The 56,419-nt window shown below is 69.6% G+C and carries 52 protein-coding genes (2 of these 52 cut by a window edge); 25 read left to right on the forward strand and 27 right to left on the reverse strand.

Annotation, left to right across the window (positions count from 1 at the left end; genetic code table 11):
• Positions 1-559, reverse strand: partial view of an alpha/beta hydrolase family protein gene (locus ACFOY2_RS21720; protein WP_379529881.1) — the start only. Its footprint begins 935 nt before the window's first position; the window shows 559 of its 1,494 coding nt (coding positions 1-559); it begins with the start codon at positions 557-559; its stop codon lies off the left edge, out of view.
• Between the two features lie 107 nt (positions 560-666).
• On the opposite strand from ACFOY2_RS21720, the gene ACFOY2_RS21725 reads away from it, so the two are divergent.
• The 3 genes from ACFOY2_RS21725 (at position 667) to ACFOY2_RS21735 (ending at position 6,452) form a co-directional block, all read left to right on the forward strand.
• Positions 667-1,788, forward strand: coding sequence for an exonuclease SbcCD subunit D (locus tag ACFOY2_RS21725; protein ID WP_379529882.1), 1,122 nt, complete (start codon positions 667-669; stop codon positions 1,786-1,788).
• Complete coding sequence (locus ACFOY2_RS21730) at positions 1,789-5,469, forward strand: AAA family ATPase (protein ID WP_379529883.1); 3,681 nt, start codon at positions 1,789-1,791, stop codon at positions 5,467-5,469. It abuts the gene before it with no gap.
• A gap of 98 nt (positions 5,470-5,567) precedes the next feature.
• On the forward strand, positions 5,568-6,452 hold the full coding sequence (locus ACFOY2_RS21735) for an NAD-dependent epimerase/dehydratase family protein (protein WP_379529884.1): 885 nt from the start codon (positions 5,568-5,570) through the stop codon (positions 6,450-6,452).
• On the opposite strand, the gene ACFOY2_RS21740 is transcribed toward ACFOY2_RS21735, so the two are convergent.
• Positions 6,436-7,068, reverse strand: coding sequence for an HAD family hydrolase (locus ACFOY2_RS21740; RefSeq protein ID WP_379529885.1), 633 nt, complete (start codon positions 7,066-7,068; stop codon positions 6,436-6,438). The two genes, ACFOY2_RS21735 and ACFOY2_RS21740, sit on opposite strands and share 17 nt — an antisense overlap.
• A gap of 88 nt (positions 7,069-7,156) precedes the next feature.
• Here ACFOY2_RS21740 and ACFOY2_RS21745 point away from each other — a divergent pair, with 88 nt between their 5' ends.
• Complete coding sequence (locus tag ACFOY2_RS21745; protein WP_379529886.1) at positions 7,157-8,443, forward strand: MFS transporter; 1,287 nt, start codon at positions 7,157-7,159, stop codon at positions 8,441-8,443.
• A gap of 97 nt (positions 8,444-8,540) precedes the next feature.
• Here the strand turns inward: ACFOY2_RS21745 and ACFOY2_RS21750 are convergent, their stop codons facing one another.
• Positions 8,541-9,923, reverse strand: coding sequence for an MFS transporter (locus ACFOY2_RS21750; RefSeq protein ID WP_379529887.1), 1,383 nt, complete (start codon positions 9,921-9,923; stop codon positions 8,541-8,543).
• A 101-nt stretch (positions 9,924-10,024) separates the two neighbouring features.
• Here ACFOY2_RS21750 and ACFOY2_RS21755 point away from each other — a divergent pair, with 101 nt between their 5' ends.
• The gene (locus ACFOY2_RS21755; RefSeq protein WP_379529888.1) at positions 10,025-10,591 is read left to right on the forward strand and encodes a TetR/AcrR family transcriptional regulator; all 567 of its coding nucleotides are present in this window, start codon (positions 10,025-10,027) and stop codon (positions 10,589-10,591) included.
• 208 nt (positions 10,592-10,799) lie between these two features.
• On the opposite strand, the gene ACFOY2_RS21760 is transcribed toward ACFOY2_RS21755, so the two are convergent.
• Both ACFOY2_RS21760 and ACFOY2_RS21765 read right to left on the reverse strand, forming a co-directional pair.
• The gene (locus ACFOY2_RS21760; RefSeq protein WP_379529889.1) at positions 10,800-11,693 is read right to left on the reverse strand and encodes an alpha/beta fold hydrolase; all 894 of its coding nucleotides are present in this window, start codon (positions 11,691-11,693) and stop codon (positions 10,800-10,802) included.
• A 202-nt stretch (positions 11,694-11,895) separates the two neighbouring features.
• Entirely contained in the window at positions 11,896-13,119 is a 1,224-nt protein-coding gene (locus ACFOY2_RS21765; protein WP_379529890.1) for a homocitrate synthase/isopropylmalate synthase family protein, read from the reverse strand.
• Between the two features lie 61 nt (positions 13,120-13,180).
• Here ACFOY2_RS21765 and ACFOY2_RS21770 point away from each other — a divergent pair, with 61 nt between their 5' ends.
• Entirely contained in the window at positions 13,181-14,437 is a 1,257-nt protein-coding gene (locus ACFOY2_RS21770) for a citrate/2-methylcitrate synthase (protein ID WP_379529891.1), read from the forward strand.
• On the opposite strand, the gene ACFOY2_RS21775 is transcribed toward ACFOY2_RS21770, so the two are convergent.
• The 3 genes from ACFOY2_RS21775 to ACFOY2_RS21785 all read right to left on the reverse strand — a co-directional run bounded on the left by ACFOY2_RS21775 (position 14,390) and on the right by ACFOY2_RS21785 (position 20,256).
• Positions 14,390-17,653 carry a chromosome partitioning protein ParA gene (locus ACFOY2_RS21775; protein WP_379529892.1) on the reverse strand — a complete coding sequence of 1,088 codons (3,264 nt, stop codon included), beginning with the start codon at positions 17,651-17,653 and terminating at the stop codon, positions 14,390-14,392. The genes ACFOY2_RS21770 and ACFOY2_RS21775 overlap by 48 nt on opposite strands.
• 72 nt (positions 17,654-17,725) lie before the next feature.
• Entirely contained in the window at positions 17,726-19,051 is a 1,326-nt protein-coding gene (locus ACFOY2_RS21780) for a hypothetical protein (protein WP_379529893.1), read from the reverse strand.
• 8 nt (positions 19,052-19,059) lie between these two features.
• A complete protein-coding gene (locus ACFOY2_RS21785) occupies positions 19,060-20,256 on the reverse strand; it encodes a hypothetical protein (RefSeq protein WP_379529894.1) in 1,197 nt (398 codons plus the stop codon).
• A 261-nt stretch (positions 20,257-20,517) separates the two neighbouring features.
• Here ACFOY2_RS21785 and ACFOY2_RS21790 point away from each other — a divergent pair, with 261 nt between their 5' ends.
• From ACFOY2_RS21790 to ACFOY2_RS21805, 4 genes are all read left to right on the forward strand, one after another.
• The gene (locus tag ACFOY2_RS21790; RefSeq protein ID WP_379529895.1) at positions 20,518-21,543 is read left to right on the forward strand and encodes an AAA family ATPase; all 1,026 of its coding nucleotides are present in this window, start codon (positions 20,518-20,520) and stop codon (positions 21,541-21,543) included.
• A gap of 1,011 nt (positions 21,544-22,554) precedes the next feature.
• The gene (locus tag ACFOY2_RS21795) at positions 22,555-23,133 is read left to right on the forward strand and encodes an RNA polymerase sigma factor (protein WP_379529896.1); all 579 of its coding nucleotides are present in this window, start codon (positions 22,555-22,557) and stop codon (positions 23,131-23,133) included.
• The gene (locus ACFOY2_RS21800) at positions 23,126-23,881 is read left to right on the forward strand and encodes a hypothetical protein (protein WP_379529897.1); all 756 of its coding nucleotides are present in this window, start codon (positions 23,126-23,128) and stop codon (positions 23,879-23,881) included. The genes ACFOY2_RS21795 and ACFOY2_RS21800 overlap by 8 nt, the downstream gene beginning before the upstream one ends.
• 55 nt (positions 23,882-23,936) lie before the next feature.
• Positions 23,937-25,481 carry a heparinase II/III domain-containing protein gene (locus ACFOY2_RS21805; protein WP_379529898.1) on the forward strand — a complete coding sequence of 515 codons (1,545 nt, stop codon included), beginning with the start codon at positions 23,937-23,939 and terminating at the stop codon, positions 25,479-25,481.
• A gap of 7 nt (positions 25,482-25,488) precedes the next feature.
• On the opposite strand, the gene ACFOY2_RS21810 is transcribed toward ACFOY2_RS21805, so the two are convergent.
• The 3 genes from ACFOY2_RS21810 to ACFOY2_RS21820 form a co-directional block, all read right to left on the reverse strand.
• Entirely contained in the window at positions 25,489-26,649 is a 1,161-nt protein-coding gene (locus ACFOY2_RS21810; RefSeq protein ID WP_379529899.1) for a hypothetical protein, read from the reverse strand.
• Between the two features lie 135 nt (positions 26,650-26,784).
• Entirely contained in the window at positions 26,785-28,044 is a 1,260-nt protein-coding gene (locus ACFOY2_RS21815) for an RNA repair domain-containing protein (RefSeq protein WP_379529943.1), read from the reverse strand.
• Positions 28,044-29,759: an RNA ligase family protein gene (locus ACFOY2_RS21820; protein WP_379529900.1), complete on the reverse strand. Its 1,716-nt coding sequence runs from the start codon at positions 29,757-29,759 to the stop codon at positions 28,044-28,046. The genes ACFOY2_RS21815 and ACFOY2_RS21820 overlap by 1 nt, the downstream gene beginning before the upstream one ends.
• 164 nt (positions 29,760-29,923) lie before the next feature.
• Here ACFOY2_RS21820 and ACFOY2_RS21825 point away from each other — a divergent pair, with 164 nt between their 5' ends.
• The 3 genes from ACFOY2_RS21825 (at position 29,924) to ACFOY2_RS21835 (ending at position 32,551) form a co-directional block, all read left to right on the forward strand.
• A complete protein-coding gene (locus ACFOY2_RS21825) occupies positions 29,924-31,315 on the forward strand; it encodes a serine hydrolase domain-containing protein (protein ID WP_379529901.1) in 1,392 nt (463 codons plus the stop codon).
• Positions 31,316-31,372: 57 nt separating this feature from the next.
• Positions 31,373-31,666, forward strand: a complete 294-nt coding sequence (locus ACFOY2_RS21830) for a hypothetical protein (protein ID WP_379529902.1) — start codon at positions 31,373-31,375, stop codon at positions 31,664-31,666.
• 309 nt (positions 31,667-31,975) lie between these two features.
• Positions 31,976-32,551, forward strand: a complete 576-nt coding sequence (locus ACFOY2_RS21835; RefSeq protein ID WP_379529944.1) for a ricin-type beta-trefoil lectin domain protein — start codon at positions 31,976-31,978, stop codon at positions 32,549-32,551.
• 183 nt (positions 32,552-32,734) lie between these two features.
• On the opposite strand, the gene ACFOY2_RS21840 is transcribed toward ACFOY2_RS21835, so the two are convergent.
• Positions 32,735-33,652, reverse strand: a complete 918-nt coding sequence (locus ACFOY2_RS21840) for a phosphotransferase family protein (RefSeq protein ID WP_379529903.1) — start codon at positions 33,650-33,652, stop codon at positions 32,735-32,737.
• 394 nt (positions 33,653-34,046) lie between these two features.
• Between ACFOY2_RS21840 and ACFOY2_RS21845 the strand changes: the two genes are divergently transcribed.
• Genes ACFOY2_RS21845 through ACFOY2_RS21860 form a run of 4 tightly spaced genes read left to right on the forward strand, consistent with a single transcriptional unit; the run spans position 34,047 to position 37,553 of the window.
• Positions 34,047-34,289 (forward strand): hypothetical protein, encoded by a 243-nt coding sequence (locus ACFOY2_RS21845; protein WP_379529904.1) that lies wholly within the window; start codon positions 34,047-34,049, stop codon positions 34,287-34,289.
• Between the two features lie 27 nt (positions 34,290-34,316).
• Positions 34,317-34,622: a hypothetical protein gene (locus ACFOY2_RS21850; RefSeq protein WP_379529905.1), complete on the forward strand. Its 306-nt coding sequence runs from the start codon at positions 34,317-34,319 to the stop codon at positions 34,620-34,622.
• Positions 34,623-34,625: 3 nt separating this feature from the next.
• Positions 34,626-35,639 carry an MvdC/MvdD family ATP grasp protein gene (locus ACFOY2_RS21855; RefSeq protein WP_379529906.1) on the forward strand — a complete coding sequence of 338 codons (1,014 nt, stop codon included), beginning with the start codon at positions 34,626-34,628 and terminating at the stop codon, positions 35,637-35,639.
• Positions 35,640-37,553: an ABC transporter ATP-binding protein gene (locus ACFOY2_RS21860; RefSeq protein ID WP_379529907.1), complete on the forward strand. Its 1,914-nt coding sequence runs from the start codon at positions 35,640-35,642 to the stop codon at positions 37,551-37,553.
• Between the two features lie 131 nt (positions 37,554-37,684).
• Here the strand turns inward: ACFOY2_RS21860 and ACFOY2_RS21865 are convergent, their stop codons facing one another.
• Positions 37,685-37,975, reverse strand: coding sequence for a hypothetical protein (locus ACFOY2_RS21865; RefSeq protein ID WP_379529908.1), 291 nt, complete (start codon positions 37,973-37,975; stop codon positions 37,685-37,687).
• 98 nt (positions 37,976-38,073) lie between these two features.
• Positions 38,074-39,183 carry a hypothetical protein gene (locus tag ACFOY2_RS21870; protein WP_379529909.1) on the reverse strand — a complete coding sequence of 370 codons (1,110 nt, stop codon included), beginning with the start codon at positions 39,181-39,183 and terminating at the stop codon, positions 38,074-38,076.
• Positions 39,184-39,355: 172 nt separating this feature from the next.
• Between ACFOY2_RS21870 and ACFOY2_RS21875 the strand changes: the two genes are divergently transcribed.
• The 5 genes from ACFOY2_RS21875 (at position 39,356) to ACFOY2_RS21895 (ending at position 44,522) form a co-directional block, all read left to right on the forward strand.
• Positions 39,356-40,678, forward strand: coding sequence for an MFS transporter (locus tag ACFOY2_RS21875; RefSeq protein ID WP_379529910.1), 1,323 nt, complete (start codon positions 39,356-39,358; stop codon positions 40,676-40,678).
• Between the two features lie 35 nt (positions 40,679-40,713).
• Complete coding sequence (locus ACFOY2_RS21880) at positions 40,714-40,872, forward strand: hypothetical protein (protein WP_379529911.1); 159 nt, start codon at positions 40,714-40,716, stop codon at positions 40,870-40,872.
• Between the two features lie 180 nt (positions 40,873-41,052).
• Positions 41,053-42,321, forward strand: coding sequence for an AAA family ATPase (locus tag ACFOY2_RS21885; protein ID WP_379529912.1), 1,269 nt, complete (start codon positions 41,053-41,055; stop codon positions 42,319-42,321).
• A complete protein-coding gene (locus ACFOY2_RS21890; protein WP_379529913.1) occupies positions 42,318-42,917 on the forward strand; it encodes a DUF4276 family protein in 600 nt (199 codons plus the stop codon). Before ACFOY2_RS21885 ends, ACFOY2_RS21890 begins: the two co-directional genes overlap by 4 nt.
• A gap of 201 nt (positions 42,918-43,118) precedes the next feature.
• Positions 43,119-44,522, forward strand: a complete 1,404-nt coding sequence (locus ACFOY2_RS21895) for a multicopper oxidase family protein (protein ID WP_379529914.1) — start codon at positions 43,119-43,121, stop codon at positions 44,520-44,522.
• 13 nt (positions 44,523-44,535) lie between these two features.
• On the opposite strand, the gene ACFOY2_RS21900 is transcribed toward ACFOY2_RS21895, so the two are convergent.
• From ACFOY2_RS21900 to ACFOY2_RS21920, 5 genes are all read right to left on the reverse strand, one after another.
• Positions 44,536-45,411 (reverse strand): LLM class flavin-dependent oxidoreductase, encoded by an 876-nt coding sequence (locus ACFOY2_RS21900; protein ID WP_379529915.1) that lies wholly within the window; start codon positions 45,409-45,411, stop codon positions 44,536-44,538.
• Positions 45,412-45,785: 374 nt separating this feature from the next.
• Positions 45,786-46,268 carry a GNAT family N-acetyltransferase gene (locus tag ACFOY2_RS21905; protein ID WP_379529916.1) on the reverse strand — a complete coding sequence of 161 codons (483 nt, stop codon included), beginning with the start codon at positions 46,266-46,268 and terminating at the stop codon, positions 45,786-45,788.
• Positions 46,269-46,487: 219 nt separating this feature from the next.
• Positions 46,488-46,706: a hypothetical protein gene (locus ACFOY2_RS21910; protein ID WP_379529917.1), complete on the reverse strand. Its 219-nt coding sequence runs from the start codon at positions 46,704-46,706 to the stop codon at positions 46,488-46,490.
• Positions 46,703-47,386, reverse strand: a complete 684-nt coding sequence (locus ACFOY2_RS21915) for a hypothetical protein (protein ID WP_379529918.1) — start codon at positions 47,384-47,386, stop codon at positions 46,703-46,705. The genes ACFOY2_RS21910 and ACFOY2_RS21915 overlap by 4 nt, the downstream gene beginning before the upstream one ends.
• A gap of 391 nt (positions 47,387-47,777) precedes the next feature.
• On the reverse strand, positions 47,778-48,284 hold the full coding sequence (locus ACFOY2_RS21920; protein ID WP_379529919.1) for a helix-turn-helix transcriptional regulator: 507 nt from the start codon (positions 48,282-48,284) through the stop codon (positions 47,778-47,780).
• Between the two features lie 176 nt (positions 48,285-48,460).
• Here ACFOY2_RS21920 and ACFOY2_RS21925 point away from each other — a divergent pair, with 176 nt between their 5' ends.
• Positions 48,461-48,679 (forward strand): hypothetical protein, encoded by a 219-nt coding sequence (locus ACFOY2_RS21925; protein ID WP_379529920.1) that lies wholly within the window; start codon positions 48,461-48,463, stop codon positions 48,677-48,679.
• A gap of 101 nt (positions 48,680-48,780) precedes the next feature.
• Here ACFOY2_RS21925 and ACFOY2_RS21930 read toward each other — a convergent pair whose 3' ends face one another.
• The 3 genes from ACFOY2_RS21930 to ACFOY2_RS21940 all read right to left on the reverse strand — a co-directional run bounded on the left by ACFOY2_RS21930 (position 48,781) and on the right by ACFOY2_RS21940 (position 51,441).
• Complete coding sequence (locus ACFOY2_RS21930; protein ID WP_379529945.1) at positions 48,781-49,170, reverse strand: ATP-binding protein; 390 nt, start codon at positions 49,168-49,170, stop codon at positions 48,781-48,783.
• Between the two features lie 289 nt (positions 49,171-49,459).
• Positions 49,460-50,029 (reverse strand): GNAT family N-acetyltransferase, encoded by a 570-nt coding sequence (locus tag ACFOY2_RS21935; RefSeq protein ID WP_379529921.1) that lies wholly within the window; start codon positions 50,027-50,029, stop codon positions 49,460-49,462.
• A 215-nt stretch (positions 50,030-50,244) separates the two neighbouring features.
• Positions 50,245-51,441, reverse strand: coding sequence for an MFS transporter (locus tag ACFOY2_RS21940; protein ID WP_379529922.1), 1,197 nt, complete (start codon positions 51,439-51,441; stop codon positions 50,245-50,247).
• Between the two features lie 85 nt (positions 51,442-51,526).
• Between ACFOY2_RS21940 and ACFOY2_RS21945 the strand changes: the two genes are divergently transcribed.
• Positions 51,527-52,003: an RrF2 family transcriptional regulator gene (locus tag ACFOY2_RS21945; protein ID WP_379529923.1), complete on the forward strand. Its 477-nt coding sequence runs from the start codon at positions 51,527-51,529 to the stop codon at positions 52,001-52,003.
• A 35-nt stretch (positions 52,004-52,038) separates the two neighbouring features.
• On the opposite strand, the gene ACFOY2_RS21950 is transcribed toward ACFOY2_RS21945, so the two are convergent.
• From ACFOY2_RS21950 to ACFOY2_RS21960, 3 genes are all read right to left on the reverse strand, one after another.
• Positions 52,039-52,539, reverse strand: coding sequence for an ATP-binding protein (locus ACFOY2_RS21950; RefSeq protein ID WP_379529924.1), 501 nt, complete (start codon positions 52,537-52,539; stop codon positions 52,039-52,041).
• Positions 52,540-53,062: 523 nt separating this feature from the next.
• Positions 53,063-53,383: a helix-turn-helix domain-containing protein gene (locus tag ACFOY2_RS21955; RefSeq protein WP_379529925.1), complete on the reverse strand. Its 321-nt coding sequence runs from the start codon at positions 53,381-53,383 to the stop codon at positions 53,063-53,065.
• A complete protein-coding gene (locus ACFOY2_RS21960; protein WP_379529926.1) occupies positions 53,380-53,739 on the reverse strand; it encodes a type II toxin-antitoxin system RelE/ParE family toxin in 360 nt (119 codons plus the stop codon). Before ACFOY2_RS21960 ends, ACFOY2_RS21955 begins: the two co-directional genes overlap by 4 nt.
• 481 nt (positions 53,740-54,220) lie before the next feature.
• Here ACFOY2_RS21960 and ACFOY2_RS21965 point away from each other — a divergent pair, with 481 nt between their 5' ends.
• Entirely contained in the window at positions 54,221-55,762 is a 1,542-nt protein-coding gene (locus ACFOY2_RS21965; protein ID WP_379529927.1) for a hypothetical protein, read from the forward strand.
• On the opposite strand, the gene ACFOY2_RS21970 is transcribed toward ACFOY2_RS21965, so the two are convergent.
• Together ACFOY2_RS21970 and ACFOY2_RS21975 are read right to left on the reverse strand one after the other, a co-directional pair.
• Entirely contained in the window at positions 55,731-56,180 is a 450-nt protein-coding gene (locus ACFOY2_RS21970; RefSeq protein ID WP_379529928.1) for a hypothetical protein, read from the reverse strand. The two genes, ACFOY2_RS21965 and ACFOY2_RS21970, sit on opposite strands and share 32 nt — an antisense overlap.
• Positions 56,181-56,278: 98 nt before the next feature.
• Positions 56,279-56,419: the end of a DUF6571 family protein gene (locus tag ACFOY2_RS21975; protein WP_379529929.1), read on the reverse strand. The gene runs 1,893 nt beyond the window's last position; 141 of the gene's 2,034 nt are visible here — the last part of the coding sequence; its start codon lies beyond the right edge, outside the window; it ends in the stop codon at positions 56,279-56,281.

Consider the following 56,419-nt stretch of genomic DNA (forward strand, 5'->3'; position numbering starts at 1 on the left):
CCGCGAACCCCACCGCCGCGCTCTTGGCCGCCGCGATCGGCACCACCCAGCCGCCCTCGCTGACACCCCACAGCCCGACGCGCGCCGGGTCGACCTCGGGGCGGGCACGCAGGTAGTCCACCATGCGCAGGGCGTCGTCGGCGAGCAGCGAGAAGTCGCGGTCGCGGAAGTTGTAGCCGACCGTGCGCTTGTCGAACGTGATCGTCGCCACGCCCGCCTTCGACAGGAACTCCGCCTGCGGCGTGAACTCCGTCCGCGACCCGTTCCCCGACCCCGAGATGAACACCATCGCCGGATGGGGCCCGGGCGTCAGCGGCACCCGGAGCGTTCCGAACAGGCGCTGTCCCTCCGCCGCGACCGAGATCTCCTCCCGGTGGACGGGATCGACGGCCACGACCGGCCGCAGCTCGTGCCGCGGTTGCGCCGGGATCGCCTGGAAGGCTGGATCGGACTTGAGCGGCGGCGGATCGAACGCGGGCGGCAGCACGTATCCGACCGACGCAAGAGCCACCAGCACCAGACCGGCGGCGACGCTCAAGGTGCCACGGCCAGTGCGCATTGGCCTCCCCATGTGCGATGGTTTGCCCGCTGATCTTCCAGCCTACTCCTGGCCAGTGGGACTGGAGAGGCCGCATTTGTCAGTGGGAGCTGTTAGCTTCCTGCGACATGCGGATCCTGCACACCTCCGACTGGCACCTGGGTCGCTCCTTCCACCGCGAGAGCCTGCTCGCGGGTCAGGCGGCGTTCGTCGATCACCTGGTCGAGACCGTGCGGGCCGAGCGGGTCGGCGTGGTGGCCGTGTCCGGCGACGTCTACGACCGGGCGCTGCCGCCGGTCGACGCCGTCGCCCTGCTCGACGAGGCGCTCGCCCGGCTCCGCTCGGCCGGGGCCAGGGTGGTGCTGATCAGCGGCAACCACGACTCGGCGCTGCGGCTGCGGTTCGGCTCGGCGTTGTTCGAGGCGTCGGGCGTACACGTGCGCACCTCGCCCGACCAGGCGTGGGAGCCCGTCCTGGTCGACGGGGTGGCCTTCTACGGCATCCCCTACCTGGAGCCCGAGCTGGTGCGGGCCGGGTGGGAGCTGCCCGACCGCAGCCACACGGCGGCGATCTCCCACGCGATGACCCGCATCAGGGCCGATGCCGCGCGTCACCGCGCCTCGGTGGTGTTGTCCCACTGCTTCGTCACCGGGGGGCAGGCCAGCGACAGTGAGCGCGACATCAGCGTGGGCGGGGTGGCGCACGTGCCGCTGCCGGTGTTCGACGGGGTCGACTATGTGGCGCTCGGCCATCTGCACGGGCGGCAGCGGATGGCCGAGACGGTGCGGTACTCGGGTTCGCCGCTGGCGTACTCGTTCTCGGAGGCCGACCACGTCAAGGGTTCCTGGCTGGTCACCCTCGACCCGCGCACCTCGACGGACACGGAGTTCGTGCCGGCGCCCGTCCCGCGTCCGGTGGCCCGCCTGCGCGGGGAACTGGACGACCTCCTCATGTTCCCGAAATACACCGACTTCGAGGACCACTGGCTCCACATCACCCTTACCGATGCTGTCCGCCCCAAATCCGCCATGGACCGGCTTCGTGCCCGCTTCCCCCACACCCTGGCCCTCGCCTTCGACCCGGTCGGCGCCACCCCCGCCGCCCAGCCCGTACGCGTGAGCGGACGCCCCGAGGCCGAAGTGGCTCTCGATTTCGTCCGGGAGGTACGCGGCGAGCCTGCCGCACCTGAAGAGGAAGACCTGCTAAGACAGGCGATCGAGGCGTCCAGGGTGAAGGAGACGATGGCGTAGATGCGGCCGCACCGGCTCTCGCTCACGGCGTTCGGGTCGTTCCCCGGCGCCGAGACGGTCGACTTCGACGCCCTGGCCGAGGCGGGTCTCTTCCTCGTCCACGGCCCGACGGGGGCGGGCAAGACCACGATCCTCGACGCGCTCTGCTTCGCTCTCTACGGCCAGGTCCCCGGCCAGCGCAACAGCGCCCGCAGCCTCCGCTGCGACCACGCCCCGCCCTCCACAGGGCCCTCGGTCGCGCTCGAAGTCTCCATCCGCGGCCGTTTACTCCGCATCCAACGCTCGCCGTCATGGCAGCGACCCAAACTCCGGGGCGCGGGGGTCACCGAGGAGAAGGCCAAGGTCGTGCTCTCGGAGTGGCAGGGGTCGGAGTGGCAGGGCCTGACGACCCGGTTCGACGAGGCCGGAGACCTGGTGGGCGGGCTGCTCGGCATGAACGCCGACCAGTTCTGCCAGGTCGCCATGCTGCCCCAGGGCGACTTCGCCCGCTTCCTGCGCGCCGAGGGCGAAGACCGGGCCAAGCTCCTCGAACGGCTCTTCTCGGTCAAGGTCTTCACCCAGGCGGAGACCTGGCTCGCCGAACACCGCAAGCTGGCCTGGCGCGAGGCCCAGGAGCTCCACCAGCAGGTCGACTTCACCGTCAAGCGCGTCGAGGAGGCCGCGGGAGCGGAACTCCAGGCGGAGTCGGAACGCCCGACGGCGACGGCACCTGGCCAGGAGATCACCCTCCACGGCCCCGACCGCACCATCGCCCCTACCGATGCCGTTCACGACGGGGAGCCGTTTTCGCCTGACGCGGACCCCCTGCGGTGGGCGGGGGCGTTGCTCGATGCCGCTGGTGCCGTCGTGACCAGGACGGTTGAGGAGCAGGCCACAGCCGGACAGGCGTTGCGCGCGGCGCGCTCGCGGTTCGACCGGGCCGCCGCCCTCGCCGAGCGGCAGCGCCGCTACGCCGAGGCCCTGACCCTGCGCCGCACCCTTGACGAGCGGGCCGACGAACGAGCCGACCTGCAGGCGATCCTCGACGACGCCGCCAGGGCCGACCGCGTGATCCCGCTCATCACGGCGGCCAGGCAACGTTCGGAGGCCGCCGCCAAGGCCCGTGCCATGGCCGCCGACGCCCTGGCCCGCGCCCGTCCCCTCCTGGCCGCCGACGCCCTGGCCCGTTCCGGACACCTTCCGACCGATCCCGGAACGGACAGTGCCCCGAACCGAAGAGGCGCCCGTGGGGTTCAAGAGGCGGGGGCTGAGCGCGGGGCCTCGGTGGCTGAGCTGGCGGCGTTGGAGCGGCAGCGGCAGGCGGAGATCGCGCGACTGTCCGAGCTGCTCACCGAGGAGGCCAGGCTGTCGGTGGTCCGGCGGGACCTGCTCCGGGTCGAAAGGGAGCTGGCCGACCTGGTCGACACCGACAAGAATGTGGCGGCGCGGCTGGCCCTGCTGCCGGGGCTCATCGAGCAGGCCGAGGGCAGGCTGGCCGAGGCCCGGACGGACGCGGCGCGGATCCCGGCCGCCGAGGCCGTACGCGAGGCGGCGGCCCACCTGATCGAGCTCGACCGGGAGCTGGCCAGGCTGGCGGTGGAACTGGACACGCTGGCGCAGCGAGAAGCCGAGGCGGCCGCCGCCGAGGCCGAGCTGCCAGAACGCATCGCCGACGCGAGTGCGGCCCTGGCCGAGGTACGCGCTCAGGCGGCGGCCATCCCGGCGGCCTCCGCGGACCTTGACGCCACCAGGGCGGCGCTGGACGCCGCCCAGCGCCGCGAGGCCCTGGCCGCGGAGCTGGACGCGGCCGTGGCGGCCCACCAGGTGCTCGTCGACAACGCCCAGGCGCTGCGCGAACGGTGGCTCGACGTACGCCAGGCCCGTATCGACGGCATGGCGGCCGAACTGGCCCGCGACCTGTCCGACGGGCTGCCGTGCGTGGTCTGCGGCTCCGAGCACCACCCCCACCCGGCCTCCCCGGCCCCCAGCGCGCCGTCGGCCGACGACGAGCACGAGGCGGAGACCGCGCACGAAGCCGCGCTCGCCGACCGCGAGGCCGCGGAACGCGCGCTCGCCTCCCTGGAGTCCCGGCACGCGGGCGCGGTCGAGGCCGCGGGAGGGCTGGAGGTGTCCACGGCCGAGACCCAGATGGAAGCGGCCGAGGAGGAGCTGGCACGGCTGCGGGCGGTGGCGGACCGCGAGCCCGGCCTGGTGTCGGCGCTCGAACGGGTGGAGGCCGAACGCGAAGAGGTTCGAGACCGGGCCAGGGAGATCGCCGAAACCCTCGCCGCCGACCGCGCCCACCACCGCCACCTGGAGAGCGAACGCTCCCGCCTGCGCGTCCGCCTCACCCCCACGGAGTCGGTCCCGTCTGCCTCCGCAGAGCCGAACCTGCCCCAGCCGGAACGTACGGCGCCGAGGGCGGCGGCTGTGGCTGGAGAGGATTCGGCGGCGGTGCTCGCCGCCGCTGAAGGGGAGTTGCGCAGGCTCCGGGCCTCGTCCGCCAGGGAACCCGCGTTGGGCGCCGAGGTGGCCGAGCTCACCGGCGAACGCCAGGAGCTGGAGGAACGGGCACGCCGGGTGGCGGCGCGCCTGGCTGCGTCGCGTACCAGGCATGAGGAGCTGAGCGGAGACGCCGGGAGGCTGACCGCCAGGCTGGATGCCGCGCGGGGCGCGGACGCGACGCTGGCCGCCCGCCTGTCCAGGCTGGGCGACGAGGCCGAGTTGCTGCGCGAGGCGCTGGAGGCGACGCAGGCGGCGGTGGCGGCCGGTGACGAACTGGGCAGAGCCAAGAGGGCGGCCGAGGACGCGGCGGTCGAGGCGGGGTTCGGGGACGTGGCGGGGGCGCAGGCCGCCTACCGGAGCCCGGCGGAACGCGAACGGCGGGCCGAGCTGCTGCGCCGGCTGGACGACGAGCACGCCGCCGTCACCGCCACGCTGGCCGATCCCGAGCTGGTCGCCGCGGCGGCCGAGCCCGCCCCCGACCTGGCGGCGATCGGGGCCGAGCGGGACGAGCTGGAGGCGGCGTACACGACGCTGTCGAGCCGGCACGACCGGGCGGCGGCCAGGGCGCGGCGCCTGGAGGAGCTGCACGCCGAACTGGCGGCCCACATCGAACGCTGGCGGCCCGCGGCCGACCGGCACCGGCTGGCCGAGCGGATGGCCGCGCTGGCCGGCGGCACCTCCAGCGACAACCAGTGGAACATGCGGCTGTCGTCGTACGTGCTGGGCGAGCGGCTGCGGCAGGTGGTGGACGCCGCGAACGAACGCCTCGACCACATGTCGGCCGGCCGCTACCTGCTCCGCCACGACCTGCGCAAGACGGCGGGATCGAGGGGACGTTCGGGTGGCGGGCTGGGCCTGCGGGTGGCCGACGGCTGGACGGGCGTCGACCGCGACCCGGCGACGCTGTCGGGCGGGGAGAGCTTCATCACCTCGCTCGCCCTGGCCCTGGGCCTGGCCGACGTCGTCACGGCCGAGGCCGGCGGCGCGGAGATCGGGACGCTCTTCGTGGACGAGGGCTTCGGCACCCTCGACGAGGACACCCTGGACGGCGTGCTCGACATCCTCGACGGGCTGCGCGACGGCGGCCGGGCCGTGGGCATCGTCAGCCACGTCGCCGAGCTGCGCTCCAGGATCACCGCCCAGCTCAAGGTCACCAAGACCCGCACCGGGTCGACCGTGGCGACGGTCGGCATCTAGGATCAGGCCCGCCGGCACCAAGAACGCCGCCTCGACCGGCTACGGCATCACCATCGACCGGGCCGAAATCTACCCGAGTACGCAGTAAGGAGTAGCTCATGCGCGTCGTTGTCACCGGAGCCCACGGCAAGGTCGGCCGGGCGGCGGTCAAGGCCCTGGCCGAGGCGGGACACGAGGTCACCGCCGTCGACGTCACCCGTCCGGTCTTCGAACGTCCCGAGCCCGGCGCGCCCCGCTACCAGCAGGCCGAGCTGACCGACGCCGGCCAGGCGTTCGCCGTGGCGCACGGAGCGGACGCGATCGTGCACGCCGCCGCGATCCCCGACCCGACCTCGAACCCGGCCCACGTGGTGTTCCAGAACAACCTGATGGCCACCTTCAACATGGTCGAGGCGGCGGTGCGGCTGGGCGTGCCGAGGTTCGTGAACATCTCCAGCGAGACCGTCCCCGGGTTCTTCTTCCCCGAGCGGCCGTTCCTGCCCGACTACGCGCCGGTGGACGAGGAGCACCCGATCCGGCCGCAGGACCCGTACGCGCTGGCCAAGCACTTCGGCGAGCAGCTCATGGACGCGGCCGTGCGCCGCTCCGACATCAGGTGCGTCTCGCTGCGGCCGAGCTGGGTGCAGTGGGAGGGCAACTACGAGCGCAACCTCGGCCCGCAGGTGCGCGACGCCTCGATGATCGGGGCGGGGTTGTGGAGCTACATCGACGTGTACGACCTGGCGGACGCGATCGTCCTGGCCGCCGAATCCGACCTGCCCGGGCACGAGGTGTTCTACATCGCCTCGCCCGACAACGCCGGCGGCCATGACTTCGCTGCGGTCCTGCGGCAGTACCACGGGGACCAGATCGAGCTGCGCCCGCTCGCGCGCCCCGACGCCTCGGGCATCTCGTGTGCCAAGGCCCACCGGATGCTGGGCTGGAGCCCGAAGCGTTCGTGGCGCGACTACCTCGACGAGAACGGGGTCAGTCGAGCGCGCTGATCAGGTCGGGCAGCTTGGCCGGGTCGTCGAAGAGCGTGGCGCCCAGCCCTTCGAGGCGGGAGACCGGGGTGAGGCCGCCGGCGAAGGCCAGGCAGCGCATGCCCGCGCTCATGGCCGCCTTCACCCCGAACGGGCTGTCCTCCACCACCACGCAGGTCGCCGGCGCCGCCCCCATCGTGGCGGCCGCGTGCAGGAACAGATCGGGCGCCGGCTTGCCCTCGGCCACGTCCTCGGCGCTGAACACCCGCCCGGTGAACCTGGCGGCCAACCCGGTCAGCTCCAGGCTGCGCCGGATGGTGACGTGCCGACCGTTGGAGGCCACGCAACTCGGCACCGTGAGCCGGTCCAGCGCGGCCTCGATGCCCGCGACGGCGCACAGCTCGGCCCGCATGGCCTCGGTGAAGTCGTCGATCAGTGCTTCGTGCCAGCCGGGCGGGGTCTCGCCGATCTGCTCGGCCCAGTACTCGTTGGAGCAGCCGACGAATCGTTCGGCGTACTCGGCCTCGTCGATCGTCCAGCCCAGGCGCCGCAGCGCCGCGGTGCCCACGCGCGTGGCGATGGGCTCGCTGTCCACGAGCACCCCGTCGCAGTCAAAGATCACCAGATCGACGGCCAAGTTCGTTCCTTCCGCAGAGGTGGCAATGCGCGGATGGTAGCGTCACCGTGTCGCCTTACAAGATGTCAGTTCGCATAGTGAGACAACTATGACGTTCTCCCCCCAGCTCGCGGCGCCGAGCCGGTCCAGGATCGCGGCCGCCAGCCTCATCGGCACCGCGATCGAGTTCTACGACTTCTACATCTACGGCACCGCCGCGGCCCTGGTGCTCAACACCGCCTTCTTCCCCGGCATGGACCCCGTGGCGGGCAGTCTGGCGTCGTTCTCGACGTTCGCGGTGGCCTTCATCTCGCGCCCGCTCGGCTCGGCGCTCTTCGGGCACTGGGGCGACCGCATCGGGCGCAAGTCCATGCTGGTCGTGTCGCTGCTGGTGATGGGGCTCTCGACAGTGCTGATCGGGCTGCTGCCCGGCTACGCGGCGATCGGTGTGCTGGCGCCCGTGCTGCTGGTGCTGCTGCGCTTCACGCAGGGCATCGGGCTCGGCGGCGAGTGGGGCGGCGCGGCGCTGCTGGCCACCGAGCACGCCCCGCCGGGCAAGCGCGGGCTGTATGCGATGTTCCCGCAGCTCGGCCCGGCGGTCGGGTTCATCGCGGCCAACGGTCTGTTCCTCGTCCTCGGCGAGGTCCTCAGCGACGGGCAGTTCGGCAGTTGGGGGTGGCGGCTGCCGTTCGTGGCGAGCCTGCTGCTCGTGGTCGTCGGCCTGTACGTCCGGCTGAAGATCTCCGAGACCCCCGTCTTCCAGGCCGCCATGGACGAGCGCAGGATCGCCAAGGTGCCGTTCGCCGGGCTGATGCGGCACCAGTGGCGGCGCGTGCTCCTCGGCGCGGGGGCGATGACCGTCGCCTACACGCTCTTCTACACCGCGACCGTCTACTGCCTGTCCTACGGCACCGCCACGTTGAAGATCCCGAAGACCACGATGCTCGCGCTGACCATGATCGGGGTGCTCTTCATGGCCGCGGGCACCGTGGCCTCCGCGATGGTCTCCGACCGGCTGGGCCGCCGCCGCACCCTGATAACGGGCACGGTCGCGGCGATCGTGTGGGGACTGGTGATGTTCCCGCTGATGGAGACCGGGTCGGTCGTCCTCGTCGGGCTCGCGCTGGCCGGGGCGCTCGGGCTGATGGGCCTGATCTTCGGGCCGATGGGGGCCTACCTGCCGGAGCTGTTCAGAACGGAGTACCGCTACAGCGGCGCCTCGGTCGCCTACAGCCTCGGCGGCGTGCTGGGCGGCGCGGTGCCGCCGCTGGTCGCCACCGGCATGCAGGCGGGCGGGCTGGGTGTGATGGGCGTCGGCGTGTACGTCTCGGCGATGGCCCTGCTGAGCCTGCTCTGCCTGCTGGCCCTGCCGGAGACCGGCGACAGGACACTCTGAGCGGTCGTCCCGCGCTTGACGCCGCAGGACGCTCTGAGCGGCAATTCTGCGGTGCCGCGCTTTGACGCCGCGCGCCTCGACACTGCCGCGCTTGACGTCACGCGCCTCGGTGCCGCCGGGCCGCCAGGGTGACGACGATCGCCGCCACGGTGAAGGCCGCCGTGGCGCCCACGGCCGCGCTGATGCCCTCGGCCAGGGCGGCCGTCCCGTGTCCCGGCGCGGCGGCCGAGAAGACCGTCATCAGGATGGCCAGCCCGAGCGAGCCGCCCGTCTGCTGCAGCGCCTGCATCAGCCCCGAGGCGGCGCCGGAGTCCTCGGGAGCGACGCCGCTGAGGATCCGCGACGTCAGGGACACGAACGTGAAGCCCATCCCCAGACCGAACACGGTCATCGGGGCGAGCACGCCCGCGATGTGGCCGTCCGCGCCGACCCTGGACAACCAGGTGAGGGCGACCGTGACCACGGTCATGCCGGCCGCGGCCATGGGCGTGATGCCGAAACGGGCGAGCAGGCGCGGGGCGAGGTGGGAGGCGACCAGCAGCCCCGCCGCCAGCGGAAGGAAGGCCAGGCCCGTGACCAGGGCGCTGTAGCCGCGCACGTCCTCCAGGTACTGCGCCATGAAGAAGAACATCGAGATGCCGGCCGCGGGGACGAGCAGCATCGCCAGGTACGCACTCGCCTGCTCCCGTCCGGCGAGCAGCCGAAGCGGCATGATCGGCTGCTCGGCCCGGCCCTCGACCGCGACGAACGCGGCCAGCAGCACCACCCCCAGCCCGAACCCGGCCAGCGCCTGCCCGTCACCCCAGCCCGCCGACGAGACCCGGATCAGCGCGTACACCAGTGAGGTCATGCCGAGCGTCGAGGTCAGCGCGCCGATGAGGTCGAAGCGGCCGGGGTGGCGTTCCGTCTCGGCCACGTACCGGGGGGCCAGGGCCACGATGGCCAGGCCGATGGGCACGTTGACGAACATCACCCAGCGCCACGACGCCCAGTCGGTCAGCATGCCGCCGAGGATCAGTCCCACCGCGGAGCCGCCGCTGGTGGCGGCGGTCAGCACGCCGATCGCACGATCGCGCGGCCCGCCCTCGGCGAAGGTGCCGGCGATCAGCGCGTACGTGCCCGGCGCGGCGAACGCGGCCCCGACGCCCTGCAGCGCCCTGGCGGCCAGCAGCCAACCGGACGAGGGGGCGAAGCCGCCCAGCAGCGAGGCCGCGGTGAACAGGGCGATTCCGGCGGTGAACATCCTGCGGCGGCCGAGTATGTCCCCGGCCCTGCCGCCGAGCAGCAGCAACCCGCCGAAGGCGAGGATGTAGGCGTTGACCACCCAGGACAGGTCGGTGCGGGCGATGCGCAGTTCGGCCGCCATGCGGGGGAGTGCGATGTTCACGATCGTGCCGTCGATCATGAGCATGAGCTGGCAGGTGACGATGATGGCCAGGGCGATCCCTGACCCTCGCGCGGCGCGCGTGGTCGTAGGCATGAGTGTCCCAGAAAGGAGAGGATAGTCTTGAAGAAGAAAACAGGAGGCCCCCTCCGGTAAATATATGGAGGCAGCCTCCGGATATGCAAGGGGGTCTCCGCATGCGCGCCGACGCGCGACGCAACTACGACCGGCTCGTCGAGACCGCGCGCCACGCCTTCGCCGAGCGCGGCACCGAGGCGTCGCTGGAAGACATCGCCAAGACGGCGGGGGTGGGCATCGGCACGCTCTACCGGCACTTCCCGACCAGGCAGGCGCTGCTGCGGGAGGTGCTGCGCGACGGCATAGCCGCCATCCGGGACAAAGGGCGGCAGGTGCTGGAAGGGCCCGCCACGCCGGTCGACGCGCTGGCCGAGTGGCTGCGCGCGCTCATCCGCCACACCGCCACCTTCCGCGGGCTGTCCGCCGAGATCATGGGCGGGTTGCGCGAGGAGGGCTCAGAGTTCAGCGAGGCCTGCGGGCTCATGGAGGCGATCGGCGCCGAACTGCTCACGCGCGCGCAGGCGACGGGCGCCGTCAGGGCCGACGTCGGCCCTGACGACCTGATCAAACTGGTGAGCGCGATGGCCTGGCTGTCGGAGCAGGGTGAGGACGACACCGGCCGGTTGGTCGGGATCATGTTTGACGGCCTGCTGGTCGGCGCGAATGCGCCGGCTGTTTCGTCTTAACCGCGGCGCGGGCCGGTTTCCCGCCGAGGAGGAGCTGTCTCCCTCTCTTGGGGATGAGCGCGCATCCAGGGCGCCCGAGCATCGGCCAGGACTCGGAGCCCCCGTCATCGCCGGCCGACCCCATGGTCGGGCCGTCCGGCATCGCCGGCCGACCCAGGACCGGCACCAGCCTCCGCCTGGTGCCGGCGCCTCGGGCGGTTCTCCGGTGTCAGGACCTCTGGCAGGTGTGGGTGGTGATCGTCGCCGCGAGGGACGGCACGACCGCGCGGGGCAGGGCGTGGCCGAGGCCGGGCACTGTGACGAGAGCGGCCGTGGGGATGGCGCGCGCCAGTCGGGCGGCGTGCGGCGGCGGGGTGATGGGGTCCTCGGGCGCGTCGATCACCAGGGTGGGCACCGAGACGGTCGCGAGTTCGGCCCCCCGTTCCATGCCGGACTGGTCGGCCAGGGCGTGGGCGGGAGGGCTGTGCCAGGTGCCGCTGTGGGCGGCGATCCGGCGTTCGAGATCGGCGAACTCCGCGGCGTCGAAGGGCAGGATGTCGCCGTTGAGCACCCGCCAGTGCTCGATGCGCCAGCGCAGCTCCGCCTCCGGGTCGCGCTCTTGTCCGAGCTCCGCCCACAGGGCGAGCAGCCGGGGGTCGGGCCCCGGCAGGTCGTCGTCGGCGATGTCGGGGTCGGGGGCCGCCCCGCCGATCAGTGCGGAGCCGAAGATCGTGGCGCTCAGCAGCCGGTCCGCGTGGTCGAGGAGGAGCAACTGGACGAGGGTGCCGCCGAGCGACATCCCGGCCACGTGGGCGCGGGGGATCCGCAGCGTGTCCAGGACCGCGATCGCGTCGTCGGCCAGCGCCCGGATCGGGTAGGGGCGCTCGTGGAAGGCGTGGGTGGAGCGTCCGGTGTCACGGTGGTCGTAGCGGACGACGAAGTGGTCCCGGGACAGCAGCTCGACCAACTCGTCGGGCCAGCCCAGCCCGCTCGCGTTGGCGCCCATCACCAGCAACAGGGCGGGACGCTCGGGATCGCCGGTCGTCTCCACCCAGAGCCGGTAACCGTCCGGGACGTCGACGAAGGTCTCGCTGCGGCGAAGTCCACTGGTCACTCGGGTCATGACTCACTCCTCATGGGTTGGGTACGGGAACGACGATAACACAACACGAGACGTCTCGTCTCGTGTTATCGGCCGGGAATCCTCAGCCAACGGTGGCCCTTATGGCGACGAGGCGTGTTCCCCCGCCGCCGGCGCCGCGCTGGAGGTCGTCCGCGCGCTGCGCCGACTGGACGCTCAGGTGGGTTCTGGTTGGTTCGCGGGGTTATGTGGTGGGTTCGTATTCGGGGAACAGCAGCGATAGTTCGTGCGGATAGGTCGCGATCAGGCGTAGTTCGTCGTCCGTGAGCGGTCTGCCCGTCATCGCGTTGCAGAGCTGCACCAGCCGGAACGCCGTCTCCTCGTCGGTCGCCTCGACCCCGAGCCCGTCCATGACGTGCCTGAACCCGGCCTTGCCGCCGTACTCGCCGGTCAGCACGACCCGGCCGGCGCGCGCGTGCCAGTCCTCGGGGAACGGACCGAGCGTGGCCTCGTCGTACAGCTCGTAGTTGCCGTGGTCCTTCAGCGCGCCGTCGGCGTGGATGCCCGATTCGTGGGCGAACGCGTTGCTCCCCACCCCGACCTGGTTGTTCGGCAGCGGCTGCCCGAAGGCGTAGCTTGCCCAAAGCGCGAACCGCCGCGCCCACGACAGGTCCAGTGGGTCGCCGATCGGCGCGTCGAGCCCGAAACCGTGCCGGAAGGCGAGGATCGTCGAGAGCAGGTCGGCGTTGCCCGAGCGTTCGCCGATGCCGTTCACGCAGGTGTTGATCCAGGCGTCCTGACCGGCGTCGAGGTCGCCGAGCGCGCCCGAGACGGAGTTGGCCACGGCCATGCCCAGGTCGTTGTGGCAGTGGGTCTCGACGGGCATCGCGATGGCGGAGGCCAGCTTGGAGAAGCGCTCGCGGATGCGGTCGGGCGTGTCGCCGCCGATGGTGTCGCAGTAGCGGACGCGGTCGGCGCCCGCCTCCTTGGCCGCTAGGGCGAACTCCAGCAGGAACGCGTCGTCCGTACGCGAGCCGTCCTCGGCGTTCACTCCCACGGTCAGCGCGCCCGCGTCCTTGGCCGCGCGCACCGCCGCCGTCATCTCCCTGATGATCGCGCCCCTGTCCAGGCGGCCGCGGAACTTGTTCTGGATCATGTAGTCGGACGTCGAGATGGACAGGTTGTAGTGCTTCAGCCCGAGCGGCGCCGCCTTCTCCACGTCCTGCGGCACGCCCCTGCACCACCCGGACAGCCGCAGTGTCCCGAACGCGCCCGCCTCGGCCAGGGCGATCTGCGCCCTGACGTACGGGACCTCGTGGAACAGGAAGGGGAAGCCGATCTCGGACTGGGCCACGCCGAGCTTGGCCAGATAGAAGTTGACCATGGTCTTGCCGAACTTCGACAGGCCGGTGCGCGCGGTCTGCACGCCGTCTCGGTTGGTCACGTCGAGGAAGTGAACGTTGGGCATGCCTCCACGTTGACATGCTTGTTCAACGTGGATCAATATTGATTTTAGTCAATATGGAGGCATGCTTGCGATGGAGTGGATCGACGCGGTCACGGCGTCCGAACGGCTGGGGGTCAAACCCGCGACGCTGTACGCGTACGTGAGCAGGGGCGTACTGCAGCGGCGGCACAGCGAGGACGGGCGGCGCAGCCTGTTCTCGGCCGAGGAGGTCGAACGGCTGGCCCGGCGCGGACGCCCCCGCAGCCAGCCGCCTGAGCTCGTCATCGAGTCGGCCGTCACGGCGCTCGGCGTCGACCGGCCGTACTACCGGGGGGTTGACGCGCTGGAACTGGCCAGGACGGCCACCTTCGAGACGGTCGCCGACTGGCTCTGGACAACAGACGCCCCCCGGCCCGATGTCCCCCGACTCGTAGACCCCGGAGCCGGCGGGGCAGGGGTGCGGTGGGAGGCGGCGGGTGGTGGGTGGAGGTGTGAGCCGGCCGCGTTGCGGGCCGCCGTCGCCGCCCAGCGCGGACTGCCCGAGGACCTCCTGCCGCTCGACCGCCTCCAGGTGATCACCACCGTCCTCGGCGCGTCAGACTCCCTCCGCCACCAGCTCGACCCGGCCTCCGTCGCCGACACCGGCCGCCGCCTGGTCGCGGGCCTCGTCGACGGCCTGCCCCAGCTCGGCTCCCCCCAGGGTGAGTCGATCGCCGAGCGCCTGTGGTCCCGCCTGAGCCCGCGCCCCGCCGTCCCCGCCCTGCTCGACACCCTCCGGGCAGCCCTGGTCCTGCTCGCCGACCACGAACTCGCCGCCTCCACGCTGGCGGCCAGGGTCGCCGCCTCCGCCAGGGCCGACCCGTACGCGGTGGTCCTGACCGGCCTCGGCGTGCTCGGAGGCCCGCTGCACGGCGGCGCGTCGTACGGCGCGGAACGCCTGCTCGCCGAGATCGCCGAGCCGCACCAGGCCGCGCGGGCGATCGGGGAGCGGGTCCGGCGCGGCGAGCGCATCCCCGGCTTCGGCCACAGCGTCTACAAGAACGGCGACGGCCGTGGCGCCCTCCTGCTCGACCTGCTCAAGCACGCCGCGCCCGGCCACGAGCGGATCGCCGCCGTGACCGCCGTCCAGGAGGAGATGCGCAGGCGCCGCCTTCCCGAGCACAACATCGACTTCGCCCTGGCCACCCTCACCGCCGTGAGCGGCATGGTGAACGGCGCCAGCGAGGCGATCTTCGCGGTGGCCAGGGTGGCGGGCTGGCTGGCCCACGCCATCGAGGAGTACGGACGCGGCTCACTCCTGCGCCTGCGCGCCTCCTACACCGGCCCGCCCGTCAAGTGACCCGGTCCTGTCGACATAGGAGGCCAGCGCCCGCACCCGTTCGGCGTGCTGGTCATGCCCGACGATCACCGGCGGCTCGTTGTACGGCATCGCGTCCGACGAGCGCCGCAGCTTGATGTACTGCCCGCAGGCGTCGATCGCGTACGGCTCCATGTCGTCCTGCAGCGCCCCGATGACCGTGATCCCGTACGTCTCCCCGATCCTCCTGAACAGCGCCACCGCCTCCCGCCGGTGCTCCTTGCCCAGGTTGCGGCCGAGCTCGTCGAGCACCAGGCACAGGTGCCCGCCCCCGGACGAGGCGATCGCCGCCGCGCACACCAGCTTGACGGCCTTCTCGTCCATGAGCGCGGTGTTGGCCCGCCGGTTGTACGGCACGAACCCCTGCCCCTCGCCGCGCCGCCACTTCGGCGTCACCCGCCACTGCCAGCGCTGCTCGGGGTCGGCGGGCGCCGGCGGCACCGGGAACTCCAGCGTCGCCCCATAACCGCCATACGACGTGTCGAGCTTGTCGAACTCCTCCGCCACCCGGGTCAGCCGCGCCTTGATCGCCGCCGTCAGCGCCGCCCGGTGCACCGCCGTGGACTGCGCCGCCTCCTCCGCGCCCCTGGCCGCCGCCGCCAGGTCACGCTGCCGGGAGACGACCTGGGCCTCGATCTGGCGGCGCTGGTGCCGTTCGTACTCCTCCTGGCCGCGCAGATAGGACGCCAGCGCCCCGCACACCGCCGCGAACGTCGCCTGCTCCCGCGCCGTGCTGCCGCCCCGCTCGCTCAGCAGGAACGCCAGTTCCTCAGGGATCTCCGCGTCCTCCTCAGGGAAGGTGTCACGCAACGCCTGGTCGAAGTGGCGCTCGGCGATCCGCCACCACTCCTCGGCGGCGCGCGGGCGCTCCTCTTCCGGGAGCGCGTCCAGCCACGTCCTGGCCGTCTCCACCGTGCCGCCCCAGTCGGCGGCCAGCGCGTCGAGCTTGAGCGCCTCGCGTTCTGCGGTGACCTTGGCCTCCTGGTCGCGGGCCTGCGCGCGTTCGGACTCGTGCCGCTGCCGGCGGCCCTCCATGCGCTCGATCTCCATGTCCCGCGTCCGCGCGCGGAAGTCCAGCGCCCCGGTCTGCCGCTCGGACTCGGCGACCTTCGGCGCCAGCTCCTCGATCGCCGAGGTCAGCTCGGCCAGCCGCGCCCGCCGCTCGCCCAGCTTCTCCTCCAGCTCGGCCAGCCGCACCCCGGCCCTGGCCCCTTCGAGCCGCCGCTGCGCCTCGGAGACGGACTCCTCCCCATCGCGTACGGTCTGAGCCGCCGTCTCCTGAACGTCCCGCGCCCGGTGAAGCCGCTGCTCGGCGGCCTTGATCCGGGCCTCCCGCCCGGTCGCGACCCCGTCGAACGCCCCGACGACGCTGACCCCGGCGGCGCTGACCAGCACGGACCCGGGCAGGTCGGTCAGAGCGGCAGCGGCGGCGTCGAGCTGGGCCGCGTCCACGATGACCGCATGCTCGTTCGGCCACCCCCGCAACTGCTCCAGCACCAACCCGACCGGCTGACCACCCACCGCGCCATTCGGGACCTCGCCGTCCGCTCCCGCCGCCGTCGCGCCCTGGGGACCAGCCGTTCCTCCGTCGGGGTCCGGTGCCTCTGCGTTGCCCGGGGACTTTCCGTAACGTGCCTTCAGCGCGGCACCGAGATCATCGACGTCATCCGCGCCCGGCCGCAGGGAGCGGCCCGGGTTCGACGGGGACGTGTGGGCGGCGTCGCGGGCCTGCTCGGCCACGTCCAGCGCGTCCAGCAGACCCGTGGCCCCGATCCCGGCCGCCGTGAGCGCGTTGAGCTGGGCCGCCGCAGGACCGCCCTCGGCATCGTCCAGCGCCGCCTGCGCCGAGGACACCTCCTGATCGGCCACCCCCAGCGCCTTGAGCGCCTCGTTGAGCCGGAGCCGCGCCTCCCGCAGCTCCCGTTCGGCAGTCGGAACGTCACGCCCGTCGGCGAACCGCCGCGTCTCCTCCAGCGCCGGGATCAGGCCGCGTAGTTCGTCGGCGGAGTTCTCGGCCACCGCGCGGTCGGCGTCGAGCTTGGCCGCCCGCGCCTGCATCGCCGCCAGCTCCTTGCGCGCCTGGGACACCTGCCGGTCGAGGGTGTCCTCGCGCAGGGTGGCGACCTCCGCCTTGACCATGGCGATCGCCTCGGTGGCCGCCTCGCCCGCCCTGCGGTGCCGCTCGAGGTCGGCGGTCAAAGCCTCGTCCTTGCCCGCGGCGTCGGCCAGCTTGCGCGCCTGCCTGCCGCGCCAGCACCGCAAGGCGTCCGCCAGCCGTACTCTCGCCTGGTCGCGCCGGTCGAACGTCGTCAGCAACGCCTTCGACTCCGCCTCGAACTCGGCCAGCCGATCGCCCGCCTGCGCCGCGCGCACCCGCTTGGCGTGCTCGTCGCGGCGGGCCTCCCGCTCCTGCTCCAACTCGGCGTCGAGGCCGGTCAGCGCGGCGATGGCCTCGAAGACGCGTTCAGGGGAGATCTCGTTGAGCGGCTGGGAGAGCAGGTTGGTGGCGACCTTGCTGCGTACGGAGGTGGACAGGAACGACACGCACCTGATCCGGTCGCCGTAGAGGACCTTGGTGAGGTCGCGGGCCACCACGTCACGCCGCCCGGCCGACTTCGGCAGCGACGCCCAGATCTCGTCGGCCCGCGCCACCCGCTCGGCCTCCGACGGGGAGGCCGCCAGATGAACCCCTTCCCGCCAGCGGATCTCCAGGTGCGGCGCCTCCTGGTTCACCTTGAGCCACACCGTGAGCGCGCCGCCGGAGGTGTCCGGCACGTCGAACAACTCACCGCCCTGTTCGTCGTCCCCGGCGCTCTGGGACACCGGGGCTTGCGCGGGGTCGTTGTCGGCGGGCGGGGGCATGAAGCCATCCATTCCGGGAGGGCCGAAGACGCCCACGATGTAGCCGTGGTCGGCGCTCGCCCACTGGCGGGCTCCGGCGCCGCTGGCCAGCTCGGCGTTGAACAGCAGCTCGGAGACCGCTTTGGCGCCCGAGGCGAATCGCCACTGCTCGTCCCCGAGCAGCGCCGTGATCGAGGCGATGAACGACGACTTACCCGCGCCGTTGGAGTCTTTCGGCCCGGCCCCGGCCACGACGATGAGCGTGCCGGGGACGGTGGGCACCGGATGCGTCGACAGCCGCGAAATGTTGACCGCCTGCACGGCGATCAGCACCCGGTCTCCGACGACGTTCTCCACCTGCGACACCTGAAACCCCCGTAACCCTTTCATCCGTCATGACGCCGACATGTCTTCCGCGCTGCTGCGTGCTCATTTCGCGGATCTTCGAGCTCGTACGGCCGCCGCCAGCGGCGTGTTCGGCCCGGCCGCCAGGATCAGCTCTTCTTGCAACCGTCGCCGAGCCGCCGGAGTCAGCCGGTGGAACTGCGGCCCGGGAACGTAACCGCCCGCCTCCTCGCCGGCCTTCACCTGGCCCAGCAATCCGGCGTGCCGCAACGCCCGCAGGGCCGCCTCCAGCTCGCCGATGGGCAACTGGGTGTGGCGGCGCAACTCGTCCACGGGGGTGGGGTGCGGCGACAACCAGGAGTCTTCGGGCAGCAGCCCTTCTGCTCTGGGGATGGCCACCGAGTGCACCAGCACCAGCGTGAGCACCGCCCGCTCGCTCACCCCGAGCCGCATCCCCGCCGACCCCCCTTCGCCACCGCCAACCGGGAGATCGCCGTCGTCCGGGGCCGGTGCGGCCACGTCGGACGCGGCATCGTCATCCGGCGTTTGGCGGGCGAGGGCGGTGGACGTGCTGTCGTCGTAGCCGGACGTCCAGCGTTCGCGGTGCTGCACCAGCGTACGGCCGCGCCGGGCCAGCATCTCGCCCAGCGTGTGGCGCAGCGCAGGGTCGCGCAGGGCGGCGAAGCGGGCCTCCTGCACCGGCTCGGCCGCGTACTCCACCACCATGAACGCCGCCACCAGCTCCGCCCGCCGCCGCTCGTCGTAACCGCCCAGCAGGTCGCCGAACTCGGCCGCGCCCCCTTCGACCCGGCCGCCGAGCCCGGACGCCAGGTCGGGGGTGGTCTCGGCGGCGGCCACGATGTCGGCGTCGGCCACCACGGTCAGCTCGGGGCGTTCCGGCTCGGGCAGGCGGCGGACCAGCTCCTGCAGCTGCGCGTGCGACTCCACCGGCCACAACGCGCAGCGCGGGCCCAGGACGACCACGCCGTCGTCCATGACGATCCACGAGGAGTCGTGCAGGCGGCGCAGCGCCCCGACGGCCCAGTTGCGCATGAGGTCGTCGCTACGGCCGATCAACGCCCGGTAGGTGTCGAGCACCAGCTCCACGGGCGCCGGCCCGCCGGGCCACGGGTCGACGGACAGGTCGCTCCAGCAGCACTTGAGCACGGCGGCCAGGACACGGCGCGTCTCGCCGGAGCGCTCCACCGCGATGGGCGTCACCTGGTATTCGTCGAGGATCGACGGCGTCACCCCGTCGGGCCACACCGGGAGCGCCTGCCCGGTGGAGTCGGGGTGCGTCAGGCGCAGCATCCCGGACGGCGCCGCGACCCCGGCGCCCAGCCGCAGCGGCCCGCCGGACCTGGCCCGCACATGCGCCACAGGCCCGTCGTCGGCCTTCTGACGTTTCACGGCCGTCATCAAATGCGCTCCAAATAGCCGTGGGAGAGCCACGCGGGCTCCCGTCCAGGTTCGATGCTGAGCCCGTCGGCCCAGGTCAGCCGGTAAGGCAGCTCGGGCCGCAGGTCGACGGTCGTCAGATCGGCCAGGACGCGGCGCGCCGAGGGCCAGTCGGAGCCGAGCACGTCGCCCAGCGCCACCCGGGACGAGGCCCCGAGCAGCGACTCGGCCACCTCCCTCAACCGTTCCATCGCCGCGGAGACGGAGGCGTCGAGGGAGTCGGACGGCCCGGGATCGGGCAGGTTGGAGCGCGGGGGAGTGGGCTGGGCGGGGGCGGGCCGAGGGGCTTCGTCGACGGCACGGGCGATGGCGGCAGGATCGTGCCAAGGCGCGGGCGCGTCGAAGACGAACCCGTCGAGCACGGCCGCCAGCCGCTCTCTGGAGGCCGTCTGCGCGAACGTGCGCCACGTCTCGGTGGGCAGCAGCGTCAGGTTGCGGGTGGTGCCCGCGGAGTCGGCCAGGCGCCCGGCGGCGCGGCGTGAGGCATCGCTGTAGGCGTAGATGGCCGCCCGCAGGTCGGTGCAGACCCGGTCGAGCTCGGGCCAGCGGGTCAGGATCGTGCCGTGCAGCCCTTGCGCGCGGCGGGCGATCTCTTCTGTGCCCCACAGCTTGGGCGCCTGCTCGCGCAGCTCCTCGATGGTGCCGGTGGTGAGCGTGATCAGCTCCAGCGCCCACAGCCGGAACGCCCGCGCCAGGTTGACGGCGCTCTGCCTGGCCTCCTCCATGGTGGTGCGCGGGTCGGCGACGTTGAGGTCTTCGAGCGCCAGCAGCCGGTGCATCTCCGACTGGCCGCCGTCGTCCATCATCCGCCGGATGAACATCAGCCCCACCACACTGGTGAACGAGGCCCGGTAACGCAGTTGGTTGGGTTTGGGGAAGACCTCCCTGATCGCGCCGAGCCCCTTGAGCACCCGCAGCCGGTTGTCGAACTGGTCGCTCGGGTAGGCCCGGCAGGCGAAGCGCATCTGCTCGTGCGTCAGCCACTCCTCGCCCGCCTCCGCGAAGGCCGCGAACAGCGTCTCGGCGATGTCGACCAGGGCAGGGTCGTCGACCACCGCGCCGCTGTCGCGGGCCAGCGCGGCGAACATGCGGCGGTAGGTCGACAGGACCGCCTCGTCGGTGAGGACGGTGTCGAGGGTCAGGGGCTGTTCGGGCACGGGGACTAAGGTACGGCTTCGGACCGACACTCCAGGACCCAACGCGGCTACCAGCCGGTACGAACGCGGAAGCGATTTCTGACCGCTAGTGTGATGCCCGATAATACGGGGGCAAACTCGCTGTAATCGTGCATACTGGGTGAGTGACGGGTGTGGGCGGAGAAGCCTGAAAAATCCCGCAAAAGCAGTACATCACGCTCACGGTGATCTGCCAGGTCAAGGGCGAGTCCTACACCTGCACCGACTGAGAAGGGGACTCAGTTGACCCAGTACAACTACCAGGACCACTTCGAGCAGACCGCGCAACCGTACCAACAGCCGCCGCAACAGCAGTCGGCGCAACTGGCCGCGCAGTTCGCGCAGCGCTTCCACCTGCTCGCCGCCAACATCGAGAACATCATCCGCGGCAAGCACGACGCCATCGAACTCGCCCTGATCTGCCTGTTCGCCGAGGGACACCTGCTGGTCGAGGACGTCCCCGGCACCGGCAAGACCACGCTCGCCCGCTGCGTCGCGGCCAGCGTGGACGCCGAGTGGCGGCGCATCCAGTTCACCCCCGACCTGCTGCCCAGCGACATCACCGGCGTGTCGATCTTCAACCAGGCGCACCAGAAGTTCGAGTTCCACCACGGGCCGGTCTTCGCCAACATCGTGCTGGCCGACGAGATCAACCGCGCCTCGCCGAAGACACAGGCCGCGCTGCTGGAGGTCATGGAGGAGCGCCGGGTCACGGTGGACGCCGAACCCCACCCGGTGCCCAGGCCGTTCCTCGTCGTGGCCACGCAGAACCCCGTCGACATGGACGGCACCTACCCGCTGCCCGAGGCCCAGCTCGACCGGTTCCTGATGAAGATCTCCGTCGGCTACCCCGACCACGTTTCCGAGGTCGAGGTGCTCAAGGGCATGCCGACGGGGCCGCAGGTCGAGCGGCTGCCGGTGGTCGCGCGGGCGTCGGACGTGGCCGGGATGATCGACTTCGCCTCGCGGATCCACGTCGCGGACCCGGTCTACGACTACATCGTCGCGCTGTGCGGCGCCACCCGTACCAGCCCGCACCTGAGGCTCGGCGCCAGCCCCCGGGGCAGCCTGGCGCTGCTGCGCGCCGCCAGGGTCAAGGCCGCCGCCGCCGGACGGCACTTCGTGGTGCCCGAAGACGTCAAGGCGCTGGCCGTGCCCGTGCTCGCGCACCGCCTCATCCTCACACCCGAGGCCGAACTGCGCGAGGTCACCGCCGCGGCGGCGCTCGGCGAGATCCTCGCCGGGATGCCGGTGCCACAGGCGGCCTAGGTGCTCACGCCGCTGGGCTGGGGGACGCTCGCCGGGTCCGTTGTGCTGTACGCGGCGGGGTTCGCGCCCGGTTACACCGAACCCGTCGTGCTCGCCACCGGCGGCCAGGTGCCGGAGGGGGAGTGGGCAGGCGAGGCCGAGGTCGTATGGCAGCGGGTGTCGTCCGTCGCGGGTGGTGGTGGGTTCAGGCCGGGGCAGGCTTCCGGCGGTGTTTATCACGTTAAATCAGGACATGTGATGGCGTGGGCTGAGATCAAGTTCGACAAGCTCAGCTGGCGGCCGTTCTACCGAGATGTGGGCCAGTGCTCCCGCCTTCAGGCGGGATGGTGTGGGCCCGCGCGTGAGTGCCCTCTTGGGCGCGAGCGTGCAGTGACCGGAACTGCTTGCGACGTCTCGACTACGTAAGGTAAGGTTTCCGTGATCGAACTGGCAAGCGACAACCAAGCTGGCCGTGAGATCACTTCCTGGATTCATCGGTACAACGAGGCCGCCGGACGGGCGGTGACAGGACGTGGAGACTTGCCGGTGGGCGGGTCGGTGAAGCGTCAAGCATCCTGTTCCACAGCTCGTGCTGCTTCGCGGCATGAACTGCTGCGTAAGCAGCACGGGAGTCCTCGCCTCTTCAGGGCGAGGAGCACGTCAACCCACGCCCGGCCGCAGCGGCGCCAAGGACGACCACGACGTCGTGTCCTCGGCGATCGAGGAGAGCGAGAGGCTGGAAGGCGAGTTCGGACGGGGGGAGCGACCGGCCCAAGACGTCCGAGCCGCAGGGCACGAGGGAGCGGGACGAGCCCGCGAGCGGCCCGTCCCCGTGGCTGGTCGCGGCGGGGGCGGGCGGCCGCCGCCTGGCAACGCAGCGACGCCATCCGCCGGGCCGTACGCGCCAGAACCCCCCTCCCCGTCCGCCTGCGCGACCGCCTCCTCCTCCGATGAGATCTCCCTGGAAACGTGAAAGCGATCCGGGGGATCGGGTGATACGAAATGAGCACTTGATCCATCGGAAGGTTGCACATGACGGGGGAGATCATCGCGCCGCCGGTGCCCTGGGCCGCCCGCGCGCCGGGGGGCGCACTGGACGACGCCGACGGGTTCGCCGAGGTGTTCGGCGCCTACTTCGGCGAGATCCACGCCTACGTCGCGCAGCGGCTCGGCCCGGACAACGCCGAGGACATCGTCGCCGAGGCGTTCCTCACCGCGTTCCGTAAACGAAAGCAGTACGACCCGGACCGCGCGGGCGTGCGCGCCTGGCTGTACGGCATCGTCACCAACCTCATCGGCAAACACCGCCGCCTGGAAGCCCGCACCCTGCGCGCGCTGGGCCGTTGCGGCCTGGAAGCCGACGCCCCCGGACATGAGGACGCGGTGGCCCTGCGGGTCAGCGCCCAGAGTCTGCGTCCGGAACTGGCCGCCGCCCTGGCCGGGCTCGACCGGCGCGACCGCGACGTCCTGCTGCTCGTGGCGCTGGCCGGGCTGAGCCACGACGAGATCGCCACCGCGCTCGGCATCCCGTACGGCACCGTCGGCTCGCGGCTGAACCGGGCCAGGAAGAAGCTGCGCGCCCGCCTGGGGGAGATGATCGTCCATGACTGATGACCTGATCCGCGACCTGTACGGCACGCCGAAGCCGGACCCGGACGCCCAGGCGCGGGTGTGGCGGCGGGTGGCGGCGCGCCGCAGACGCAGGCGGCTGTCGTGGTTGTCGATTCCGGCCGTGGTCGCGGCGGTGGCGATCGTGTTCGCCGTCGTCGCCGGCCCCGCCAGACAGGGGAGGGCGGTGCTGATGTCGGCGGCGACCACGGCGGCCGCCACCCCCGCCGACGGCGCGTACTGGTACATCAAGAAGGAACGCGACGGGTCCGGGACGACCGAGCTCTGGGCGTCCAGGGACGGCCGGGCGTGGACGTCGAAGCGCGGCCGGGCCGTCGCGGTCAGCGGCTCGCCGTTCACGATGGCGGGACGTGAGATGACGTTCGAGCAGATCGAGCGCCTGCCCGCGGACCCGGACAAGCTCAAGGCCGCCGTGACCGCCCTGCTGCCGCCGAACTCCCGAGGGCTGCTCGCCGACGCGCTCGCCGGCCTGCTGTGGAGCAAGCCGTCCCCGCCCGCGATCCGCGCCGCCGCGTACCAGGCGCTGGCCGATCTGCCCGAGGTCAGCTACGTGGGGGAGAGCTCGCCCGGCGAGGCGTTCTCCTACACGCTGCCCGGCGGCTCCGAGCGCATCATCGTCATCGACCCGAAGACCTCGCAGGTGCTGTCCTGCACGGACGCCGGGCCGTCGCCGCGCGTCGAACGCGTCCTCGAGGCCGGCTGGACCGACAAGGGCCCCGACCTCCGCTGAAGCCCGTTGAGCGCCGGCGCGTGGGTTTCGCGCGCCCTGAAACAGGAGCAAGCGCATGTTCTGGCGTGCCCGGACGACCTCAGGCAGGGCCATCTGCCTGAGCGACCAGTTCCCCGCGATCGACGCGGACACGGTGATGCGGGGCCGGCTCAAACTCGCCGGGCTGCCCTGCGTCGAGATCGGCACGGACGTCGACTGGACCGCGAACCCGCACGGCAACCGCACCTGGGCCCTGAACCTGCACGCGCTGCGCTGGACGGGCAGCCTCGTCGCCGCCTACGAACGCTCGGGCGACACCGCGTACCTGCACCGCGCCACCGACCTGGCCGCCCGCTGGATCCGCGACAACCCGCGCGGGGGCTCCCACATCAGCCCATGGGCGTGGGCCGAGCACGCGATCGCGCTGCGCGCCCCCGCGCTCGTGTGCCTCAGCGAGCACGTGCGCACCCGCTGGTTGTGGGACAGCCTGGCCGAGCACGGCGAGGTCCTGGCCGATCCCGCGCTCTACCGCCAGGGCCACAACCACGGCCTCGACCAGGACATCGCCCTGCTGGTCGTCGGCTGCAGGCTGGGCCGGGCACGCTGGCGCGACCTGGCCGTCCGCCGCATGACCGCTTCGGCGGAACTCGCCATCGACGCCCAGGGCGTCCTGCACGAGCAGGCGCCCCGCTACGGCCTGTACGTGCACCGGCGGCTCGGCGTGGCCCTGCGCGCGATCGAGCAGAGCGGCGCGGAACAACCCGCACGGCTGGCCGCCCGCAGGGCCGCGCTGGAGGCGTACATCGCGCACGCCACCCAGCCCGACGGGCGGCTCGTGCCCATCGGCGACAGCCCCGCGGGAACCCGGGGCTTCGGGCGCGAGGAGGCGGTGGTGCGGGTGTTCGACGCAGGGTACGTCTTCGGCAGGACCGCGTGGGACGACCCGCGTTCGGCGTACTACTCGATCAGGTTCGGGCCGGGGCGGCGGCTGCACGGGCACGAGGACCACCTGGGCGTCACCTACGGCGCCCAGGGGCGCAAGATCCTGGTGGAGGCCGGGTTCCACTCCTATGAGAAGAGCGGCTACGCCGAGTGGACCCGTTCGCCCGGGGCCCACAACGTGCCCGTCGTGGACGGGGTCTTCCGCCCGGGAACGGCCACGCGGCTGGTCAGCGCCGCTGTCGGGGACAGGCGGCAGACCTACGAGCTGGCCGACGACGCCTACGGTGTGACCAGGAGCCGGTGGGTGCACGTCGAGCACGGGCCCGACGTGATGGCCGTGCACGACACCGTCCCCGACGGTTCCGTCCTGCGCAGCCTGTGGCATTTCGACCCCGCGCTCACGGTCGTCTCCCGGCGGGAGGGCGTGGTCGTGCTCGGCGACGGGGACTTTCGGGTGACGCTGCTGCAGTTCCCCGGGGTGGGGCAGGGGGTGCGTCCTGGGCTGGTCTCGACCGGGTACCTGCGTACCGAGGAGATCGCGACCGTGGTGTCCGCGCCCGCGCCCGGCGTCCTGACGGTGATCGTGCCGGGCGCCGACGACCCCGAGGTGTCGTTCTCGGGCTCCACGATGACCGTGCACACCCCTGACGGCCCTGTTGCCTTTCCCTGCCCGACGTAGAACGTCCTCAACGAGTGGAGGGCTGCAGGGCCTGGAAGGATTTCAGCCAGGGCGACGGCGCCGACAGCCCGGACGGGCGCGGCTTGACCGTGTGCGAGGCGTACACGCTGTTGAGCAGCCACGGGTCCTTCGTGGGCCCGAAGTCCTTGACCATCGCGTCGTCCTGCTTGAACCCGTACGTCGCCACCGCCAGCCGCCCCGTACCCCGGAACATCCGCATCTGGTTGCCCAGGAACCCGGACCTGCTGGTGAACCACGGGCTGCTGGCTAGGAAGTCGTTCCATTTCGCCTGGCTGAACGGCTCGTCGGCGGCGGCCTTGATGACCTGCCACACCTGGGTGCCGGGGGCGAAGCCGTACTTCTGCGCGAACGTGGCCGCGACGGGGTCCTTCAGGTGCTTCTTCCAGTGATGGACGAGGGAGAACTCGGTGGCCAGGAACGTCTGGTCGGTCCGCATGCGCGCAAGGATGTAGTCCAGGAAGAGCTGAGTGCTCTCCACCGTGGGGACATGGGGGTGGATGTCGACGCCTTCGATCTCCGGCGTCTGGCGGACGAAGGTCATCCAGCGCTCGGCGGCGGGTGTGCGGCGGTCGGGCAGGTCGAGCCGGTTCAGCGCGCCCATGTAGAGCGTGGTGCGGCAGTCGGCGCCGCACCGCTCGCGCCGGTAGTCGATCACGTGCCGGGCGACGGTCTCGTAGAAGGTGTTGAGCCGCTGGTCACGTTCGGCGGGCAGGCTCTCGATGAAGGGCTCGTTGCCGATCACGAGGATGTCCGCCTTGCCCATCACCGTGGGCAGCACCTTGTCCAGCCGGGCGAGCTCGGCGGCCAGCTTCGCGCTGCCGGGTGCCGGGAAGGACGCCTTGTTGTAGGGGAACTTCAGGCTCAGGATGGTGCGGTAGCCGCGCCCGCTCGCCTCGTTGAGGGTACGGATCGCCACGTGCTGGGCGGGGTCGCCCTGGTTGACGGCGGGCATGGGGAAGAAGCCGCGCACCCATCCGGCGCGGGCCTCCTGCAGCTCCCCGTAGTCAAGGTCGTCGATGTTCTCGTTGAAGTTGGCGCCCAAGGCGCCGTACGCGTCGTCGGCAACTCGGCCGGCCGGGGCCGAGGCGACGGCTGGGGAGGCGACGGCGGAGAGGGCGACCATCGCGGCCACGGCGAGACGCAGCATGAATCCTGCTCCCTCGAAGACAGGGGACGGACACGGCAACCCATGTTTGCGCTAACTTGACGAGCCTGTCAATAATCGATCATCAGGCCGGAGTCGGTACGGCGCCGCAGTCGGCGTGTTCCAGCGTGACCCCGGTCAGGCCTCTGGCCCAGCCGCGGGTGATCTCGGCGAGCCGGGCGGCGGTGGGCGGTGTGCGGCCCAGGCCGATGGCGTACGTCGCCGAGAGCGGGCCCGTCCCGAACGGGCGCGGCCAGGCGTGCACGTCCGCCGTCCGCGCGGTCGGCGCCACATCGAGGTCCGGGCCGTCCGCCGTGACGTCGAGGACCGCCTCCACGCCGTAGTGGTCGGAGACGTACAGCCCATCGGACGTGGGTGTGTCCCCGAGCAGGGCCGCCGTGACCACCCGAGGCCCGCCCCGCACCAGGATCCGGTCCAGCCGCGAGGCCCGCCCGGACAGAGAGGACAGCGCGGCCAACGGGTTGGCCCGAGGGTCGACGTGGGGGTCTGGTCGGCCCCGTGCGCCTGCGTCCAGGCGTCCCGAAGACCGAGCACCGTCGCGGGCGCATCGGTGCCGTCGTTGAAGTCGCCCAGCAGCACCAGGTCGCCCTCGACGCCGGCCAGTCCCTCGGCGATCCGGTCCAGCTCGGCCCGCCGGGCCGCGCCGTCACCGGTGTGGTCGCTGGTCAGGTGGGTGACGGCGGCCACGAGGGGACCGCCGGCCGTGTCGATCGCGATGGCGGCCACAGCCTTGTGCGGGCCGAGTTCGTGCCAGGCCGCCTCCCGCACGGGCAGCCGGGAGAGCAGCAGCAGGCCGCTGTCGTCGACGTCGGCGCCGCCGGGGTCGGTGCCGACGGTGTAGCGGGCGCGCACCCACGCAGCCGTCAGCAACATCTCCAGCAGCGCGGGCTCGACCTCCTGTAGCGCGATGACGTCCGCGTCGGCCTCCTCCAGCGCCGCCAGCAGCAGGGGACGGCGCCTGGCGGTGTCGATGAGCTCGCTGTCGTAGCGGTTCCACAGCGTGTTCCACGTCAGGAACCGCAGGACGTCCGCCGAGGGCGTCGCCGGCCTCGAACCCGGCCGCCAGCCACCGGCCGCGTCCCAGGCATGCGGCGTCCTTGCCGTGAAGAACGGCGCCCGCAGGAGACGCGGGTCCCGCGCCCGGCCGGCATCGCACGTGTCCACCAGATCCAGCCTGGTGGCGCGATCCCACACCAGCACCCCGTCCGCCTCGACGAACAGCACCCGGTGCCAGGGGACGTCGCCGCCCGGGGCGAAGGCGGGCAGAGGGATCCGCTTGGGAGCGGCGTCCCGCTGGCCGACGCCCAGGACGAAACGCGACGGATCGAAGCGCGGGTCCCAGCGGATCCGGTGGTAGATCTCCTCACTGGTACGCATCACGCCTGCGCCCCGTCCACGTCTTCGACCGTGCCTGACGCGCCGACGTACCAGGTGCGATGCGCCTGGCCGGGATACGGCGGGACGAACCTGCGCGCCTGCGCGGTGAGCACGTTCTGCGGCACCGGGTCGGCGCGCCGGCCGTTGCGCCGGCGCAGCTCGTCCTCCTCCACCAGCACGACCGCGTGTGTCGTCAGCGCGTCGCGGCGGCGCGCAACGGCGTGCACGTGAGAGCGCTGATGCGAGTTGAGCGACGTCGCGTCCCACACCACGCTCCCGCCGCCGGCCAGCGCGGCGTCGAGCCGGTCCAGGCCCTCGCCGAGCACCTGCCGGTTGTCCCGCTGGTCCGCCCGCGACCCTCGGGCCTCGCGCAGGTCGTCCAGCGACAGGCGCGCGCCGATCCCGGGCAGGCCCGCCGCGAACGTGCTCTTCCCGCTGCCCGACAGACCCACCAGGTGCACCAGCCGGGGAAAACGCCCCGACCGCCACCGCCAGGTCGCCGCCACGGCCTCCTCGACTGTGACGATCCGCCCCTTGGCGCAAACCTCCCGCGTCTCCGCCCAGCAACGGTCGGCCACGTCCGCGCCGAGCCCGGCGAGCGCGTCGCGCAGCCCGGCCCGCAGCGGCTCCAGCGGCTCAGGCCCGAGCAGTCCCGCGTCCTCGGCGTGCAGCGCCGACCAGGCGACCTGCTCGCCCGCCTCGTCGTCCGCACGGCCGGCGGGCACGGCCGCCGCGACAGCGTGCAACACGCCCAGATCGGCGGCGAACGCCATACGGATCAGCCCGGCCCGCCGGACCTCGTCGGGAAAGGGCCGGTGCAGGCCGGCGTGCAATCCGACCAGGTCCGCGACGCGCCGCGCCAGCGGCATCCCCAGCGGGCCCGCCAATCCGGCCGCCAGCCAAGCCCGTGGCCTCTCGTGCAGCGCGGCGGCCAGGACACCCGCCAGCCGGGCGTCCCCGTACCGGCCGATCGCGTCGAGCCCGCCCGCGACCTCGGCCACGGTCGGCTCGGTTCCCGCCGGATCCTTGACGCCGACCGCGTCCAGCAGGGCGGCCACGTCGGCGTCGGCTCCCGAACGTACCGACCACAGCGCCGCGGCCGGGCCCAGGCCGTTCGGCACGACGGTGGCGTGCATCCAGTGCGTGGAGGTCCGCACGTGCTCCCGGCGCACCCACTTGGCCACCCGCCCGGCGAACTCCTCCCACCCGAACCCTTCGACGGTCCGGACGACGTAGCCCTCCTGCCGCTCCGTGTCCAGCCTCAGCCCGCGTAGCGTCCGCTCGTCGAAGACGCCCCGCCACAACACCGGCGGCGCGGGAACCCCCAGCCCGCGCAGGAAGGCGACCGTACGATCCCAGTCCAGGCAGCGCTCGCCGTCCCAGACCGAGAACCCGTAGAACCAGCTCTCCAGCTCCTCATAGGGGACGGAGTGCCGCGCGAACACGTTCTCCCCGCACACCCGCCAACCGGCCGGAATCCGCCGGCCGATCCGTCCCTGCAGGCCCTTGACCCACGCCCTGGAGGGATGGTGAGCCGAGTCGAGAGAGCGCGCGTGCATGCCGTCCGCGTACAGCGTGGTGTTCTCGCCGTCGAGCTTCTCCGTGACGACCACCTCGCGGCCCCGCAGCCCGGACAGGTCGCCAGCGCGCACGTCGTCCGGCGTCGCACCGGGAGACCAGGGCAGATGAGGAGTACGTGGATAGCGCACGTGCATGATTCCCCCTCCCCGATGCCTGGCGTCACAGTACAAGCAGCCCAAAAAGTGGATCAATCCAATAATCGGCCTGCGCGTTCATAGCGGTTTCCCGTAACAAACGCGGAGGATTCGCACAATGGTGCGGAGGTGAGGGGCGTCACTAGCTTCGGCAGGTGCTCAGAATGACTCTTGCCGCAATCTGTCTCGCCCTGGCCCCCGGCACCCCGGCCTCGGTCTCCACGTCGGTTGACGCCTACGTCGAGGAGTACCGCACGGCCACGGGCCTGCCGGGCGTCGCGGTGGTGGTCACGAAAGGCGACAAGGTAATCCACGCCGCCGGATACGGCCAGACCGCCACCGGCGAGCCCGTCACAGCCGACACCCCCATGGCGGTGGCCTCGGTCAGCAAGTCCTTCACCGCCCTGGCCGTCATGCGGCTGGCCGAGCAGGGCAAGGTCGCCCTCGACCAGCCGGTGCGCCGCTACCTGCCCGAGTTCACGATGGCCGACCCCCGGGCAGCGAAGATCACCGTACGGCAACTGCTCGACCAGACCTCGGGCATGGCCGACTCGACCTTCCACGAAAAGAGCCTGCCTCAGCCGGAAACGCTCCAAGGCGCCGTGGCCCGGCTCAGGACGGCGAAACTCGCCACGGATCCCGGGACCGCCTTCAGCTACCACAACACCAACTACCAGGTCGCCGCGCGGCTCGTCGAAGTGGTCAGCGGCCGGCCGTTCGCGGCCTTCCTCGACGCGCACGTGTTCAAGCCCCTCGGCATGAGCCGCAGCACGACCATCGACACCGATCGCGACCTGCCCGGCAGCGCCCGCGGCCACCTGTACGTCCTTGGCCGGGCCGTCCCCCTGCCGGAGCCCGCCGGGTTCGGAAACGGCTCGGGCGGGGTCCTCAGCACCGCCGACGACATGGCCAGATGGCTGATCGCCCAGAACACCGGCCTCCTGCCCCCGGAGGCTGTCAAGGAAATGCGCACCCCGTCGAAGCCGAACGAGGAGTACGCCCTCGGCTGGCAGATCGACAGGACCGAACGCGGCACCCCCGTGATCGAGCACGGCGGAGACCTGTTCACCTCCACCGCGCACCAGTTGCTGATGCCGGACTCCGGCTACGGCATCGCCGTCATGGCCAACACCGGGATGGCCTTCGCCGACGCGCACGCCCTCATGGCCGGCATCGTCGCCATCATCGAAGGCGGCACCCCGCAGCCGCCCTCCACGCAGTCCATGCTCCTCACCGACGCGCTCTTCGCGGTGCTGACCCTGGTGACCATCGGACTCGCGGCGCGGGGCACCGCACGTGCTCGGCAGTGGGTCACGCGCGGCACCGGACGGCGGCTGTGGCGGCTGGCGCCGTACCTGGTCCCGCTCCTGTTGTGCGTGACAATCGTCCCGATCCATCGCGTGCTGGCGCGCGGCCGTGACGCCGGCTGGATCCAGCTCGCCTACCTCTACCCGACGTTCATGCTCTGGCTGGTGACGGCCGCGGCCGCGGGCCTCACGGTCGTGGCCGCCCGCCTGTGGGGCGCAGCACGGCTGGGACGCCGACATGTTGACTGAACGTGATCGATCGATTACTAATCGGAGGGCGACGTATCCCATCCAGGAAGGACTCCCGTGCGTCTTCTCACAACCGCCCTCTTCGCCACCGCATGCCTGCTGGCCACCGCCGGCCCGGCCGTGGCCGCAGCCCCAGCAGGAAACGCACCCTCGTGCGTGGCCGTCTGGCAGAACACCGGAACAATCACCAAGACCGGCTACGCCCGAAACGACTGCGGCCGCCGGCTTCGGTTGAAGATCAAGTGGGCGCGCGGAACCGACGGCGCCTGCCACACCGTCGACCCAGGGCAGACCATCTCCTCCAAGGTGGCGCGAGGCCCCCGCACCTTCGACGGAGCCGACACCTGCTGACGGCTACAACGAACGCAATCCGACCGGCGAGCACGTGGGGGCGCTACCGATCACCTCGGCGGCGCCCCCAGACGTGCGTGGCCGCCCCTTGCCCGCCGGCGTGAAAAGCCTTACGCCGGCTCGGCGCAGCACGGTGATCCGGCTGTCGACGCCCGGTAAAGCCGGGTCGGATCATGTCAAGCCTTGTGCTCGGATTGGAGTTGATCAAGTCGAGGGCAGCGTGGCGGATGGGGAATGCGCGGGCCACATCACTGAATATCCCTTTCTGTCATCACTTCGAGATGGAAAGGGAGGTAGCTCGTGTTGCGCATGAACCGAATCGCGGCACTTCGCACGGTGGTGAAGGGGGCCGGCCTGGCGCTTGGCACCGTACTCACAGCAGCGGCCGCGCCGCTGATCCTGCCGCCGGGTATCGCGTATGCCGCCGCACCGACCATGTGTCTGGACATCGGCGCCACCCGCAACAACGGCGACGCCGCCAAGATCTGGCAGTGCGCGGTTCCCGGGGATGCCTTCGTGGTCAACCAGAAGTTCGCCATCGACGGGGGTCAGATCAAGGTCGCCAACACCCTCGGCACCAGCAGGCCAATGTGCCTGGACATCGGCAACACCCGCAACAACGGCGACGGCGCCAAGATCTGGCAGTGCGCGAAGGCCGCGGATGCCTACCTGGTCAACCAGAAGTTCGTCATCGAACACGGCCAGATCAGGGTCGCCGACACCCTCGGCACCAGCAGGCCAATGTGCCTGGACATCGGCAACACCCGCAACAACGGCGACGGCGCCAAGATCTGGCAGTGCGCGAACGCCGCGGATACCTTCTTGTACAACCAGAGGTTCGTCATCGAACACAGCATGATCAAGGTCGCCGACACCCTGCATTGATCCTGCGGGGGGCAGAACGAGCACCCAAAACCCACATTGAGTTGATCTCGAGCGCCGCCCCGAAAGCGGGGCAGCAGGACGGTTGAGATCGCGGCGACGATGAGTTCGCAGAGTTCATCCGCGAACTCATCGTCGAAGGCACACCGGCAGGCACATTGGATTGTCGGCACCGCGGCCGTAGGGTCAGGCCAAATCGTCCCAGGGGGCGGGTGGAGATGCGGCGAAGAAGCGGAGCAGCCCCAGAAGCCGGCTGGCTGGAGGGGCGGTCCAGTGGCGTTCGCCCGGGCGCGGAACGGGATCGGCCAGGCGTCCGAGGGCCCAGGTGAGGTGGAACCACAACACGCGAGCTTCCCAGGCCGGTGTGTCCTGGCCGGTTTCCTGACGGTAGCCGTCGAGCATGGCGGGGATGTCGGTGAGGGGCATCTTGGCGAAGTCGACGGCGGGGTCGTCCCATTGGGCGTCGCCCCAGTCCACGATCCCCTTGAGCTGAGCCGTCCGCGGGGAGACGAGCAGGTTCTGCGGAGCGATGTCGCCGTGGACCAGGACCAACGGCGGGTCCGTGGGGAGATGCGCCGAGAGCCGGTCGAACCAGCCGGTGAGCCAGCGGGCGGTCGCGGCGTCGATCCAGCCTTCCTTGGAAAGGCGGTTGGTGAGCGTCCAGGGATCTGCGGCGCCGTCCTCCACGGGAACGGCGGGAAGGGCTGGTGCGGTGGCGGGGGAGAGCCGGTGCAGCTTGGCCAGCTCTCGCCCCACCTGGCGGAAGACCAGGTCCGTGGTAGGTGGTTCGAGGCTGGCGAGATCGACTCCCCGTGTTCGGGCAAGCACCATGTAGGGCACGTCCACCACCGAAAAGGAGTCGTCGAAGGCGACGACTTCCGGAGTGCGCACGCCCGCGTCCAGGGCGACAGGGATTACCTCGGCCTCCTTGACCAGGTCCGGGAGGAAGCGCTCGGTCCGGGGGATACGCAGGACCAGATCGTCTCCGAGCAGGAAGACACGGTTGGCCACCCCAGGGGGAAGCGGCCGCACCTGCTCGGCGGAGGTCCCGTGCCGACCGGCGATGACAGCCAGCGTTTCGTCACTCGTCTCGTATTCCCGCATGATCGTGCATGCTGACACGGACGGCCGGGACCCGTCGCAGCCTTTTCGGCGGTGCTGCCCTTCTCAGACCTTCCAACCGCTTGGCCCGCGCCGTGCGCCACGGAATGGCCGGCTTCGGCCCGGAGTGGGCGGCCACGCACATCCGCATCCCATGCTCGCAATGATTGCGCGACCCCGCGGGCGAGTGTGGAGCGAGCGGCATGAGCCAGCTCACTGATCCCGAGCGGGACTGAAACCCTCGCATACCCACCCGGAAGACCTGATGGGCATTGACAGGCATACATATCCGTGTCATCTTCCTGTCAGGAAAGATCAGTGATCTTCGGGAGGCGCGATCCGACGCGGAGCTGAACCGTATCGCTGGCCGACGTTTCTACGGTTCGACCGTCCAGAGTTGCACGGCGGCTATCTCGTCGTCCCTGCCAAGCCGACGCGGTCGCGTGCGCGCTGCAAGGTGAGCCCTGCGGCACCGCTCGCGTATCTGTACGAAATCGGCTCCGAATTCGAGCCGGAAAACGAACTGAGGATGGCCGCCGGCCATTACGACGCGACCCATCTGGTCTGGTCCTTCTCCGGCGAGGTGTCAGGGCTCACTGGGATCACCGAACCAACCACATCAGGAAAGAAATCCCCGTAGTCGGTGCGAGATACGAAAAGGTGGCTCATGTCCAACGTCATCACCCCGCCCCCGCTCCGTACCAGCCGTCCCTTCCTGTCACCGGACCATGCCAACTTCGACCCGTCATTGATACCGGGACCTGAGGGCGACGAGCGGCCGTTCGCCTACGCCTACGCCGAGCCGTGGAATCCGGCCTGGGTCGACGGCCCTGCCCCCCAGGCCGGTCACTACGATCCCGAATCCCAGACTTGGGTTGCCCCGGAGGGGGACATCACGGCCGGATACAGCTCGTACACCCAGACGAATTACACCCCGCCGTTCGACAAGACCCTCGACGACATCTGCGCCTGAGACATGGCCGCACGATCACCTGAGGTCCTGATACTCACGCAGGACTTCGATCCCACCGTCGACCCGGTCGTCCGGAGCCTGAAGTCAAAAGGGGCAAGGGTCGTCCGAGTCGACACCAGCTACTTTCCACAGAAGCTCAGCTTCACCACCTCCGACTTCGGGGGCGGGCGGCAGGTGCTCAGACACCGCGACTCCGAACTCGACCTCAGCGCGATGTCCGGCGTCTGGTACCGCCGGCCCACCGCGTTCGAGTTCGGTGACGAGATGGGGGAGCCTGAGCGGCAGTTCGCCCGCTACGAGGCGCTGCACGGCGTCGGCGGGATCCTCCGCGCGACCGACTGCCTGTGGATCAACCGTCCCGATATCGACGCGGTCGCCGATCTCAAGCCGTACCAACTCGCGATGGCGAAGAAGTTCGGAATGCGGGTTCCCCGGACACTGCTGACCAACGACCCGGACGAGGTCGCCAGGGTGCTGGAAGGCGACGAAGGGAAACTGGTCTACAAATCCTTGAGCGGAGGTGTGATCCACTATCCCGGCGCCTTTCCGTCCGGATTGCTCACCACCGTGGTCGGTGATGAGATCCAAGAGCACCTGGGCCGGGTGCGTCACACGATGTGCCAGTTCCAGGAATACATCGAAAAGGCGTACGAGGTGCGGCTCACCGTCATCGGGAACACCTATTTCCCCGTGACGATCGACTCGCAGCGACATGAGACGACCCAGGTCGACTGGCGGGCCTCGCAGGATCAAATGCACTACGGCGACTACCGGCCGCTTCCCGAGCAGATCGTCAAGCAGACACAGGCGTTGTTGGACGGACTCGGGGTCGTCTATGGCGCACTGGATTTCATCGTCACACCGGATGGTGAATACGTCTTCCTGGAGGCCAATCCCACCGGCCAGTTCATGTGGATGCAGAATGACCTGGGACTACCGATGAGCGACTGTATATCCGATCTCCTGATGGAGGGAGGGCCTTTCCAGCGCGGAGAGGTGAAACAGGTCGGCTACTGAATGAGCGATCCCGCGCTCTCGCCGGTCACCGCGGCCGAGTTTACGGAGCCGCCGCAGATCGAAATGCGGCGGCTCCCCCGGCTCCTGGGCGGCGCGCTCAAGCTCACCTTGGCCGCGGCCCGCCGTGAGTTCCTCCTGATCACAGCGCTGCAGGCGGTTGGCGGACTCGGTCTGGTGTTGCCCATCCTCGGTGGCCGTGACCTGCTGGACAGGCTCCTGGTGGCGGGAGCCGGATCGTCACTGGCCGGGATGCTGCTACAGGGCGCGCTGACCCTCGGCCTGCTCGGCGTCATCGGCCTCGCCACCGCCGTGGCGACCTCCCGCGACGACGTCCTCAGCGAGCAGCTGAACCGCTACGCCCTGGGACGCGTCCTGGACGTCGCCTGCACCATCGAGCTGGAGCAGTTCGAGCGCCCCGAGTTTCACAACCGGCTGGAACGCGCCTCGATGAGCGCCCGGATCCGCCCGCACCAGCTCACCCAGGGGCTCGGCGCGCTGACCAGCGCGGTCATGAGCACCCTGGGGATCGCGCTCGCCCTGGCCGCCATCGAGCCCCTGCTGGTCCCGGCCACCCTCCTGGCAGGGGTGCCGCTGTGGTTCGCGAGCCTCAGGAGCGGACGGGTGCTCTTCGATGCGCTGTTTCGGTTTACGCCCGCCGAACGCGAACGCAGCTACCTGCTCGACGTCCTGACCACCCGCCGTGCCGCGAAGGAGGTCCGCGCCTTCGGCCTCGCCGGCTACCTGCGAGCACGGTGGGAGCGGCGCACCGACGAGCGCCTGGCCGAGATCAGGGTGACCGCGCGGCGGCGGCTGCGGATCACCATTCTGGCCCGCCTCACCAGCGGCGTCGCGCTGGGATCGGTTCTGGGCCTGGTGCTGGCAATGGCCGTGACCGGTGGGATGGCCGTCGCCGACGCCGGTGCCGCCGCCACGGCGGTCCTGTTGCTCGGCGTACGGCTGCGTACCGCCGCCGCAGGCACCGATCAGCTCTTCGAGGCGGCTCCGTTCCTACAGGATCTGCAGGGATTCGTCGCGTTGGCTCCCGGATCATCACCGCCGAAGCTTCCGCAACCCGGGAAGGCCCCGCAGGCTCCGATGTCACCGCCGTCCCTGCAGGCACGTCCGGAGCCGGTCGGCTTCCGGCGGCTCAGGGTCGAGAACCTGACTTTCCGCTACCCGTCGGGCCGGCACCCGGTGCTGCGGAATGTCAGCATGGAGATCGGCGCCGGCCAGGTCGTCGCCCTGGTCGGTGAGAACGGCTCGGGGAAGACCACCTTGGCAAAACTGCTGTCGCACCTCTATCGGCCGCAAGCCGGGCGGATCCTGTACGACGACGTCGATGTGACCGCGGCCGATCCAGATCGGCTGCGTCATTCGATCACGGTACTGTTCCAGGACTTCCAGCGCTACCTGCTCTCGGCCGCCGACAACGTCGGGATGGGCCGCTGGGAGAGGGCCGACGATCGTGCCGCCGTGACGCAGGCGGCCAGGGCGGCCGGTGCCCACGACCTCCTTGCCGCGCTGCCCCAGGGATATGAGTCGCTGCTGGGACCCGAGTTCGCCGGCGGCATCGACCTTTCCGGCGGGCAGTGGCAGCGTGTCGCCCTGGCGCGCGCCTTCTTCCGGGACGCCCCGTTCATCATTCTGGACGAGCCCACCGCCACCCTCGACGCTCGGGCCGAACACCTGCTCTTCGAGCAACTGCGCACCCTGTTGGCCGGGCGCACGGTGCTGCTCATCTCTCACCGCTTCGCCACCGTACGGATGGCCGACCACATTTACGTCCTCGATGGCGGCCGGGTGGCTGAGCACGGCACGCACGACCAGCTGATGTCCGCGGGAGGGCGCTACGCCGAGCTTTTCACCCTCCAGGCCGCAGGCTACCTTGATCCTCAGCCTCGGGACTCGGGGTGATGTCGGGTGTGCCGCTTGGACTCGGCGCAAACCTGGGTTTGACCAAGCTCGTGTCGGTTCCTGTGGTGAACGAGTCGACTTCCGTCCTTCGCTGCGCATCGCCGTGGCCGGGGTGGGTGCTTGCGTGATGCTCAAAGCAGGTTCTGCGGAGCGATGTCGCCGTGGACCAGGACCAACGGCGGGTCCGTGGGGAGAAGCACCGAGAGCCGGTCGAACCAGCCGGTGAGCCAGCGGGCGAGATCGACTCCTCGCGCTCGGGCAAGCACCATGTAGGGCATGTCCACCACCGAACAGGAGTCATCGAAGGCGACGACTTCCGGAGTGCGCACGCCCGCGTCCAGGGCGACAGGGATTACCTCGGCCTCTTTGACCAGGTCCGGGAGGAACCGCTCGGTCCGTGGGATCGTCTCCGAATTGTGCATGCTGACAGGGACGGCCGGGACCCGTCTCGTCCTTTTCGGCAGCGCCGATCAGTCCTTCTCAGCCCGAATCCGCGGCCTGATTTCAGCCTTCGTCGGCCTCAGCAGGTGAGGTCGACTGCCAGGACCGCGACCTCGTGACCGGCGATCAGCAGCACAGTGGTTTGCTCGTCCTCGCCCTCGGGCGGCCACGTTACCGGCAGGAAGCCTGAGCATACGATCTGCGCGTTGTCACTCATGCGTGCCAGGACGAGGTCCAGCAGGTCGTCGCACAGAAACGATACAAGGTGGTTGATCGGCAATTGCGGCACCTCGTCGATACCGTTCTCCCCGTCCCACAGCTCCTCCAGGAACAGCCGTGCCACGTTGCGGAAGCCGATACGAAGATCGGTCGTTGAGATGGCGCGAAACTCCTCCTCGTCGTACTCATCCGCGTCCTCGCGGTTCTCGGCCCACCAGCGGGCTGCCTCGGCAACACGGTCGCTCTCATCTTGATCGAGTCGGCCGATCCGGAACCGGAAGTCGACCGGGTTGTTGTTGTTCACCCAGAGCAGGTCGCTCAGCAATGTCATGACGCAGGCGATCCGGGTGCGCAGCGGGCCATCTGGGCCGTCGGAGGCGAAAACCGGCGGCCGCTGGATCTCCAGAGCCGGGGTCAAGGAGACACGCAGTGCGCTGCCCCGGGTATCGCGGTGCAGCAGGTGCAGCGATTCCGGAGAGCTCACCCCGTTCGGACTTTCGGCACCCGTGGTCAGCCGGAGCACGTCGGAATACGGGCCGGCCAAGTGGCCGGCGAGGAATCGCACCAGCGCTACCTCGCGCTGCTCGTGCACCGCAACCACATCCGAGATCAAAGTCGCCAGTTCGGCCGCCACCTCCTCATCGGCGCGAGCTGTCCTGTAGGGCTGGCCCGGGCCGGTTGACACTCGGCTGGTCAGCACCGTCGCGCCGGTGATCGCCGGGAGGTCGCCGGCGTCCGCGAGTTCCGGTAGCGGTGGCGGCTCCGGCCACTGCCGATCCTCACGTGACTTGGTCCTTCCGGGCACCAAAATGGACGCCCAGCCGGGCACCTGTTGCGACGACCACATCGCCAGCAACCACACCGCCGCGATCATCACCCAGTGCTCGTTCGTCGGCCGACGATCGCCCACCCGTTCCACCGGGTCGGGCTGCCGGTACCAGGCATCGGTGTACGCCGTGGTCAGGTCCACGGATAAACCTCCATCCCTGCAGAGAGTTCACGGTTGAACCTAGTTGATCAGGGTGCACGGCCGTTTGACATATACCCCCAGCCGGTATACAAAACCTCTGACGTTGATACCCCTTATGGGTATATGAGTTCGATGCTTGGCGGTGACTGCGGTTGCCCGGGAGGAGACGGACATGGGATTGTTCGCGATTCGCGACTACCGGCGGCTGTTCAGCGCTCAAGTCATCGCGTTGTTCGGTGCCGGCTTGGCTACCGTCGCGCTGGGGCTGCTCGCCTACGAGCTCGCAGGTCCGCGTGCCGGTGCGGTTCTCGCCACCGCGCTGACGATCAAGATGGTCGCGTACGTAATCGTTGCACCGCTCGCGGCCGCGTACGTCGATCGGCTGCCCAGACGTTGGTTTCTCACGATCCTCGACGTGGTGCGCGCTCTGGTGGTGATCGCGCTGCCGTTCGTCACCGAGGTGTGGCACATCTACGTCCTGATCGGGGTTCTCCAGACCGCGTCAGCGGCATTCACCCCGACGTTTCAGGCGGTCATCCCCGACATCGTGACCAAGGAAGCCGACTACACCCGCGCCCTGTCCGCATCGCAGGTGGCCTACACCATGGAGAGCCTGTTGAGCCCCGTGCTCGCGGCTGTGGCGCTCACCTTCATCTCGTTCAACCTGCTGTTCCTCGGCACCTCCGTCGGGTTCGCCGTGTCCGCGCTGCTGGTCCTGTCCACGCGCATCCCCAACGCGCGCCCCAGCTCGCACACGAACGCCTGGGACCGGGCCGTGGCGGGGATCCGCACTTTCGCGGCCACCCCGAGTCTGCGCGGCGTCATGGCACTGAACCTCGTGGTCGCCGCCGTCGGCTCCATCGTGGTCGTCAACACCGTGAACTACGTCCGCGACGTTCTCGGCGGAGCCCAATCCGACGTGGCCTGGGTGCTCGCCGCGTCCGGAACGGGGACGCTGCTGGTGGCCCTCGTCCTCCCGCGCGTCCTGGACCGGGTGGCGGACCGGTTCGTGATGCTGATCGGTGCCGCCGTGCTGATATTCGCGGTCGGCGCGGCAGTCACGATGTCCGCGGCGGGCGTCGCCGCATCACTGCCGACCGTGGTGATCTGGGTGGCGATCGGCGGCGGGATGGCGCTGATCATCACGCCGACCGGGCGGGTGCTTCGCCGGGCGGTCGATCCCACCGCGATTCCCGAGGTCTTCGCCGCCCAGTTCTCGCTGTCCCACCTGGCCTGGCTGGTCACCTATCCCATCGCCGGATGGGTCGCCACCCACGCGGGCTTCACGACCACCTGGGCCGTGCTGGCGGCCCTGGCGGCAATCGGAGCCGTCACAGCACTGGCGGTCTGGCCGCGCAAGGAGAAGGCCGAGACAGGAGGCCGCGCCGCAGTGGCGGTCGCTTCCGCCAGGACCGAAGTCGCCACACGGGAAGCCGTAGAGGCTGCGGAGGGCACACTCGCGGCATGCCAGTGCGCCTGCGTTCGCACCGTCTGAGGTCGTCGCCCAACACCGCGTGGACAACGACGCATGTGCGTGGCCATCACCGCCGCTACCGGACGCGCGTCTACGCCCCTGCGTTCGAGTGGGATGAAGACGACCCCGACGCGCCCGTCGAGGAGCACCTGATCGTCGTCTGCCACGGCCGTTCCACCAAGAAGATCGTCCACCACCCATGGCGGTGGCCATAGGACTGGTCGGCGGACGTCATGATCTCCTCTATGAGGCGCCGGATGCCGGATCTGTCGGCAAGGGTGAGTGATCACTTTCTGTGGACGATAGGCTCGCCGAACGGCGCCAAGCGGTTAAGCGGTTGCAGTCACCGGACAGTTCGATGTGTCCACGGCGAGTGGGCGAGGGATTGATGTGTCATGAGCGATTCCATCCACCAGAGTGCTCCACCGTTCGTCGCTCGACTTGGAGTTCGTGACTACAAGTCGATCGGATCCTGTGAGGTGGACTTCGGGCCGCTGACGATCTTGGTGGGACTCAACGCGGCCGGCAAGTCCAACCTGCTGGATGCGATCAAATTCGTTTGTGACGCCTTGGTGGACTCTCCTCGACGGGCGCTGGCCAAGCGAGGGGGGCTGCGTTCCGTCCTGCGGCGCTTTCCGGAAGGCGGATCTGCAGGTTCATTCGCAATCGCTTTGGAACTGGCCTTTTCAGACGGAGATACAGCAAGGTACGAGATCGAGGTCGCGGCCGATCCCGAGGGCGAGTTCAACCATTTGGTAACCAAGGAACGCTGTGAGCTGCACGACTCCGGCGACGTCCACAGCTTTACCGCAGACTTCACGGGTGAGCGTCGCCGAGAGGTGTATGGAGGCATCACAGGCGCCATTCTGAGCCCCGAAGAGCTCCTACTGCCCGTTGTTGGCAGACTTGCTCCATTTATTGGCCTGCTGCGGGCAATGGTCGGCCTCCGCTTCTACGAGTTGGATACGGATGTGCTACGCGAGCTTGATGAGAGCAGCGCCGGTCAACGGCCACTCGGGGAACGCGGTGAGCATCTGGGCCAGGTGCTCACCCAACTCCAGGCGGATCATCCGTCGTTCAAACAGTCGATGGATGAATATCTCCGAGCCATCGTCCCTTCGTCGCTCGGAGTCGACCCCCGCTACCAGGGTGACTACACCACGATTTCGGCCCGGTTCTGGACAGGCGATCCGCACCTGCCGTACTGGGATGCCATCAACGCCGGAGCGGTGAACGCCGGCGATCCGCACGTGCGGGTCTTCGAACGGGAGCAACTCTCGGAGGGGACTGTCCGGGCCGTCGGCGTTCTCGCCGCCCTCCATCAACCAGGCACATTGACCGGCGACATCCGGCTGGTAGCTCTCGAAGAGCCCGAGATCGCGATCCATCCGTCGAACGTCGTCGCGCTCTTCTCCGCAATGCGTGAGGCCTCGAGCAGAACACAGGTAATCGCAACGACTCAAAGCTCGGATCTTCTCAGCGCTGAGGATATTTCGCCGGATGATCTCCGCATTGTCGAGATGAGGAACAGCGCGACCGTGGTCGGAGGGTTGGACGACCATACCCGAAGCTACCTCGAAGAACGCCCCTCGGAACTCAGCGAGCTGCACAGACAGGGCTATCTGAGCCCGATGGTTCCTCCAGGTGAGGTGTGCCAAGCATGAAGCCCCTCCGCATCGCGAGTGTGGTTGAAGGGTTCGGCGAAGTCGCAGCCGTACCCGAGTTGCTTCGAAGGCTGGCGGCCGAGATCGCGCCCGACGTCTGGACCGATTTTCCTCAGGGCCGGAGAAAGGGCCGCGATCAGCTGATCGTGCCAGGTGGGATCGAATCCGTCGTTGACGAGGTTGTGCGTAAGACGCGCGATGTCGCGGGCGTTCTTGTGCTGATCGATGCGGATGATGCCTGCCCGGCGGCCTTGGGGCCGGAACTCCTGGACCGCGCTCGGGGGGCCAGGCCGGATGTCCCGCTCGCGGTGGTGCTTGCCAACCGCGAGTTCGAGGCGTGGTTTCTCGCATCCGCCGTCTCCCTTCGGGGGCATCAGGGCCTTCCCATCGATCTTCAGCTGCCGTCGGATCCCGAACGGCCCCGCGATTGCAAGGGGTGGCTTACCAAGCATCGTGTCGATGGGACGCCGTACAACCCCGTCAGGCATCAGACCGGTCTAACGGCGCGGTTCGATCTGGCCATGGCCAGGAAGAACTCGCCATCGTTCGACAAATTCTGGCGAGACGTCGAATATCTGATCACCGGGAAGAGGTAGATCCTCACGAGTCGGTGTTCGGCGAGCCGGATTGGTTGCGGTCGTGCGGGCGATCTCGAGGATGAAGGCGCAGCGGGGACGGCTGCCGCCATTCAGAAGCACACCTTGGCTCGGGGCCGGTGGGCTTTCGGCGTGGCCTCGGATTAGGCAGCTCTGACACGGGAAGCTCGCTGGACGGATGGCATACACATCGGGGGTGTGATGCGAGTTCGAGATGGCCTGGCAGGCTTTGCGGCAGCCGTGACTCTCGTTTCCACCATCGCGGCGAGTGGACTCGCCGATAGTCCGCCGCCATCGGCAGCCGAAGGGGCCCCGCTGCGCGACCCGCCACAGGTGGTGAGTCACCACGGAGTCCTCCGCGCCCATCTGATCGTGGAGAAGAAGCGGGTGGAGGTGGCCGGCCGGACGTTGTCAGCTCTGACCTACAACGGGCATTACATGCCGCCCACGCTGCGGATCCGGCCGGGAGACAGACTGGAACTGGCGCTGGAGAACCGGTTGGGCCCTTACACCAATCTGCACGTGCACGGACTGCACGTGTCACCGTCAGGCCACTCCGACAACGTCTTCATCCACATCAATCCCGGCCAGACGTTCCACTACTCATATCGGTTCCCTGACGATCTCGCGCCCGGCACCTACTGGTATCACTCACACGCGCATCCGATCTCGGCGCAGCAGGTCGCCGGTGGAATGTCGGGCATCATCGTCGTCGATGGGCTCAAGCGCTATCTGCCGCCGGGCCTGCGCACTATCAAAGAGCACGTCATCGCGCTCAAAGATTTCCAGGTGCAGGGCGACGCGATCAAAACCAAGGATCTCCACATTGGCGCGTCGACCAACCGGACCGTCAACGGCCAGATGAACCCGACCATCCACATCCGCCCTGGCGAGATCCAGCTCTGGCGACTGGCCAATATCAGCGCCAACATCTACTACCGCGTCAGTCTGCAGGGACAGCCATTCCAGGTGATCGCGCACGACGGCAATCCCGTCGACCGGATCTGGACGGCGGATACGCTCCTGCTCGCGGCCGGCAACCGCTTCGACGTGCTCGTACGAGGTGGCCCGCCCGGGCGCACCCAACTGCGGACGCTCCCGTACAGCACCGGACCCGCAGGTAACCAGTTCCCGCAGGCCACGCTGGCGACCGTCGTCTCAGAGGGCCCTGCGATGCACCCTCCGGCGCTGCCCGCGACGTTCGCGCCGAGACAGGACCTGAGCCAGGCCACCATCGCCGCCCGGCGCACCATCGTCTTCTCCGAGAACAAGGCGGGTACCCAGTTCTACATCAACGGCAAGCAGTTCGACATGAACCGGGTGGACATCCGGTCGAAGCTCAACACCGTCGAGGAATGGATCATCCGTAACGACAGTGACGAAGAGCATTCCTTCCACGTCCACACCAATGATTTCCAGCTGATGAGCGTCAACGGGCGACCCCATGAAGGCCACGGCCTGCAGGACACCGCGAACGTCCCTCGCAGGGGGCAGATCGTCATCCGGACGCACTTCCAGAACTACACCGGCAGGACCGTCCTGCACTGCCACATCCTCAACCACGAGGACGCCGGCATGATGGCGGTCCTGGAGATCGTCAAGTGACCCAGGGCGGCTTTCACACGCCGCTGAGCGCCTCGGCGAAGCGATCCACCTGGGTCGCGTCCGAGGCCCAGCAGTAGAACATGACCTCGTCGGCGCCGATGTCCCCCATCCGGGCGGCCGTGTCGCGGATCTGGTCGGACGTGGTGAGCAAGCTCGCCACCGCACCCTCCGCGAAGCCGTCCGGCAGGTTCATGTAGTGGGGGCCGCTGTAGTAGTCGTACAGCCGGTCGCGCGCCTCCTTGATCAGGTGATCCGGCCCCAGCGCGGCGTTGAACTGCGCGACCAGCCGAGGACGGCCCGAGCGTCCCTGAGCCTGCCACTCCGCCTCGGTGGACCGGAACAGGCTCTCGGCGTCGGCGAGGTGCGCCGCGCACAAGAAGCCGTCGCCCATGCGGGCGGCACGACGGATCCCGGCCGGGCTGAAGGCGCCGAACAACACCTCGGGGCCGCCCCGCCGGGCGGGCTTCGGCCCGATCGGGCCGATCCCCTCACCGTACGGCTCACCCGACCAGAGGCGGCGCATCGCCCCCATCATCTCCTCCAGTCGCGCCCCGCGCCGGTGGACGTCCGCACCCACGGCCTCGTAGTCGTCCCGGCGCGCCCCCAAGCCGATGCCGAGGGTGAAGCGCCCTTCCGACATGCGGTCCAGAGTCGCGCACTGCTTGGCCAGCAGCGCCGGCTCGCGGAGCGGAGCGAGCAGCACCTCGGTCTGCAGGCGGATTCTGGAGGTCGCCCCCGCGAGCACGGCCAGGGCCACCAGGGGCTCAGGATTGTCGTAGACGAGACGGTCCAGCAGGCCGAGCGTGCTGAACGGGCCCTCTTCCGCGAGCCGTGCCCACTCCAGCAACGCCACAGGCTCACTGATGGGCAGGCCGAGACCGACCTTCATGCGTCCCCCCGAGGTTCTCACCGTCCGGTTGCGCTGCATACCTCGGTCACCCTGCCCGCCACACCCCACCCGATGCGATCGGGTCACATCTCTGACACAACCTTTCAACGACGTCGAATCCATCGTTAACGAGGTCGTGTGTAAGACGCGCGATGTCGCGGCTGATCGATGCGGATGATGCCTGCCCGGCGGCCATAGGGCCGGAACTCCTGGACGACGCTCGGAGGGCCAGACCAGATGGCCCGCTCGCGGTGGTGCTCGCCATGCGCCGCCGGTGGCCTGCAGCGGCTGCCCGGTGTGGGCGATCTTCCAGGAACCCGATCGGGTGGACACGTCCGGGTTTGCGGGGCGATCCCGCAAGGTGATCTGCAGAGTCAGCCCTGGAAGGAGCCTGCGGGGTCAGCTTGGAGGAGAGCGTAGTTGACGATCCACAGGCCGGGGATCACCTCGACCTGCCCGACCAACGCGAACCCCAGCCCCTCGTACAGCCTCCGCGCGGGCGCGTTGTCCCGCCCGGTGGCCACCACGACCCTCCGCCCGCCTGCCCCGGCCAAGACTTCCTTGACCAGCGCCCGCCCGATCCCGCGCCGCAGCGCGCCGGGGTGCACGAGCAGCCGGTTGACGTCCACCTCGTCGTCAGATTCCTCCCACGCCACGGCCCCCACCAGCCGCTCGTCCTCGTCCACCGCCCCGAGCCACCGCAGCGGCTGCGCCCGCAGGTCGGCCAGGCTCTCGTGCAGGGGTGGTATGCGATCATCCTTGATGAGCCCGGCCTCGATGGCGTATGCCGCCTTCTGCAGGGTGAGCAACTCGTCCCCGAGCGGATCCTCCGCGGGCGAAATTCCGGTGATGAGCACCGGACGATTATCCCTCACCCGACCTCCCGCAGCGCGCTCACGGACCTGGGGCGGAAGCGATCACCGAAGCGGAGCGTCCGGGTGCGGTCCAGACCCGACCAGACGGCCGTGACCGACTACTGCAAGGCCTGGAATGCGGCCACGGCGCGTTCGGCCACAGCCTCGACGTACGGCACGAAGACGGCCGGGTCGGCGTGATCCGTGATCGGGACGCGGACGTCAGACTTCGCGGAGTTCAAGCGGTAGGTGCGGTAGGTGATCCAGGTGGTCTACCGGCATATCCGGCGGTGTGCGCAGCCGGGCGGCGGGAAGGTCTGACCAGACGAAGTCGACCCACCACCCGTGGAGCACCTCGCGGGGCGCTTCGTCGGCGGCGCTGATGCCGGGCGTGCCCGCCGCCTCCAGCGCCGCGGCGGTGGCGGTGATCGTGTGGATCACCCTCCGCTTGGCTTCTGCGCGGGCCTGCTCGTTGCGTACCGACGCGCGAACGCCCGCCCACCACGTGTCGAGGTCGTCCACCACCGCTTCCACCTCCGGAGGCCAACGCGCCGGGTCGTCGCCGCCGGCCGCCAACTGGCGTGGGGTGAGCCCACCGGGCAGGGGCTGGTCGGCCCCGCCTGCCGCCGTTCCCACTCCTGGAACCGGGCCTCGGACTCCCGTTGCCGTCGCCCCTCTTTCTGCTGCGCTCGTTCTTTCCTGGCGAGCAGGACGGCCTCGCGCTCCGCGATTCGCTGCTCGACGACGTCCCGGACCGGTTGGTAGGCCGACGTGGCCGCGCGCACCCGGTCCAGGTAGGACGCCTTGGCCTCGTCGTACTTCGCCTCCGCCCACCGGCGTACCACCGGCCAGTCGCGCCATCGCCGGTTCAGCAGCTGCACGCGTTCCAGCTCGGCCGCCGCCGTGGCGACCTCGTCCACGTACGCGGTCGCGGCGGCGGCCCAGCCGTCGATTTCGTCGGACGTGCCGCGTGCGTCCACCTGTTCGTGCGACAGGAGCGACACGCCCAGTGCTCGCGCGACGTAGCCCATACGCCAGTCCGACTCCCTGGGGAACCAGTACACCGTGACGAGATCATCTTGACCGACCGAGTAACTGCGCCATGTCATCCGCAAGGCCATGCTCTCGATCATGCCGGAGGCCCCCTGGAGCCGCTACGCTCCGGCGACCACGAACAGTGATATCCCTCAAGCGATCAGGAAGGAATACAGATCACTCGTTCATTGGCCCCTGCCAGTGCCGTCCCCCATCGCTGGTCGGCGTCCGGGGGCTGCGGCGGCCGTAGACCGCCGGGGAACTCGGGCAGGGAGAAGGAGTAGCGGCCGAGCATGGTGCCCAGATCAGAGTTTCTCCGTCAGCACGGTTATCCCGCGACCATGCTTGGGGCGTCTCCGTCCTCTGGACGGGGTCTCGATGCGGGGGGAGTGACCGCGCGGTTGAGCAGCTCGTGCAGGGTGCGCTGCTCCTGGGCGGTCAGTCCGGCCAGCGGCGAGTGCTCGACCAGCAGTTCGATCAGGCGGGCGCGGAGCTCCGCGCCCGCGGGGGTGAGGACGAGCTGCTTGGCGCGCCGGTCCGTGGGGTGCGGGCGGAGGAGACGGTGAACGCTTCGGCGTGCAGGCGGCTGCGCGCGGGCATCGCCTGGTGCAGCGTGGCGAGAGCACGGGCCGCGTTCTCGCGGATGCCGGAAAGGACCGTCGGCACGGTTTGGAGCGCGACGGCCGTGGCGACGGCCTGGTCTTCATCGAAGACGACCGGCGGCAAGCGGGTAGCGCGACCGAGCCGATATCCTCCACCTGCTCCGCGGACGGCCTCGATCTCGTACCCGAGGTCCCGGAGCGCATCGATATCGCGACGCACGGTTCTCACCGACGCTCCGAGTCGGGTGGCGAGTTCCTCGGCTGTCAGGGTCGCACCGATCCCGAAGATCGACAGCAGCTTGAGCGTCCGCGCGGAGGTGGCAGCCATCGCTCTCGCCGCCAAAGCAGGCAGAACGCTTCTGATCACCGGTTCGCTCGCCATCGCGGCATCTCAGCTCGTCCTGGGGGTTCATCGTCAAGGACGGCAACGATCCCGGGTACTGGCTTCTCGCCCTCGCACTCTTCATCGGCGGCATCGGGCTCGGTCTCGCCGCACCCATTCTCGTCAACGTCGTCCTCGCAGGCGTCCCCGGACGCAACGCAGGCGCCGCAGGCGGAGTGCTCTCCACCGTCAACCAGATCGGCGGCGCCGTCGGCATCGCCGTTCTCGGCACGATCTTCTTCACCGCCGTCACCGGTTCAGCCACCGGAGCGCCGGTGCTGCCCGACTACAGTCACGCGCTCAGCATCGTCCTGATCGTCTCCGCCGCGCTCTACCTGATCACGGGACTCGTGATGCTCGCATTCCCGAAAGCCGCAGTCGAGCACGCCGAGTAGAGCACCCATTGCCGGGGCGAACGTATCGCCCCGGCAATGGGCACTACAGGCAAGCAGCAGTCATGCCCGGAGGCCGGCAGTACAGGCCAGACCCCGGGCGTTCACGCCAGGAAGCGCGTCAATCGATCGTCTGACGGCCAGGGGAGTACAGGGCGACCGGCGCTGAGGGGTGAGTGCAGACCGAGGCCCATACCTTGTGGCCTGTCTCGTCGCCGCCCTCGTACCCGACCTGGTCGGCGAGCGCGGTGACCATGGCCAAGCCCCGGCCGTGTTCTGCGGTGGCCGGGCACGCCGCCCCAGCCGCAGTCGTAGACCGTGACCGTGATCGTGGCGGTCGTGCGGGTGATCTCGACGATGAAGGTGCCGCCGAGGCTTCCGCTGCTGGTGTGCTGGACGGCGTTCGCGGCGAGTTCGGCGACGATGTGTTCGGCGTCGTCCTGGCAGGGGGAGTCGGCCAGGAGATAGCGGATGAAGTGACGGGCCGCCGGAATCTGCCCCTGAGGTCTTGGGGAAGGTGCGCCGCCAAGTCAGGCCGCCGGGGTGCAGGTCGATCATCGGCGTTGCTGTACTGGATTTCGCCATCAGCATTTGGGACTCGGGAGGTGCGCCTTGCCGGTCCGGCTGAGTCAACCTGGACCTGCTGTGGGGTCTGTCGTGAAGGCGGCCGAGCGGTTTCTGACCGGGCTTGATCCGAAGTACAAGCGGAAGAGGGCCGCTGCCCGTACGAGGGCGGACTGGTGCCCGGCCGTCGAGTTGGCATGCCCTCAAGTGACGCGGTGGTCAGACAGCGGTGAGGCGCTCCGTGCAGTGGTGGAGCCAGGTGCGTAGCGGGTCGCGGGCACCCTCCCGTCTGATCAGCGGTGCTGGGGTGAGCTGGAAGCCCGCGGAGCGGGCGACCCCCGCGCTGGCGGTGTTGCCTGGGGGAATACGCAAGAGCACACGGGTGGCGGCCAGGGGGTCGTAGGCGTAGGTGGTGATCAGATGGACGGCTCGACTGGCCAGGCCCTGTCGGCGGTGCGCGGCGCCGATGGCGTAGGCCAGTTCCACCTCGTGGGCGGTGCCGGTGGGAAACAGCAGGATCTCGCCGAGGGGCCGGTGGCCGTCGGTGGTGATGGCGAGCTGGAGTCCTTCTCCGTAGGCGCGGCGCTGGCGAGCCTGGTTCAGGTAGGCGCGGGCGGCCGCCTGGTCGAAGGGGGCGCGTAGCGGTGTCCAGCGGTCGACGGCAGGTTCGTCGAACAGTTCGGCCATCGCGGGCACGTCGTGGTCGTCCCATTCGCGCAGGACGAGTCCGAGACCGGTGGGGCGGATGTCGTTGGGGAAGGCGAGGCGGCCGGTGTTGTGCGTGGTCACAGGTCTTGGCTTTCGTCGTGGTGGGATGCGATCGTCAGACGGCGGGTGGCGTGCGGTCTGCGTCGGGAGTGAGTGTCGTGTGCAGGCGGGCAAGGCGCGTTGCCAGATTCGGCGGCTTGCCTCGGCGAGGTCGCCGGTGGGCCGCATACCCGGTGTCGGAGCGCGGGCCTAACCCTCCGGCGTGCTCCCACTGCCGGTCGCTGTCAGGTATGGGTTCAGGGCTTGGCGGGCGTGGTCAGGCGTGCGATGGGGATGAGCATCAGCAGGCCGAGGGCGCCGAGCAGACCGAAGGCGAGCCGGAAGTCGCCCATGGCGTCGCGCAGCGCTCCCACCAGCAAGGGAACCAACGCCGCGCTGGCATAGCCGACGAAGAAGGCCATGGCGCTGATCCGGCCCGCCTCTCCCGGGTCGCGGCTGGCCACCACCGGCAGGGTCAGCACGAGCGTGAACAGGCCGCCATGGCCGACGCCGAGCGCGATGATCCAGAGCCATATGGCGGCGCCGGGTGCGTACGCCAGTCCCAGGAAGCCGGCGGCGGTCAGCGCCATGGTGAGCGCGAGCCCGGCGCGTTTGTCCCTGGCCTCGCCCAGCAGCGCCGGGACGGCCAGCATCGCCACGACCTGGATGGAGATCATCACGGTCAGCATGAACCCGGCTGAGGCCGCGCCCGCCCCTGCGTCGTCGCGCAGCAGCGGCGCCACCCAGGCCAGTTCGCAGTAATACAGGGCGGAGTTGACCGCCGACAGCGTGGTGATCCGCCAGGCCGCGCCGCTGCGCCAGGGCAGGCCGCGGGTCGTGGGCCCGGCCGGCGGTGTGACGTCGTCCAGCCCGAGAGAGCCCTTGGCGGCCGACCACAGCGCGATACCGGCCAGCGCGAGCAGGGCCCAGCAGGCCAGAGCTCCCGGCCAGGAGCCGAGAGCGTCGGAGAGCGGGACGCTTACCCCGGCCGCCACCGCTCCGCCCAGGCCGAGCCCAGCCGTGTAGATGCTGGTGACCAGGCCGGCGCGGGCGGCGAAGCGCGTCTTGACCACGGCGGGTAGCAGCGTCTGGGCGATGGCGGTCCCGGTGCCGGCGATGGCCGCGCTGCTGAATTGGAGCCAGGTGGACGCGCCCAGCACTCGGGGGGCCGTGGCCAGGGCGATGACCACGAGCCCGACCAGTACGCCGCGCTGGAGGCCGTGCCTACGGCCCACGTATGCGCCCAGCGGCGCGCAGAGCCCCATGGCCAGCGTCGGGATGGTGGTCAGGAGCGAAACGCCGGTCGCCGAGAGGTCCAGGTCAGCGCGGATGCGGTCCACCAGCGGCGAGACCGCGGCGATGGCGGGCCGCAGGTTGGCCGCGGCGGCGAACAGGGCGACGGCCGCCAACCCCAGGGACGTGTGTAAGAGGGAGTCTTCTCTCGTGCGTGCCATGAGCACCCCTTGATCTCGGACAAAAACTATCCGAGTTCTATCACATCTCGGATAGTCCGTGTCCGAGACGGGTAGGGTGGTCGCCATGAAGATGTCGAGTGGGGTCGAGTGGGCGCTGCACAGTTGCGTCACGCTCAGCCAGGTCCGCGAGCCGCTCCCCGCGGCCCGCCTGGCCGAGCTCCACGGCACCCCTCCGGCGTACTTGGCCAAGCAACTGCAGGCGCTGTCGCGGGCCGGAATCGTCAGCTCCACGGCGGGCTCCGTGGGCGGTTACACCCTCACCAGGCCCGCCTCGGAGATCACCGCACTCTCCGTCGTCCAGGCGGTCGACGGCGACGCGCCGGCCTACCGGTGCACCGAGATCAGGCAGCGCGGCCCCCTTGGCGTGGCCCTCGAGAGCTGCGCCCGCCCCTGCGCGATCGCCCGCGCCATGGCAGCCGCCCAAGAAGCCTGGTCCGGCTTCCTCGCCCAGATCACCATCGCCGACCTTGCCGCCGGGATCGACGCCGACTCCGGCGGCACCGCGATGGCCGACGTCCGCCGTTGGCTGACCACCGCCTGACCGCCCGGCCCTGCGCACGGCGGTTGCGCTGCCGATCACGGACCGCGGTGAGCGCGGATCGTGGCCCATACCCTGTGACCCGTCTCGTCGTCGCCCTCGTACCCGACCAGGTCGGCGAGCGCGGCGACTACGGCCAGGCCCCGGCTGCACTCTGCGGTGGCCGAGCATGCGACCCCGAATCGCGGAACGCCGCCCCATCCGCAGTCGTAGACCGCGACGGTGACCGTGGCGGTCGTGCGGGTGATCTCGACGATGAAGGTGCCGCCGAGGCTTCCGCTGCTGGTGTGCTGGACGGCGTTCGCGGCGAGCTCCGCGACGATGTGCTCGGCGTCGTCCTGGCAGGGGGAGTCGGCCAGGAGATAACGGATGAAGTGACGGGCCGCCGGAATCTGCTCCGGGGTCCCGGGGAAGGTACGTCGCCAGGTCAGGCCGCCGGGGTGCAGGTCGATCATCGCGTCAATGTGTTCGCGATGGACGGCTTCCGATGTGCGCTGCTTGGGGACGAACGCAGCGGCAGGTGCGGTGGTCTCGGGCATGGGGATCTCTCCGTGGACACGTCGGGGTCGGTACGTCACCAATACGTTGCCGCGGCGAGGGGCGTCAGGTGGAGCACCACCGCATCGTCCTGGATCACGCGTGCCACATCGGCGCTGACCTGCGCAAACCCGTCGGTAGCCGTGATCGATATCCCACCACTGTCCTGATCGTATCCGGCGATGAACCGGATGATCTTTGCCAGGCATGCTGCTCCGCCGAGTGCGGATAACGCCAGCGGTCTGCCGAGCCGGTAGCGGCGACCCCGGCGGTTGCGCGGGGCGGGGCACCGCATCCAGGACCTCGGCCAGGGCCGGCAGATTGAGCAAGCCGGTCGGCGGGTCGGCGACGGTGACGTGCTCCAGGCGGCGGGCGAGCCCGTCGATTTGGGGACGATGGCACGCGAACACGGCCCCTGTTCTTGATCGACTGGCGTCGACACCCAACGATCATCGGGAGCGCTACGGCCTTGGATCCAGGCTCACCTCTTCAATTCTGGCCGGTATGGGACCATCGCAGATCCGGTCAGGCAACGCGTTGCCAGGTGTCCCCGAAGTCGGCGATGACCTTCAGTTCTCCACCCAGGGCATGGATGTACAGGCTGAGGGTGGCCAGTTCGGCGATAGCCCCGTTCTCGATCGCCGAGACGCGCTGCTGGGACACCCCCATCGCCTGGGCCACTTCGGCTTGGGTCAGCCCGGCCTTCTTGCGCATGTCGGCCAGGAACCCCCCGCGAACCTGGGCCACCCGGCGCTCCCGTGCCTCCTGCAACGCCTGGCGGTCGTCGGGGTGGACGAACTCGGTGATGAACTCCTCGCGGCTGTAGGAGTGAAACTCGGTGCTCATGGCAACTCCTTCAGATACGCCTCATACCACTGCTCGGCCAGCGGGATGGCTTGTCGGTACCACTGGTTCCATTGCCCGGACTTGTCGCCCGCGATCAGCAGGACCGCGTTGCGGAGGGGATCAAAGATGAACAGGATCCGTACTTCGCTGGTTCCGCTGGACCCGGGTCGCAACTCTTTGAGGTTGTGCAGGTCGGAGCCGCTGATCCGATCCACCAAGGGACGCCCCAGGGCCGGGCCCTCATCCAAGAGTCGGTCGATGGCCTCGGCCACCAGCCTCCGCGTCACCGGATCTCCAGTTCGCAACTCGTGGAGCCAGTCGCGTACCTGGCTGGTCAACACCAGTCGATTTACCATCCGCCCCCCATCACAACAGCTTTATTGTACCGGGAGCGAGCGCGAATGAACACGCTCTTCCGCACCACGCGTCGAGTAGTGGCGCAGGGTGCGTAGACGCTGGGTTTCGGGGTTGCGGAAGCCGTGCTCGCGCCCGGAGGCCTCATGTTCGCCGAGTCAACTGGTGGCGGCGGCGATGATGCGGCCCTCGACCCTGGCTGAGCAGACTCTGCTCACCGGATAGGTCCACGAAGCCGGTATGTCAGCGATCCGCCGCTGTCGTCCAGGCGCCGGTGGCCTCCTCCAGTACCCGGCGAGGACGGCCACGGCGGACCTGGGCCTGGCGAGACCTCAGATCCCGATCAAGTTTGATGAGCCCTGACCGTTAGAACTTCGCTGGTGCTTAGTGTGACCATCAAATTACAATTGGTGATCGAATTTTAGTGTGGAGGGGGCGCGGATGTCTGGAGAGGGCTACCGGGTGCTGCTTCAGGCTCGTTCGGTGAGTCAGCACCTGCGGGCGAAGGGCTTCACCTGGGATCAGATCGCCGACGTGCTCGCGCTCACCCATCAGGTGAGCCCGTTGCGGCTCTATCGGCTGGCGCACGGCCGCACCGCAGCCGACGTGGTGGCGCTGGTCAACGACGCCGACCCGGCCGGCACGGCCGCTCTGCGGGAGTCGCGACTTTATGAGTTTGAGTCCTGGCCCGAGGCGGGGCGTCGGCCGCCCGCCCAACTGCTCACGGCACTGGCCAAGATCTACCAGACCACCGCCCGGAGCCTGCTGCGTGACGAGGCTGTGGCGTCGTACGGGGCTGCTGATCGCGATCTTATCGACGGCGCGGACTTTCTCGACATGGACGCCAACCGGTCCGCATCTCCGAGTCGTGTCACTATGGAAACGAGCGCAGCAGCCAGACCCGCTGAGACCTCGCATGTGGACGCTTCAGCGTGCGTCCGGTTGCTGCAAGCGATCGGCGCTGAGGAGGCCGACGTGAAGCGACGGGAACTGCTCTTCGAGTTGGCTCTGATGTTCGGTGGCAGTCGGGCGCTCGACATGCTGCGGATCCTCACCCCCGATGAAGAGGAGCGTCTGGCTGGGGTGCTGCGTAACACGTGGCGGGTGGACGAAGGTACGGTGCGGGCCTTCGAGAAGCTCCAGATGCATGCACGCCGGGCAGACGACGTGTCGGGTCCCGCCACGCTGCTGCCAGTGGTCAATGGGCAGAGAGCGGCGGTCGGGCGACTTCTCGCTCGGGAATCGATGCCGCCGGGCCTCCGCGATCGGCTCCTTGACACTTATGCGCAAATGTCACAGTTGGTCGGCTTTCTAAGCTATGACCTGCTTGATTACGCAACTGCCGAGCAATCGCTGCATGACGCATTGCGCGCGGCACTTGACCTGGGGGATCTGGCGCTGGTGGGCTACGTGCATTACTGGCTGGGGAGGCTGGCCGGAGACCAGGATCGGACCGTCGCGGTTCTGGACCATGCCTTCGCGATTCAAAGCTGGGCAGCCAGATCTCCAAGCAAATTGCTGGTGCCACTACACGAATTGTTGTTCGCGACGGCCTATGCCGCCGAGGGCAATGCTGCGGCAAGTGCCCGAGCGCATGAGAACGCACTCACGTTGTCCGCTGCGCCGAAGGACAACGAGCCAGTATTCCTGCATTGGGTTGCGCCGCCGGTCGTAGAACTTGGAAGAATTTCTATGCAAGTTCGGCTGAATAAACCCGGACAGGTCATAGAGGCGGCCGAGCGATATCTGGCAGGCCACGATCCAAGATTCAAGAGGCGTCATGGGCTAATGCTTACTCGGTATGCGAGCGCTTTGACCCTGGCGAAGGAGATTCCCGAGGCCGCATCCAAGCTGGTGGAGGCTGCACACCTCACTGGACAGCACAGTTCGGCTCGCCTGATCGACGAAATCAGTCAGGCTCGGGCCCGGCTGCAGCCCTGGGCGAGCACCGCTTACGTTCGTCAGTTGGATGAAACCCTGCGATCCTGCAGTCTTACTGGGGCTTGTCCAGCAGGAGGGGTTTGAGTTGGCGGAAGAATTCGGTGGCGTCGGCTAGCGAGTCACGGCCTGGCGCGTTTTCAATGATGTTGATGGTGAGGAGACGCTTGTAATCGGGTGTCCACCCGTAGACGAAGGCGATCGTCTTGTCCTTATCATTCTTCCTCCGGGCGGCGAAACCTGGTCCCAATGCGCCAGGTAGATCACTCCCGCCGGTGGACAGCTTCGTGTTCTTCAGGTCTTCCGCATCGTTGGGTGACGGGTCGAAGACCTCGATCAGGAGTCCAAGACTGCTATCCGTTACCCCCTTCTCGCGCACCGAGCATGAAGCGAAACGTCGGCCCATATCCATCTTCGTTTCACTGGCCCTGTAGTCGTCGAGGCCGGTGGCGATCCTTATGGCGCTCGCTGAGATGAGGTCGCATTCCTGTGGGGTAGCGGTCACGCTACCCAGCGGTCGGGTGTCCGGCGTTGGGGCGGGGGGAGACGAGCATGATGTCAGAATGAGGACGGTGAGGGCGGGGAATACCCACGTTTGTATTCTCATGACCCGTGCCCAGAGTAGTAGTTGCCGACATCGTTGAAGCCGTCCTCTATGGCGTTCCCTGGCTGGCCGATGACGCGGCCAGTATCGGCAAGTTCCAGCCAATCCTTGTAGTGATCGAGTTGTTCGGCATTCATCTC

The sequence above is a fragment of the Nonomuraea purpurea genome (assembly GCF_042650645.1).
GTDB lineage: Bacteria > Actinomycetota > Actinomycetes > Streptosporangiales > Streptosporangiaceae > Nonomuraea > Nonomuraea purpurea.

What these genes read in the sequence shown, in the direction of transcription:
- ACFOY2_RS21745 (WP_379529886.1), top strand. Translation starts at nt 7,157, where the DNA reads ATGACGTTCTCCCCCCAGCTCGCGGCGCCGAGCCGGTCCAGGATCGCG.
- ACFOY2_RS21810 (WP_379529899.1), bottom strand. Translation starts at nt 26,649, where the DNA reads ATGCTGCGTCTCGCCGTGGCCGCGATGGTCGCCCTCTCCGCCGTCGCC.
- ACFOY2_RS21815 (WP_379529943.1), bottom strand. Translation starts at nt 28,044, where the DNA reads ATGCGTACCAGTGAGGAGATCTACCACCGGATCCGCTGGGACCCGCGC.
- ACFOY2_RS21805 (WP_379529898.1), top strand. Translation starts at nt 23,937, where the DNA reads ATGTTCTGGCGTGCCCGGACGACCTCAGGCAGGGCCATCTGCCTGAGC.
- ACFOY2_RS21825 (WP_379529901.1), top strand. Translation starts at nt 29,924, where the DNA reads ATGACTCTTGCCGCAATCTGTCTCGCCCTGGCCCCCGGCACCCCGGCC.
- ACFOY2_RS21795 (WP_379529896.1), top strand. Translation starts at nt 22,555, where the DNA reads ATGACGGGGGAGATCATCGCGCCGCCGGTGCCCTGGGCCGCCCGCGCG.
- ACFOY2_RS21850 (WP_379529905.1), top strand. Translation starts at nt 34,317, where the DNA reads ATGTCCAACGTCATCACCCCGCCCCCGCTCCGTACCAGCCGTCCCTTC.
- ACFOY2_RS21885 (WP_379529912.1), top strand. Translation starts at nt 41,053, where the DNA reads ATGAGCGATTCCATCCACCAGAGTGCTCCACCGTTCGTCGCTCGACTT.
- ACFOY2_RS21770 (WP_379529891.1), top strand. Translation starts at nt 13,181, where the DNA reads ATGCTTGCGATGGAGTGGATCGACGCGGTCACGGCGTCCGAACGGCTG.
- ACFOY2_RS21755 (WP_379529888.1), top strand. Translation starts at nt 10,025, where the DNA reads ATGCGCGCCGACGCGCGACGCAACTACGACCGGCTCGTCGAGACCGCG.
- ACFOY2_RS21760 (WP_379529889.1), bottom strand. Translation starts at nt 11,693, where the DNA reads ATGACCCGAGTGACCAGTGGACTTCGCCGCAGCGAGACCTTCGTCGAC.
- ACFOY2_RS21725 (WP_379529882.1), top strand. Translation starts at nt 667, where the DNA reads ATGCGGATCCTGCACACCTCCGACTGGCACCTGGGTCGCTCCTTCCAC.
- ACFOY2_RS21835 (WP_379529944.1), top strand. Translation starts at nt 31,976, where the DNA reads ATGAACCGAATCGCGGCACTTCGCACGGTGGTGAAGGGGGCCGGCCTG.
- ACFOY2_RS21955 (WP_379529925.1), bottom strand. Translation starts at nt 53,383, where the DNA reads ATGAGCACCGAGTTTCACTCCTACAGCCGCGAGGAGTTCATCACCGAG.
- ACFOY2_RS21945 (WP_379529923.1), top strand. Translation starts at nt 51,527, where the DNA reads ATGAAGATGTCGAGTGGGGTCGAGTGGGCGCTGCACAGTTGCGTCACG.
- ACFOY2_RS21840 (WP_379529903.1), bottom strand. Translation starts at nt 33,652, where the DNA reads ATGCGGGAATACGAGACGAGTGACGAAACGCTGGCTGTCATCGCCGGT.
- ACFOY2_RS21940 (WP_379529922.1), bottom strand. Translation starts at nt 51,441, where the DNA reads ATGGCACGCACGAGAGAAGACTCCCTCTTACACACGTCCCTGGGGTTG.
- ACFOY2_RS21765 (WP_379529890.1), bottom strand. Translation starts at nt 13,119, where the DNA reads ATGCCCAACGTTCACTTCCTCGACGTGACCAACCGAGACGGCGTGCAG.
- ACFOY2_RS21820 (WP_379529900.1), bottom strand. Translation starts at nt 29,759, where the DNA reads ATGCACGTGCGCTATCCACGTACTCCTCATCTGCCCTGGTCTCCCGGT.
- ACFOY2_RS21735 (WP_379529884.1), top strand. Translation starts at nt 5,568, where the DNA reads ATGCGCGTCGTTGTCACCGGAGCCCACGGCAAGGTCGGCCGGGCGGCG.
- ACFOY2_RS21915 (WP_379529918.1), bottom strand. Translation starts at nt 47,386, where the DNA reads ATGGCCTTGCGGATGACATGGCGCAGTTACTCGGTCGGTCAAGATGAT.
- ACFOY2_RS21900 (WP_379529915.1), bottom strand. Translation starts at nt 45,411, where the DNA reads ATGAAGGTCGGTCTCGGCCTGCCCATCAGTGAGCCTGTGGCGTTGCTG.
- ACFOY2_RS21730 (WP_379529883.1), top strand. Translation starts at nt 1,789, where the DNA reads ATGCGGCCGCACCGGCTCTCGCTCACGGCGTTCGGGTCGTTCCCCGGC.
- ACFOY2_RS21920 (WP_379529919.1), bottom strand. Translation starts at nt 48,284, where the DNA reads ATGGCGAGCGAACCGGTGATCAGAAGCGTTCTGCCTGCTTTGGCGGCG.
- ACFOY2_RS21875 (WP_379529910.1), top strand. Translation starts at nt 39,356, where the DNA reads ATGGGATTGTTCGCGATTCGCGACTACCGGCGGCTGTTCAGCGCTCAA.
- ACFOY2_RS21865 (WP_379529908.1), bottom strand. Translation starts at nt 37,975, where the DNA reads ATGCACAATTCGGAGACGATCCCACGGACCGAGCGGTTCCTCCCGGAC.
- ACFOY2_RS21860 (WP_379529907.1), top strand. Translation starts at nt 35,640, where the DNA reads ATGAGCGATCCCGCGCTCTCGCCGGTCACCGCGGCCGAGTTTACGGAG.
- ACFOY2_RS21960 (WP_379529926.1), bottom strand. Translation starts at nt 53,739, where the DNA reads ATGGTAAATCGACTGGTGTTGACCAGCCAGGTACGCGACTGGCTCCAC.
- ACFOY2_RS21750 (WP_379529887.1), bottom strand. Translation starts at nt 9,923, where the DNA reads ATGCCTACGACCACGCGCGCCGCGCGAGGGTCAGGGATCGCCCTGGCC.
- ACFOY2_RS21895 (WP_379529914.1), top strand. Translation starts at nt 43,119, where the DNA reads ATGCGAGTTCGAGATGGCCTGGCAGGCTTTGCGGCAGCCGTGACTCTC.
- ACFOY2_RS21950 (WP_379529924.1), bottom strand. Translation starts at nt 52,539, where the DNA reads ATGCCCGAGACCACCGCACCTGCCGCTGCGTTCGTCCCCAAGCAGCGC.
- ACFOY2_RS21800 (WP_379529897.1), top strand. Translation starts at nt 23,126, where the DNA reads ATGACTGATGACCTGATCCGCGACCTGTACGGCACGCCGAAGCCGGAC.
- ACFOY2_RS21855 (WP_379529906.1), top strand. Translation starts at nt 34,626, where the DNA reads ATGGCCGCACGATCACCTGAGGTCCTGATACTCACGCAGGACTTCGAT.
- ACFOY2_RS21890 (WP_379529913.1), top strand. Translation starts at nt 42,318, where the DNA reads ATGAAGCCCCTCCGCATCGCGAGTGTGGTTGAAGGGTTCGGCGAAGTC.